This window comes from Pseudomonas sp. JUb42 (assembly GCF_024807945.1).
Taxonomy (GTDB): domain Bacteria; phylum Pseudomonadota; class Gammaproteobacteria; order Pseudomonadales; family Pseudomonadaceae; genus Aquipseudomonas.
On record NZ_JANUFD010000024.1, the window covers coordinates 1 to 57,671 of the forward strand.

Genomic DNA, 57,671 nt, shown 5'->3' on the forward strand with positions numbered 1-57,671 from the left:
GTGACGTGTGACATGACGATGCTCCGAATAGTGACTCCTGTGAAAGTCTAGAGCCGTTCACAGGAGTCGAGCCGGGGGAACCATTTCATTAGATGGCCCTCATCGGATTGCAGTCCGGCGACCGATCAGGCGATCCGACAGAGCGTCTTTTCATGCCCACGGACAAAGCAGGCATAATGCCGTCCCGCTACGCTGTACATGCCTACCCCGTTGCCCGGTGATTTCTTGAACAAGCCGCTGTCCCCTGCTGTTTCTGTACGCCCCTCGGCCTGTCCGGGGTTGTTGCGTATCGTCCCGGCGCTGGATGGCGGGATCTGTCGGATCAAGCTGGCCGGTGGTGTGATCGGTGCCGCGCAGGCGCGGGCGGTGGCGCGGGCGGCGCAGGATTATGCCGGCGGTGTGATCGAGGCGACCAATCGGGGCAATCTGCAGATTCGTGGTATCGGCGCCGAGCAGGGCGCCTTGATCGAGACGCTGTTGGCCGCAGGCCTGGGGCCGAACAATCCCGACAGCGACGATGTGCGCAACCTGATGCTCAGCCCCACTGCCGGGCTTGATCCCCGGATGCTGCTGGACGTACGGCCTTTGGCCGCGCAAATCCTCGCAGCTCTGGAAAACACTCCGCGCTTGCACGAACTGTCAGCCAAGTTCGCCCTGTCCCTGGACGGCGGCGAAGGTGTGGTGATGCTCGATCATCCTCATGACCTGTGGTTGTCGGCGCTGGAGGTGGACGGCGAAGTGCTGCTGGCCTTCGGTTTGGCGGGCTGCCCGGCGCGGGATAAACCTCTGGCAGCCGTGCCGCTGGCCTATGGCCTGGAACTTGTGCTCGGGGTGCTGAACTGGTTTCTCGACACAGCGCGTCCTGATCAGTCGCGCATGCGTCAGTTATTGGCCGAAGTACCTGCCGAACGACTGCTCAGTGCTTTGGCCTCGATGCCGTTGCGTACCGACGCAGATATCAGCGAGTGGCGTCGCCCGGCCACGGTCACCCACGGCCATATCGGTGTTTATCCACAGGCTGAAACGGGCAAGGTCGCAGTCGGTGGCGTCACCCCTCTGGGGCGCCTCGATCCAGCAATGCTCAACACCATCGCCCAGCTGGCGGAGGAGTTCGGCGATGGCAGTCTGCGTCTGACGCCCTGGCAAAGCCTGCTGTTGCCCAATATTGCCGCCTGCGACGCACAGAGCGTACTGGCAGGCCTGCAAGCCGCCGGCCTGCTGTGCTCGGCCGATCAGGCCTTGGCGCGGATCATCGCCTGCACGGGCTCCAGCGATTGCGCCAAGGGCCTGGCCGACACCAAGGCTGATGCGCGCCTGCTGGCCGGGCAGTTGCAGCGCAGCGGCATCAGCCGAGGTGTGCATCTGTCTGCCTGCCAGCGTTCCTGCGCAGCGGCGCACCTGGCTTCGGTGACTCTACTGGCAGTGTCCCCCGGCCATTACGACCTTTATTTTCGCGATGCAACGCAGCCCGGTTTTGGTGCACTGCAAGCGCGTGACCTCACTATTGAAGCAGCCGGCGCGTATCTGATCGCCGACTCACGGAGCAACACCCATGATTGATTACATCCGCGATGGTCAGGAGATTTATCGCAACTCCTTCTCGATCATTCGCGCCGAAGCGCGTCTGGACACCATCCCGGCGGACCTGGAAAAACTCGCCGTACGGGTGATTCATGCCTGTGGCATGGTCGAGGTCATTGAGGACCTGCGTTTCTCCCCCGGCGCCGGTACAGCCGGACGCAATGCCCTGGCTGGCGGTGCGCCGATCCTCTGCGATGCGCGGATGGTTTCCGAGGGTGTGACCCGTACCCGCCTGCCCGCCAACAATCAGGTGATCTGCACCCTCAAGGATGACGGCGTGCCGGAGCTGGCCCGCGAACTGGGCAATACCCGCTCCGCTGCTGCGCTTGAGCTGTGGCGTCCGCATCTGGAAGGCAGCGTGGTGGTGATCGGCAACGCGCCGACGGCGCTGTTCTACCTGCTGGAAATGCTCGACGCCGGCGCGCCAAAACCGGCGCTGATCCTCGGCTTCCCGGTGGGTTTCGTCGGCGCGGCCGAGTCCAAGGACATGCTCGCCGCTGATAGCCGCGGCGTCCCTTACGTGATCATGCGCGGTCGTCGCGGCGGCAGCGCCATGGCGGCAGCGGCGGTCAACGCCCTGGCCACGGAGATCGAATGATGCAGGCACGCGGTCGATTGATTGGACTGGGCGTCGGCCCCGGCGATCCGGAACTGATTACGGTCAAGGCTCTGCGTCTGCTGCGCGAGTCGCCGGTGATCGCCTACTTCGTGGCCAAGGGCAAGAAAGGCAACGCCTTCGGCATCATTGAGGCCCATGTGCAGGCCGCCCAGACCCTGATGCCACTGGTCTACCCGGTGACCACCGAGGCCCTGCCTGCGCCGCTGTCCTACGAGCAGGTGATCAGTGATTTCTACGATGCTTCGAGCGTCGATATCGCCGCGCACCTGGACGCCGGTCGTGATGTGGCGGTGATCTGCGAAGGCGACCCGTTCTTCTACGGCTCCTATATGTACCTGCATGATCGCCTCGCCGAGCGCTACGAAGCCGAAGTGATTCCGGGTGTCTGCTCGATGCTGGGCGGTGCTTCGGTGCTGGGCGCGCCTTTGGTCTATCGCAATCAGAGCCTGTCGGTGCTGTCCGGCGTGCTGCCCCATGACGAACTCAAACGCAAACTGGCCGATGCTGATGCGGCGGTGATCATGAAACTGGGTCGCAACTTTCCCAAGGTCCGCCAGGTGCTCGAAGAACTCGGCCTGGCCGGGCGTGCGCTGTATGTCGAGCGCGCGACCATGAGCAATCAGAAGATCGTCCCCCTGGCGGACGTTGACCCCATGTCATCGCCGTATTTCTCCTTGATCATCGTCCCTGGTGAAAGGTGGCAAGGCTGATGGCGCAACGTATTCCGGCGATCGTCATTCTCGGCCAGGGCAGCCTGTCGACCGCGCGACGTATCCAGCAACTGTATCCGCACTCGTTGATCCACGGCCTGACCGGGCGGGTTGACGGGGCTGATCGCACCTACCATGCCTTCGGTGCGACCCTGCGCCAGCTGTATCAACAGGACACGCCGATCATCGCCCTGTGCGCGGCGGGTATCATCATTCGTACCCTGGCGCCTGTGCTGCTGGAAAAGGGCGCGGAGCCTGCGGTGCTGGCCGTGGCCGAGGATGGCAGCGCCGTGGTGCCGTTGCTCGGTGGCCTGGGTGGGGTCAACGTGATGGCCCGGGAAATCGGCGCTGCGCTGAATACCGAGGCGGCCATTACCACGACGGGCGAACTGCGCTTCGGCACCTGCCTGCTCAACCCGCCGTCCGGCTATGCCTTGGGTGACCTTGAACTGGGCAAGCGTTTCGTCTCCGACCTGCTGTCCGGCGAAAGCGTGCGTATCGAAGGGCTTGCGCCATGGCTGGCCGACGCGCAATTGCCCGAGGCCGACGATGCCGCTCTGGCGATTCACGTGGGCTACGCCGAACGTGATCCTTGCGCCAACGAACTGCTGATCTATCCGCGCAACGTGCTGGTGGCGGTCAAGGCCAGCGTGCCCGACCTGGCCAATAGCGTGAAGGTTGCGCTGCATGAATCGCGCATCGCTGTGCAATCCCTGGCGTGTTTATTAGCCAGTCACAGTGATATGGCTGATCCGGGCTTGCATGACGCCGCCGAGGTGCTGGGTGTGCCGTTGCGCTTTATTGCAGGTGCCTCTGCGGCCGAAATGGCGCAGCAGGTCCTGCCGCAACTGTTGCCACCGCTTACGCCAATGGACGGCATTGCCGTCGCCGTCGCGCCCGAGCCGCTGGACGTTGAGCGCATAGGCCACATGCGCGGACGCCTGGCGGTGATCGGCCTTGGCCCTGGCGCTGCCGAATTCATGATCCCCGCAGTAAAGGCCGAACTGGCCCGGGCCAACGACGTATTGGGTTACGAAACCTATGTGCGCATGGCCGGGCCGTTCCGCGCTGATCAGGTGTTGCACTGCACCGATAATCGCGAAGAAATGCAGCGTGCCCGTCACGCCTTTGAACTGGCCGCCCAGGGGCGTTCGGTGGTGGTGGTGTCGTCCGGTGATCCGGGGGTTTTCGCCATGGCGTCGGCGGTTTTGGAGGCGTTGCACGAGTCAACCAGCCCCGAATGGCATGCCGTCGAACTGGAGATCCTGCCGGGGGTGTCCGCGTCCCTCGCGACTGCGGCTCAGGCAGGTGCGCCGTTGGGGCATGACTTCTGCGTGATGTCCCTGTCGGACAACCTCAAGCCGTGGGAGGTCATCGAGAAACGTCTGGACCTGGCCTGTCAGGCCGACCTGGCGCTGGCCTTCTACAACCCGATCTCCCGCTCCCGTCCGTGGCAGTTAGGTCGCGCCCTGGAAATCGTCCGTCAGCATCGCAGCCCACAGACGCCGGTGACCCTGGGTCGTGATATTGGTCGCCCGGGGCAGACCCTGCGTGTGGTTCGTCTGGAAGAACTGACCCCGGAGCAGGTGGATATGCGCACGATGGTTCTGATCGGTTCTTCGACCACTTGCACCATTGCCCGGCCTGATGGCCGTGAGTGGGTGTATACGCCGCGCTGGTATCCGGCCAAGCCCTGAGCTTGCTTGCAATTGTATGTAAAGGCCATGCACTTCCGTTAAGCGTGCTGGCCTTATATATCGGCGTAGGTTAGTAGTCGTCGTTGATGTGGCTGTTTTCCGAGAGTGCTGTTGTTTATTGCGCAATCAGAAAGGTCAGCCTAACGTCCTGTTTTTTAATTCCACAGGATGTACGAAATATGACAAGCCTTAATATTGATGCTTTGATCGCCGACAACAATATGCTGGCCTTTGCGCCGGGCGTTTCTGAGCAGGATCGCAATGATATTGCCGATATGCTGATGTACGCTGACTTCTTCGCCAGCCAGAGTTATCGCATGCAGGATGGCTGGAATGGCTGGCTTGATTATTACCGCAGCCAAGTGGTCAAAGCGGGTTGTAAATTGAAAAGCCCATTGGTCAAAGAGCCAATGTTCATTACCGATGCCGGGGAGCTAGACACTATAGGCTTTGGTCTCAAGGGTGCAGTTCGCGCTGCCAACCTTATTGCTCTGGCACATCGCTCGTTAAAGGCGGCTCGTCTCAACGACTACGCCAGTCATTTTTTCCAATACGCCACTGAGTCCGGTTCGTTTAGCCATTTCCAGGTCCTGCCGTGCGAAACCGTTGCCGGAACGGATGTCTTGCATATTTTGCTGCTCGGTGTGCACGCCAGCGCAACCGTGAATTCGCAGATTGTGGGCGGCGACTGGCGACAAAGCCGAGAAATGGTGGTTCGTCTGGGGGGTGGGCTCTATGAGTTCAATCGTACTTCATATGCCGCGCATCGGGAGCGGATTCGCTCCCGGTTAGCCCAGGTAGGCACGTTCAATATCCGGCAGATCACGATTTGAGTAAGCACTTGATTGGAATGAACGATAGAGTCGTGTGGGAATAATCTCTGTAGAGTTAGTCATTTTCCCTCTGTACTGAGGCGAAAATGATCGCTCTTTTATAAGAAGGAACAAACTGTTCTTTAAGAAAGGCCCGCAAGTGATAGTTGTTACAGGTTTGAGGACCTGTGTTTATTGGTTGTTGGCCAAAAGGCATCGTGTAAATCAAAAGCGTTAAGCGTCAAGATTGTAGTTTGGGTTTGGGCTTCTACGAGGTGGCGCTGTTTGATAGATAGGACTAACGTGAAGTCGTCCATTAGGGACTCTATTTAAAAAAGGAATTATATATGTTTAGCGTTTTGCCCGATGTTGAAGAAAGCCGAAAGGAAATCAAGGAATTCTGGTTGGATGATTTTGAGTCCGATGCATACTCCCTGGGTCATATGGACAGTCTTAAAACCTTTGATGTCGATGAAAAAAATCCGGAAGGAGCTGTTGCTAACGATGTTGTTATTTCCATTGTCTCCGGAATGAGCAAAAAAAATAAGCAGATTGTCAAGGATACCGTATTGCTATCGTCCATGGGTGCTCGCAAAAAATTTCCTGCAGGGGGAATTGCAACGTACAACGAGTTCATAAGGCGAATGAGTCTCTGCGGCTGGACGTTCCAACATAGTGCGATGTCGACATATACCACGGAAAGTAGCCGTTTCACCATGGAGCAGGAGGGGCTCAAGATTCTAGCTTCCGCTGTTTCAGCCATGGCGTTGCCAGGCCCGACTTCCGCACTGATGCTCAAAGTCGCCAAGGATACTATCGATGTGTTGCGGGCCAATGATAAGCCACTACGTTTATTCGAGTCCTCAAGCAAAACCAAGGACGGTGTAGGACTTTCGATTGCTTCGGCAGTGGAATCCGATGGTGAAGTGCTGATGGCCGTGGGCGCGATAGATCTCGCTACGTCACTCGATGTGACCAATGTTTTGTTCTGGGAGTGGAACAGTTCTTCGGTCTCTGTCAACCGCGGCGAATGCCAGATGTTCCTCAATCATAGGCACTTCGAGAGTGTGCAATCCGAAATTGAAAAGGTGCTGACTGAGGCGGCACGCAAGGCGTTGATGGATTTCGAAATCTGATCAGGACGGGTCGCGATGCATCGCGACCCGTTTTCAGACACTGCAATAAATGAGTGAAAGTATGAGCAAAGGAATGCAACAAAATTACGTAAATGCGGGCAGCCTGTTCTTTTTTTCAGGTGAAGTGGCATCTGCATTCAGGAACGATGTACTGACCTGCACTTTGTACAGCCAACTGGCGGCGTCGCGACAACACCCCGCCCTACATACACAATACGAATCGTGGGCCAATACGTACATCAGTGCGCTGACACGATTCGGCTGCAGCATTCCATACAGCTTCTCACAAAGCCTGCCCGTTGAAAGTGAAGGCTGTATCTGGGATGAGGTCAGGCAAGGCTTATGCAAGCGCGTTGTACCTGCGATGGTCGAACGCGCTGCTGGTGTACTAAAGGACTTTTCTGTCTTTTGCGAAGACCCGGTTGTCATTTCGACTTTGCGTGAGTACACCACTCAGGTCATTAGCCCGGCTATCTATGGAAGTGATTCTTCGCCGTTATCGAATGTCGCGCTGCAACTGGGGTTCGTTGATGCTGAGCCGGTTGTTCATCTGGTGCTGCTCTCTTTTAACAGTACTCAGCCTTCCTCCGGGCTGCCATTTTCCCAGCTGTTTACTCAGGAAAAACGGTCGGGAAATCTGCAAATGACAGTAATTTCGGCCGAGGTAGATGAGCAGGGTTTCAATCGTTTCCGTGGCGAGATGATCGAGCGATTGGGCCCGCGACGTGAGCAATTGATCAAGCGCTTAAGTGAGGCCAGACCATGAGCAGTCTATTGTTGGGCTCCAATCTGGTGTCCTTCCATTCCAATATCACGACGTCTGTCAGGGATGACATCAAGGACTGCCTGCTGCTTGCACAGCTGCGAGCCTCCGAGCAATTCTGTAGTGAACAATATTGGCCGCAATGGGCCGATGCTTATCGGCGAACACTGATAAGCGTCGGGAGCAATCTCACGGAGGTCATTGACCGTTCGCCGGTCAAAGTCAAAAAGCAGAAGTACTTTCAGGGCGAGGCTGCAAAACTTGTCGCCAGTATGCCCTCGCCATCATTGGCGATTGCGGCAAACGATGCGCTGGCTGCCATGTACAGAAGCGACCATGCCAAAAACTTTTACAAGAGCTGGTTCAGTTCAGGTCGCTCTGACAGCTTTCAGATAATCCCTTGCGAGAGGAACGTTTCGGGAAGTATCGACATCATGCTGTGTGGACTGCAAATGGTTACTCGCACCAAGGTCAGTACCGTTCGCCCTCTCTTCATTCCGATGTGGCCTTTCAGTTATGAACTGACCTTATTGTTGAAAGGCGGCAAGTTTCTGTTCAGCGAAGCCTCCTATTATCCGCATCGTGAAAGCGTCAGGGCTGAGTTGCGTCAGCGGGGAGCGCAGGGCATCAAGTCCATTGAGCTTAGAGCCTCGCTTACTGAATCAGATAACCCCGCACCCCGGTAAAAATGATCTGTGCTGCCAGGGCACAGACAAACAGCCCCATCAAGCGGCTGACAATCTGCAAGCCCTGGTCGCCGAGGATGCGCTCGATACGGTTGGCCAGGTACAGCACCACGCCCACGGTGAGACTGGCCAGGGCAATACTGACGATGGCCGTGAGCTTGTCATCCCAGTGCGGTTGGCTGACGCCCATGACCAGCAGTGCACCGATGGTGCCGGGGCCGACGGTCAGGGGGATGGTCAGGGGCACGATGGTGACGTCCTGCTGCACGTTGTCGGTCTGCACGGCTGATTTGCCTTGGGCCATGCCCAGTGCCGAGATAAACAGTACGCTGCCCGCGCCAATGCGGAAGGCGTCAACAGTGATGCCGAAGACGCTGAAGATCACTCGGCCAAACAGATACAGCAGTACACTGGAAATCAGGGTCGCCAGGGCAACCTTCCAGGCCAGGCGACGTTGTTCCTTGCGGGAATGGCCGCGGGTGAGGCTGATGAAGCAGGACAGAACGAAGAACGGGCTGTAGAGCACCAACATCTTCAAATAAACGCTGAACAGCACGTGGAGCATGATTTCGGCTCGCGCAGAGAGGCAGACCGGCGGAGTCTACCAGTTGGCTTTGCAGTACCTATGTCAATTTTGTTGATAGAGATCGGCGCTGGAGGTCAGCTCCTGGATCTGTTTGCGCTGGGCGACCCAGTACTCGATCAGTTCGCGCAGTTGCGACAACTCAACGGGCTTGGCCATATGGCCGTCCATGCCAGCCTGGCGGGCGCGTTCCTTGTGCTCGGTGAGGATATGCGCGGTCAGGGCCACCACCGGGGTGCGTACCCGCTGGTTGCCCACTTCCCAGGCACGCAACTGTTCGGTAGCGGAGAAGCCGTCGAGGATCGGCATCTCACAATCCATCAAGACCAGGTCGTAACGCTGGGCCTTCATGGCGCGCAGGGCTTCTTCGCCGTTGCTGGCGGTATCCGGATTGAGATTGAGTTTGCCCAGCATGCCGCGAATCACTTTGGTCGAAATGCTGTTGTCCTCGGCGACCAGAATGCGGAAATCGCTGGGCACTACCACCGGGATAGTGGGAGGCAGGCTGGCGGTGAAGGGCAGCACGCCGCCGCCCTTGTTCAGTTGCGTCAGCTCATCGGCCAGGGTGGTTTTCAGGGTATAACCCGCCACGGGCTTGGCGAGGATGCGCTTGATCCCGGCATTACGGGCGATGATTTTGCTCGGCGCGTTGCTGATGCCGGTGAGCATGATCAGCAGGATGTCATGGTTCAGGCTCGGGTCTTCCTTGATCTTGGCCGCCAGCTGCATGCCGGTCATGCCGGGCATGTTCTGGTCGAGCAGGACCACGTCGAAATAATCCCGTAGGTGCGCTTTGGTGCGCAGCAGGGCCAAGGCCTCCTTGCCCGACGGCACGGCGCTGACGTTCAGGCCCCAGGCCGTGCATTGCTGTACCAGCACCTTGCGGCAGGTGTCGTTGTCGTCCACCACCAAGGCCCTGGCGCCCTTGAGCGGGCCGTCGAGGTCGATGGTCGGTTGTTCCAGGCGCGACGGGTCCAGGGGCAGGCTCAGCCACAGGGTGCTGCCCAGGGTACTGGTCTGGATGCCGAATTCGCCGTCCATCAGGCGGATCAGCTGGCGAGCGATGACCAGCCCAAGGTGGCCGCCCAGTTTGCTCGCAGCGAGGAAGTTCTTGCTGTGCAGCTCGGCGCTGAGCAGGGCCTCGCGCTCTTTTGGCTCCATGGGTTCGCCGCTGTCCTGCACCGAAATACGCAGGCGTGGCTGCCCGGCGCGGGAGTCGAGAGCGACCACGACCAGGATCTCGCCTTCGTCGGTTTTCTTCAGGGAGTTTTCCAGCAGGCTCAACAGGGTCTGGCGCAGGCGCGTCGGGTCACCGCTGATGACCTGAGGCACCTGGGGCTGGATAAGACTGATCAGTTCGACGTTCTGCTGTTCGGCCCGGGCCCGGAAGATATTCAGGCAATCCTCGATCAGCGCACTGATATCGAACTGCACATCGTCCAGTTCGATCTGCCCGGATTCAAGCTTGGTGATATCGAGAATCTCGTTGATCAGGGTCAGCAGCTCGTTACCGGCGCTGTGAATGGTCTGCACGTAGTCGCGCTGCTTGACCGACAGCGGCGTGCCCAGCAGCAGCTCGGTCATGCCCAGCACGCCGTTCATGGGCGTGCGGATTTCATGGCTGATCTTGGCCAGGAACTCTGCCTTGGCGTTGATCTCCGCCGTGCTGGCCGCCAGGTCGCGGCTGATGCTGAAGTTGTCTTCAGTGATGCTGCGATGACGCTCGCTGAGGGCGACACTCATCAACAGGCCGGTGATGCAGGCAAACACCAGCATGCTCATGACCATCCACTGCGGCGGCACCTGGGTCAGCCAGAGCATGGCTGGCAGGATGACCAGGCAACCGACATTCAACACCAGCATGCCGGCGATAAACAGGCGTGCGGGCCAGAAACCGCGCTGCCAGTGGCTGACTGAAATCATCAGCATGGTCAGGGTGGCCGGAGCGATCAGGACGTAGGTCATGACGTTCAGCGGCAAGGTATCGACAAACAGCATCAGCAGGCCGCCAAGGGCGATCAGGATGATGTTGGCCAGCAGCAGGCGGTTATGAATCGCAATGCTGCGGTGGGAGAAGAAGCAGCCGGTGTACATCAGTGCGCTGAGCATGGCCAGCAGCAGGGTTAAGTGGGCGCCGGGGGTCTGGTTGATATGCCAGTTGACCAGCCAGGGCGCTGGCAGGTTGAGCAGCAGCACGGCGCTCATGACCAGCAGGGCTTCGCTGCCGGCCAGCCACAGGTTGCTGCGTGCGCGGGTGTGGGCGTAGCGGGTCAGGTTCTGCAGGATCAGCATCACCAGCGCGCCGAAGATCATGCCGAACAGCAGGGGCTGGCGCTCGTCGGCGGCGCTTTGAATTGCGGCCTGCAGGGTGATATTGGGGCGCAGTTGCTGGGTCGAGACCAGGCGCAGGTAGATGTCCTGAGGCACATCACTGGCCGGGATAGGCAGCAGGAAATCGCTGCCGGACAGTACCTGGTTGTGCCGGGGGACGCTGTTGCCGCTACGAGTGTGATTGACCAGGCTGTCGCCGTTAAGGACATACAGGTCCAGGTTGGCCAGATCGGGAGCGAAGACCCTGAGCAGTTGCTCGTGGTCATCGGGGGGAAGACGGTAGTGCAGCCATAAGGCGCTGTTGCGGCCGGCGGCGGTAACTTTGGCCAGCTCGATGGGGCTGAATTGATTCTGGTAGCGCGCTGAACGGATGTCGCTCAGTTGCAGGTCGGCCTGGTCATCGAACAAGGCGGACCAACCCGCACCTTGCTCGGCCTGAGCCGAAAGCATGAAGAGCAGGGTCAGCAGACCCACTGTGGAACCTATGGCAATCCTGAGCCAGCGCACGGCGAAATCCCTTCGTAGATAAATGCCTTTTGCCTCTGTGCAGTGCCGGAGTGGCCAGACCCGACCTTGTGAAAGGCAGAGGTCTGGCCGCCTGACTTACTCCAGGTTTTCACCACGTTCGCGGGCAATGGCACGGTAGCCAATGTCCTTGCGATAGAAGCAGCCTTCCCAATCGATCTTTGCTGCCAGTTCGTAGGCGCTTTGTTGCGCTGCGCCGACGCTTTCGCCCAGTGCTGTTGCACACAATACACGACCGCCGCTGGTCACGACCTGACCATTTTGCAGCGCAGTACCGGCATGGAACACCTTGCCCGGCAGTTGTGCTGCGGCGTCCAGACCGTTGATGGCCGCGCCCTTGGCGTAGTCACCAGGATAGCCACCGGCTGCCAGGACAATGCCCAGGCTCGGACGCGGATCCCACTGTGCTTCGACCTTGTCCAGGGCCTGGGCCAGTGCGGCCTCGACCAGCAGAACCAGACTTGATTGCAGGCGCAGCATCACCGGCTGGGTTTCCGGGTCGCCGAAACGGCAGTTGAACTCGATGACTTTCGGGTTCCCGGCCTTGTCGATCATCAAACCAGCATAGAGGAAGCCGGTGTAAACGTTACCTTCGTCGGCCATGCCTCGGACGGTCGGCCAGATCACCAGATCCATGACACGCTGGTGAACGTCGGCGGTGACTACCGGGGCCGGAGAATAGGCACCCATGCCGCCGGTATTCGGACCGCTATCGCCGTCGCCGACGCGCTTGTGGTCCTGGCTGGTGGCCATTGGCAATACATTCTTGCCGTCCACCATGACAATAAAGCTGGCCTCTTCGCCATCGAGAAACTCTTCGATGACCACACGGGAGCCGGCTTCGCCAAAAGCGTTGCCCGCCAGCATGTCGCGCACGGCGTCTTCGGCCTCGGCCAGCGTCATGGCGACGATTACGCCCTTACCGGCAGCGAGACCATCGGCCTTGATCACGATCGGAGCGCCTTTTTCGCGCAGGTACGCCAGGGCCGGCTCGATTTCGGTGAAGTTCTGGTAATCGGCAGTCGGGATCTTGTGCCGCGCCAGGAAGTCTTTGGTGAAGGCTTTGGAACCTTCGAGCTGGGCAGCACCAGCGGTCGGACCGAAGCAGTCCAGGCCACGGGAGCGGAACAGATCGACGACACCGGCAACCAGTGGCACTTCCGGGCCAACGATGGTCAGCGAGACGTTCTTCTCGGCGAAGTCGGCCAGTTGCTCAAGGGCCAGCACGTCGATGGCGACGTTTTCGCACTTGGCTTCGATGGCGGTCCCGGCATTGCCCGGTGCGACGAAAACCTTTTCGACACGCGGGTCCTGTGCGACTTTCCAGGCCAGGGCGTGTTCACGACCGCCACTGCCGATGATCAATACGTTCATTTCAAAACCTCGATGACGCTGAATTCTGTTTTCGAACCTAAAGCGCTTAACGCGCCAGGAGGTCGCACTGGAGCAGGTGTATGCAAGGCGGATGGGACTTCGCTGAGCGGAGTTGCCTTTTGGCAATGAGCATCAGCGAAGTCCCATCCAACGCAGCAGACGCCTGGTCCAGTGCGGCCGTCGTCGTATTAGTGACGGAAATGGCGCATACCAGTAAACACCATGGCAATGCCCGCTTCGTCAGCCGCAGCAATCACTTCGGCATCGCGCATCGAGCCGCCTGGCTGGATCACCGCAGTGATGCCGACCTTGGCCGCGTTGTCGATGCCGTCGCGGAACGGGAAGAAGGCGTCCGAGGCCATGACTGCACCGGCAACCGCAAGGCCAGCATGCTCGGCCTTGATGGCGGCGATACGGGCCGAGTTGACGCGGCTCATCTGGCCGGCGCCGACGCCGATGGTCTGGCGGTTCTTGGCGTAGACGATGGCGTTGGACTTGACGTACTTGGCGACTTTCCAGGCGAAGATCAGGTCATGGATTTCCTGTTCGGTCGGGGCGCGCTTGGTCACGACTTTCAGGTCATCGGCGTTGATCATGCCGATATCACGGCTCTGCACCAGCAGGCCGCCGTTGACGCGCTTGTAGTCCCACGCAGCGCCACGCTCGGCCGCCCACTGGCCGGTGCTGAGCAGACGCACGTTGGCTTTGCTGGCGACGATGGCCTGGGCTTCGGCGCTGACGCTCGGAGCAATGATCACTTCGACGAATTGGCGCTCGACGATGGCCTTGGCTGTTTCTGCGTCCAGCTCGCGGTTGAAGGCGATGATGCCGCCGAAAGCGGATTCGGTGTCGGTGGCGTAGGCCAGTTCATAGGCCTGGCGGATGCCGCCTTCGTTGTCCGGGCTGACCGCCACGCCGCACGGGTTGGCGTGCTTGACGATGACACAGGCTGGCTTGACGAAGCTCTTCACGCATTCCAGCGCGGCGTCGGTGTCGGCCACGTTGTTGAACGACAGCTCCTTGCCTTGCAGTTGGGTCGCGGTGGCGATGCCCACTTCGGCCGGGTTGGCTTCAACGTAGAAAGCCGCGCTCTGGTGCGGGTTCTCGCCGTAGCGCATTTCCTGAGCCTTGACGAACTGGCTGTTGAAGGTACGCGGGAACTGGCTGCGGCCGGATGTCGAAAGGGTCTCGGCCTGTTGGTCGATGCTGCCCAGGTAGTTGGCGATCATGCCGTCGTAGGCGGCGGTGTGTTCAAACGCCTTGAGCATCAGGTCGAAACGCTGGGCGTAGGTCAGGCCACCGGCCTTGAGGTTTTCCAGCACCTGGCTGTAGTCGCTGGCGTTGACCACGATGGCCACGTCTTTATGGTTCTTTGCAGCCGAGCGGACCATGGTCGGGCCGCCGATGTCGATGTTTTCGATGGCGGTCGGCAGGTCGCAGCCTGGCTTGGCGACGGTAGCTTCGAACGGATAGAGGTTGACCGCAACCAGGTCGATCGGCTTGATGCCGTGCTCGCTCATGATGGCGTCGTCGATGCCGCGACGGCCAAGGATGCCGCCATGGATTTTCGGGTGCAGGGTCTTGACCCGACCGTCCATCATTTCTGTGAAACCGGTGTAGTCGGCGACTTCCACTGCGGCGACGCCATTGTCCTTGAGCAGCTTGAAGGTGCCGCCGGTGGAGAGGATCTCGACGCCCAGGGCTTCGAGTTCACGGGCGAATTCAAGGATCCCGGTCTTGTCGGAAACGCTGATCAGGGCGCGGCGGATCGGCAGGCGGGTAGTCTGGTCGGTCATCTCAATTTCCATCAAAAGCAAAAGGAGTCAATCAGCAAAAAAGGCGACCGCGTTCGGCGGGTCGCCTTTTTCTGTCATGGAATGCTTAAAGCAGATCGTACTGCTTGAGTTTCTTGCGCAGGGTGCCGCGATTCAGGCCCAGCAGCTCCGAGGCCTTGGTCTGGTTGCCCTTGACGTAGCTCATCACGCTTTCGAGCAGCGGCGCCTCGACTTCCGACAACACCAGGTTGTAGACATCCGTGACGGCAGCGCCTTCGAGGTGGGCGAAATAATTGTGCAGCGCCTTCTCGACACTGCCGCGCAGGGTCTGACCCTCTTCGCTCGGCGTGTTGAGGTGCTGTTTCAAATTGACGTTGTCGCTCACGGGTGTTGTTCCACTCACTAAAGTCTCGGTCATCATCGTCATGCGGCCACCTCGTCTCCGTTCGTTACGCCCGGTATCCTGTCGCCTTGGCTAAAGAACTCCCGAACGTGGGCGCACTGCGCTTGCGTATCCTGCAAAGCATTGAAAAGGGCGCGAAACTCTTTGGCGCCCGGCAATGTTGCGAGATACCAGCCGACGTGCTTGCGGGCGATACGCACGCCCAGCACGTCGCCGTAGAAAAGATGGAGGCTCGCCAGATGCTCTAGCAGGATGCGTTCCACTTCACTGGACGGCAGTGCCGGCAATGTTTCGCCGGTCCGCAGGTAATGCTCTATCTCACGAAAAATCCATGGACGCCCCTGGGCGGCCCGGCCAATCAACAAACCATCGGCACCGGTCGCGGCAAGGACGCGCTGGGCTTTCTCGGGTGAATCGATATCGCCATTGGCAAAGACCGGGATCGACACCGCCTGCTTGATAGCGGCGATGGTGTCGTATTCGGCTTCACCGGTGTACAGGTCGGCGCGGGTCCTGCCATGGACCGCCAGCGCCTGAATACCTGCCTGTTCGGCGATCTTCGCTACCGTCAGGCCGTTCTTGTTCTCCCGGTCCCAACCGGTTCGAATCTTCAGGGTGACCGGCACATCGACCGCAGCCACAACGGCCTGAAGGATCTCGTTCACCAACTGTTCATCCTTGAGCAGCGCAGAACCCGCTGCCTTGTTGCACACCTTCTTGGCCGGGCAACCCATGTTGATGTCGATGATCTGGGCGCCCAGTTCGACGTTGGCACGGGCGGCGTCTGCCAGCATCTGCGGGTCCCCACCGGCGATCTGCACCGAGCGTGGCTCGGGATCACCTTCGTGGATCATGCGCAGGCGCGATTTGCGACTGTTCCAAAGGCTCATGTCACTGGTGACCATTTCCGAGACCACAAGACCTGCACCCATCTGGCGGCAGAGCTGGCGGAAAGGCTGGTCAGTGACTCCCGCCATCGGGGCGAGGATCAAGCCGTTCTGCAATGTATATGGACCGATGCGTACCGCCGACATAGGTGTGCTCGTTTTGCAGCCTGTGTGTGGCCGAATCATCCGCGGATCGGGCGCGACCGCTGCAATAGTCGCTTCGACCGATCCACCCGGAACCGGCCCGAAAAGTGCTTTCGCGACGTTTCAGACAGGGCCCGGAGTATCAAAAAGGGATGGCATGATACCCGCTCTCGATGACTGGATAAAGGCTGAATTGGATAAAATCTGAACAGCTGCATTGTTATCGCGAACGGTTCTGCCGATGACCCGAGGTCATAAAAGTATCGGTGAATGTCGCGTACGTTTCTTGCCGTCGATCATCGGATGGTCAGATCATCGGGCTGCAACCCATGCCGGATCGGGGTTTCACTCCGGGGAGCGGAAACTCAGGCTGTAATTCACAGCCTTGGCCCCAGGGTCGAGGATGTCCAAAGCGATATGAATCGGCGTTTGCGGCGGCATCTCTTCCTTGCCCGCCATTTCGCCGCTCAGGTACTCGCCCGGCTTGAACCGACGACTGGCAATCAGTTGACCATTGGTATCGGCAAAACGCAGTTCCAAAAGCGGGAACGGCTGGGAAAACGACGCACGGTTATAGATGATCGCATCGACCACCAGCGCGCCTTTGAAATCGGGATGGCTGCGCACCACCAGGTTGCTGCTCTTGAGCAGAGTGATATCAACCTTTGATGGCACCTTGCAGTCGATTTGCGGGCAGATCTGTTGGAACCACGGCCGGTATTGATCCTGCCGTGCCAGCTCATCGAAGTGATACCAGACGTACTGGCCCAGCAGCCCGGCCAGTGCCAGCAGGCATAGCAACGCCCAGGCCAGACGCCTGCCCCAGCGCGGCTTGGGCCGCTGCCAGTCCAGTTGCAAGGGATCGTCGGTCAGGTCGAGCAGCGTCTGCTCGCGCACGTCTGGCTCATTGCGACCACGCCGCGTGCGGCTGGCGGTGGTGAGGACCGGCTCGCTGTCATGCTCGTCTTCGTCGTCATCCACAGCCGACCAGCGGCTGGGCTTTTCCACGATCTTGCGCGGTGGCGGCAATGGCGGCAGGGGTCGGCCGTGTTCGTCCAGTTCTTCCTCGGGCTCATCAACGGCTGCCAGGGAAAGCGATGGCTCGGTGCGGCCACTGTGCTCGGCTTCGATTCTGGCAGGCTCGACGACTTCATCGTCGTCTTCTTCGGGCTCAGGCTCGCGGGCATGCAGTTCCGGGAGGTCGGCGACATCATCGTTGCGCAGGCTGCCGACCCATTCGTCCGGCTCGCTGCGCAGTTGGTCGCGACTGGCGGTCAGGGCCGGGCCATTGAATTTTTCGCCGTAGGGTTCGGCTTGGTTGTTCTCGCGCTTCTCCAGGCGGGCCAGCTCTTCGTCGAGGTCGAGGCTGTCCAGATCCATCTCGGTGATTTGCCATGGATCCTGCTCGGCCTCAGGCTCGATCGGTGCAGGTGCAGGTGCAGGTGCAGGTGCAGGTGCAGGTGCAGGTGCAGGTGCAGGTGCAGGTGCAGGTGCAACAGGCTTGACCGCAGGCAGGACCGGCGGCACGACTGCGGGTGCTGCGGGTGCTGCGGGTGCTGCGGGTTTCGGGATCGGCGCCGGTGGTGGCGCCAGAATCGGAACCGGAGCTGGGACTGGGATCGGGACTGAGACCGGCAGCGGAGCACCGGCATTGCCTTCAGTCGCGTTCTTGCCGGCGCGTTGTTCCAACAGTTGTTTCGCTGCGTTGAAGACTTGCAGGCAGGCCCCACAACGGACCACGCCGCGGGCCACGCTCAATTGCGCGTGGCTGACTCGGAAACTGGTCTGGCAGTGGGGGCACTGGGTGACAAAACTGTCGGTCATGCGGGTATCCGGTTCAAGCGGCGGTTAGCGACGACGGCCCGTAATGCGTACCCAACCATCACGGTTGGCGATCGGGTCCAGATCGAATGTTTCAGCATAGGCGGCGGCGACTTCTTCGCCCTGTTCGGCGAGGATGCCCGACAGCGCCAGGCTACCACCGGATTTGACCAGTGTTGCCAGCTGAGGTGCCAGTGAAACCAGCGGCCCGGCGAGAATATTTGCCACCAGCACATCGGCGGGTTGTTGCGGCAGGTCTTCAGGCAGGTACAGCGGGAAGCTTTCGGCGGCGATATTGTTGCGTCCGGCGTTGTCGCGAGAGGCTTCCAGGGCCTGCACGTCGATATCGGTGCCGACGGCGGTCTTGGCGCCCAATAGCAGGGCGGCAATGGCGAGGATCCCCGAGCCGCAACCGAAATCGAGGACTTCATAGCCCTTGAGGTCCTGACCGTCCAGCCATTCCAGGCACAGGGCGGTGGTCGGGTGGGTGCCGGTGCCAAAGGCCAGGCCCGGGTCCAGCAGCAGGTTGACCGCGTCAGGCTCCGGGGCGGCATGCCAGCTCGGCACGATCCACAGGCGCTGGCCGAAACGCATCGGCTGGAAGTTATCCATCCAGCTGCGCTCCCAGTCCTGATCGGCGATCACTTCGTGCATGTGCTCGGGCAGTTCGGCATCGGTCAGCAGGCGCAGGTGAGCCAGTACCAGCTCAGCGTCGGTATCAGCCTCGAACAGCGCCAGCAGGTGGGTATGCGACCACAGCGGCGTGGTGTTGAGTTCCGGCTCGAAAATCGGCTGATCTTCCGCGTCCATGAACGTGACCGATACGGCGCCCACTTCAAGCAGGGCATCTTCGTAGGTTTCGGCTTGTTCTGGACTGATGGCGAGACGGACTTGCAGCCATGGCATGGCGTGTTACCTATGCAGAGAGCAGGAAAGCGGCGAAGTTTACTTCAGGTTCGCCGCAAATGCTCGCGGGCCGACGTCGCAGGCTGCCAACGAGCATCCGCTACCGCTATAGCGTCATTACTCAACCCGTTCCAGCGTCAGGTTGAAGGTGCCATTTCCATGCAGGTGAAACTCAGGGTTATGCGTGGCGTATTCGAACTGGCCTTTGAACTCACCCTTGCGAGGATGGATGTATACCTTCACTTTGCCTTCAAGGCTGAGTGTCCGCGGCCAGTAATCATGCTGGTCCCGGACGACGAAGGTGTGCTGGAAGGTTCTGAGTTTAGTGTGAGGAAACTCCAGGTCGATAATGTCCCTGGGCGATTCGGCTGGAATGATGATCGAAAATGCCTGGTGGCTGGATGAGCTGGCGGGTGCCAAAGTGGCGTAAACGACCCATGCCCCTTCACTCCAGTGACACACGATGCCATCAGCGGTGTATGCCGTTCCGTTTTTGTCCCAGGTGAAGCTGCCTTCTACCTGGCGACTCTTCTCCGATTTGTCAGTCATGATCTTTCTCCATTGGATATGCGCTTGTGCGCAAACCGGATTTTCAGCAGGAGATAGATCGCTCGCTACTGTCAGAAATGACAGGTATGTGCAGCGAAAACGAAGAAGCCCCGACAAGTCGGGGCTTCCAGGCTTAGAACATTTAGCTACCAGAAGTTACTTTTCTTCTGCCAACTTGTGTTCCAGGTAGTGGATGTTGACCGCGCCAGCGCAGAAGCCTTCATCACGGGTCAGGTCGCGGTGCAGCGGGATATTGGTCTTGATCCCGTCAACCACGATTTCGTCCAGGGCATTGCGCATGCGTGCCATGGCTTCGTCGCGGGTCGCGCCCCAAGTGATCAGCTTGCCGATCAGCGAGTCGTAGTTCGAAGGAACCTTGTAGCCGCTGTACAGGTGCGAATCAACCCGCACGCCGTTGCCGCCTGGAGCATGGAAATGCTTGACCAGGCCAGGGCTCGGAATGAAGGTCTTCGGGTCTTCGGCGTTGATCCGGCATTCCAGCGCATGCCCGTGAATGACCACGTCATCCTGGGTGTACGACAATTTGTTGCCGGCGGCGATGCTGAGCATCTCCTTGACGATGTCGATACCGGTGACCATTTCCGAAACCGGGTGCTCCACCTGAACACGAGTGTTCATTTCGATGAAGTAGAAACGACCGTTCTCGTACAGGAACTCGAAGGTGCCGGCGCCACGGTAGCCGATGTCGATACAGGCCTTGACGCAACTGGCCAGGACTTCCTTGCGCGCATCTTCGTCGATGTACGGTGCCGGTGCTTCTTCCAGAACCTTTTGGTGCCGACGCTGCAACGAGCAGTCGCGGTCGCCCAGATGGATCGCGTGGCCCTGGCCGTCGGAAATCACCTGGACTTCCACGTGACGTGGGTTGGTCAGGTATTTTTCCAGGTAGACCATCGGGTTGCTGAACCAGGCAGCCGCTTCGGCGCGGGTCTGCTTGGCCGCTTCGATCAGTTCTTCTTCCTTGTGCACCACGCGCATGCCGCGACCACCACCGCCACCGGCGGCCTTGATGATCACCGGGTAGCCGACTTCACGGCCAATGCGCAGTGCGGTTTCTTCGTCTTCCGGCAGCGGGCCGTCGGAGCCAGGTACGGTCGGTACCTTGGCGCGCTTCATGGCGTCCTTGGCAGAAACCTTGTCGCCCATCAGGCGAATGGTTTCGGCTTTCGGGCCGATGAAGGCGAAACCGGATTTTTCCACCTGTTCGGCGAAGTCGGCGTTTTCCGCGAGGAAGCCGTAGCCGGGGTGGATGGCCGTTGCACCGGTCAACTCGGCCGCCGAAATGATGGCCGGGATGTTCAGGTACGACAGGTTGGCGGGCGCCGGGCCGATGCAGACGGTTTCGTCGGCCAGACCCAGGTGCATCAACTCGCGGTCAGCCGTGGAATGCACGGCGACGGTCTTGATGCCCAGTTCTTTACAGGCACGCAGGATTCGCAAGGCGATTTCGCCGCGGTTGGCGATCAGGACTTTTTCCAGCATCGCAGGCTCTCCCCGGTTCAAACGATGGTGAACAGCGGCTGGTCATACTCAACCGGCTGACCGTTTTCTACCAGGATGGATTCGATCACACCGCCGACTTCGGCTTCGATGTGGTTCATCATTTTCATCGCTTCAACGATGCAGATGGTGTCGCCTTTCTTCACGGTCTTGCCGACTTCGACGAACGCTGGCGAACCAGGCGCCGGGGTGCGGTAGAAGGTGCCGACCATCGGCGATTTGATCACGGTGCCATTGTGCTTCGGCGCAGCGGCCGGAGCTTCGGCGGCCGGGGCGGCGGCGACTGGCGCGGCAACCGGTGCGGCGACTGGCGCCGGAGCGTAGTACTGCTGTGCTGGGGTCTTGCTGTGACGGCTGATCCGTACGGATTCTTCACCTTCACGGATTTCCAATTCGTCGATACCGGACTCTTCCAGCAGTTCGATCAGTTTCTTGACTTTACGGATATCCATTAATTCTCAACTCCCAAGGGTCGGTCAGGGGCATATCGACAGCCGGTCAGGGCCATGGGGCTCAGCTTCAGGCTGCGCCGGTCATGGTTGGGTACTGACGGCCAATTGTTCCAGGGCGGCCTCCAGGGCCAGTCGGTAACCGCTAGCGCCAAGGCCGCAGATCACTCCGACAGCAACATCGGAAAAGTAGGAGTGATGGCGGAAAGGTTCGCGTTTGTGCACGTTCGACAGGTGCACTTCGATGAATGGGATGCTCACTCCCAGCAGCGCGTCACGTATTGCAACGCTGGTGTGCGTAAAAGCAGCCGGATTGATGATGATGAAATCCACACCTTCATCGCGTGCCGCGTGGATCCGGTCGATCAATTCGTATTCGGCATTGCTTTGCAGATACATTAGATGGTGACCGGCTTCACGGGCGCGGCGCTCCAGATCCAGGTTGATCTGGGGCAGGGTGATCGCGCCATAGATGCCGGGTTCGCGGGTGCCAAGCAGGTTCAGGTTGGGTCCGTGAAGAACCAGGAGAGTCGCCATCATGTATACCTTGTTGTTTCTGTGAGCCACAGTGCGGCGACTATGCCGCAAGGTCGACGGACTGTCCAGTTAACAACAGTAGCCAGCACGATGACCGATATTCACGCAAAATTTGTGACTCAGGCACTAAATTTGGTCATTTGCTCTAATCAGCCGCCCGGCAAGGCCCGCGCCGTCGATTTCGCCGACGATGGGGTGAGAAGCCGGTTCGATGCCGTTCTTACTGTAGAACACTGACGCGGGAGGGCCGGACAATTGGTATTGGTCGAACAGGGTGCGCTGTTCGGTGGTGCTTCGGTCAGGGCCAGGCCGTGGGTGATGTATGGAGATCTGTCGTAGTAAGACCTTGATGCCGACCACCGTCATTGTGGGAGCGGATTCATCCGCGAAGGGGGCAGTACGCTCAACGCATTTTTCAGCGCTGGGAATGCCACTTTCGCGAATGAATGCGCTCCCACAGATTTCGTCGGCACCGCATTCGCTCCCACAGCGCTATTCTTTTCAATGCGGGTCTAGGCCGTCGTCTCCGGCAACACAATCATGTAACTGGTCCCCGGCTTGCTGTCGCGGTTGGAGTGCACCTGGTTACGCCCGGCGTGCTTGGCGCGGTAAAGGGCGTTATCGGCCATGGCGGCCAGGCTCAGGCTGTCATCACTGTCGCCCAGTTCGACCACCCCGGCACTGAAGGTGCAGAACAGATCGGCCGGTTCTGCCGGGTAGTGGATCTCGGCAAAGCGCCGGCGGATTTCGTCGAGTACGTGGTGGGCGTTGAGCAGGTCGGTGTCGGGCATGACGATAGCGAACTCCTCACCACCGTAACGGCCGATGAAGTCGCTCTTGCGCAGGCGTTGCTTGAGAAACAGCGCCAGGCTCTTGATCACCCGGTCACCCATGGGGTGGCCGTGGCTGTCGTTGACCTTCTTGAAGTGGTCGATATCCAGCATCGCGAAACACAGCTGCTTGCTCTCGCGGCGGCTTCGCAGGCAGCAGTCCTCCAGCAGTTGCAGGATATGGGTGTGGTTATACAGCCCGGTGAGGCTGTCGCGGATCATCCGCGCCTTGAGGTTGCGCGCACGCCCGGCGCGATTGCGCACGGTGGTGATCAAGTGACGCGGCTGGATCGGCTTGGTCAGGAAGTCGTCGCCGCCTTCGCTCATGGCATCCAGTTGCTTGTCCAGATCGTCCTCGGCGGACAGGTAAATGATCGGTACGCTGACATAACGGTCGTTGTGGCGAATCACCTTGGCCAGTTCCGTGCCGGTGCAGCCGGGCATGTACATGTCGAGGATAATCAGGTCCGGCTGGAAATCGGCCAGCTCGGCCATGGCCTGGATCGGGTCGAGCAGCACGCGGGTGACGATCCCGGCGCTGTTGAGCAAGCGTTCGGTGTGGGTCGCCTGGGCACGGGAGTCGTCGATGACCAGCACTTTATAAGGCTCGTACTGCGCCACGCGAATCAGCACTTCGAGTTTCTCCAGCAGACTCGAGGCTTCCAGGGTACCGGTGAGGAATTCCTCGCCGCCCGCGCGCACAGCTGCCAGGCGAGTCGGCGTGTCGGTTTCCTGTTGGCTGAAGAAAAGCAGGGGCAGTTTCTGCTCCAGGCTGGCCTGGACCTGGGCGGCGATTTTCAGGCCTTCGCCTGGACCGGCGAAATCCACATCCATGACGATAGCGGCCGGATGGCGCTCGATCATGGCCGCATTAAAGGCTTCGGTATCGGCCAGCGACATGGCCTGCAAGCCGAAGAACTCCAACTGTTTAGCCAGGCGTTCGGCGCGCTCGCTGTCGTGCAGCACTATATAGATAGGCTTGCGCAGCGGTGGCAGGGCCATCTGGTCGAGGCGGTCACCCTGACGCAGGCCGGTGCGCGACAGGCGCTGCATCAGACGGTTGAGCTCGGTGATCGAGGCGCTGCTCAGGCGACCGCGATTGGCTTCCACGGTTTCCAGGGCGCCGGTCAGCAGGCGTGCCAGGTCGGCATGCTCGACCTGCTCGAAACGTTCGGCGAAACGCAGCAGGCGTTGGGTCGACTCCTTCAACTCTTCCAACTCCGCGACCGACCATTCAAATTGCTGCAAACGCTGCCACACCTCCAGAATCTGGCGGGCTTGATGGATAACGCGTTGGGCAAAATGGTGCTTGAGACGATCACGGCTGGGGTCTTCTGGTTCGGCCATTATCCTGACTACTGTTATTTTTCGCTGAGGACGAGTGCTGGCTCTATGCTACCACCTCCGCTTCGAATCAAGAGTGCCGTAAGTCAAATAATTGGCAACAAGTTCCCGTCTTTTGTTGCGTTTTAATGACTGTAAGGCCGATTTACGGGGAGTAATGGCGTCATCGGCGTATCTGGCCGACGGGCGGCAGATATGTCGTCCCTTGACTCATTGGCGCTTGCGAGCACTTGCACTCGATCGTCACCAAGTGGTTCTGCGGGTCCGCAATTTATCCCGCCAGCACATCCCGGAAGACATCAGGGCGAGTGGCGGCGATATGCAGTAGCGAGCGGGCGGCACCCGACGGTGAGCGGCGGCCTTGCTCCCATTCCTGAAGCGTACGTACCGACACGCCCAATAGCTCAGCAAATCGAGGCTGTGACAATCCGGTCTTGCTGCGCGCTTCAGCGGCTTCGGTCGCTTTCACCTGGCGAACATCGCCGTAGCGCCCTGCTTTCACTTCCTGGATCGCCGCCAGTAGCTCTTCGCCGATATTGCGTTTGGAGTCGCGCTCCATGAGCTCTTTTTCAGTCAGGGGCATGATTAAATTCCTTGGCGATTTTGCGCAGGATATGCGCGGGTATATTTTCGGTCGCCCCTTTACCGTAAATCAGTAGTGCGAGCAGTACACCACTGGCTAGCTGGGCGGTATAGACGACTCGTACTGAGCCGCTTTTACCTCGTCCATCCATGTTCCAGCGGACTTTGCGGCAACCTCCTGAGCCAGGAACAACCGATCCGGCATCAGGGTCGTTAGCTAGGAACGTCATGAAGGCGCCACGTTCTTCTTCTGTCCATAGTCCGGCCAGAGCTTTGTGAACAAAGGGGATTCAATAATCGTCAACATTGAATTCTACGTCTCTGACGTATATGCGGCAAGCAGTGATGACAGGGAAAACGGTGTGTTGGCGGGAAATCGCTACCTTGCGTCATGAAAGTCATGGTCGGTTGATGTATTTGCATGGGGTTGCAATAGTCAAAGCGGGGGCGATTGGGGTCAATGCGCGAGGTTGTAGGGCTTTTCTGATTCTTTTGTGGGGTGCCTTATGTACCCCATTCGCTGAGTTGGAATGCAATCCTGTGGCCGGCTTGCTGACGATGACCTGATAGTTGCGAGCGCTGCGCATTTGATCGCCATCAGGGCAGCTCCCACGGCTTTCACGGTCCCAAGGGCGACACTTGGGGAACAAAACCTCGCGCACCGCGTGCCTGTACAAGGCACCTTGCTGTAAGGTTGCGGTCCAACCGACTCACACTCCGGGATTGAAAGGACAACGCCATGCTGGATTGGAAGAACCGCGCGGGCAGCGCAAGTGAACCTGCGGCTGCTACCGCACCGGTCAAGGAACGCGGCTACTTCGGTGGTCTGTTTTTCAGTCGCGCCGTGGGGACTCTGGTCGGCATCTATCTGCTGGTGACCATCGCCGTCGGTTGGTACTGGAGCCAGGAGCCTGCGTTGTTCCCGGTTCAGCAGAACGCCCAGGCCGCCGCCGAGCGTCAGGGCCGGCAGATGGTGATCGGCTTTACCACCATCGAAACCCTCAAGACCGTCGCCCAGACCCTGCTCGACAAGCCCGGCGGCTACCTGTCCAACGACCGCATGCCGCCTGGCCTGTGGCTCGATAACATCCCAAGCTGGGAGTACGGCGTGCTGGTCCAGGTCCGTGACCTGAGCCGTGCCCTGCGCAAAGACTTCGCCCGCTCCCAGTCGCAGTCGGCTGAAGACAGCGATCTGGCCCGGGCCGAGCCGTTGTTCAACTTCGACAACAAGAGCTGGATCCTGCCCTCCAGCGAGTCTCAGTATCGCGAAGGCATCGCCGCGCTTAGCCGCTATCAGGCGCGCCTGTCCGCTCCGGATCAGAAGAACGCCCTGTTCTACGCCCGCGCCGACAACCTGAACAACTGGTTGGGTGACGTTGGTACGCGCCTGGGTTCGCTGTCGCAACGGCTGTCGGCCAGTGTCGGTCGGGTCAAGCTCAACAGCACTCTTAAAACCGAGACCCTGGTCAGCGTCAAACCGGGCGAAGTGCCGCAGGTTGACGAAGAAATCGTCGAGACGCCGTGGTTGCAGATCGATAACGTGTTCTACGAAGCCCGCGGCCAGGCCTGGGCCTTGTCTCACCTGCTGCGCGCCATCGAAGTGGATTTCGCCGATGTCTTGGCGAAGAAGAACGCCACGGTCAGTGTGCGCCAGATCATTCGTGAACTGGAAGCGTCCCAGGAGCCGATGTGGAGCCCGATGGTGCTCAACGGCGGCGCCTTTGGCGTGCTGGCCAACCACTCGCTGGTCATGGCCAACTACATTTCCCGGGCCAACGCGGCGATCATCGACCTGCGTCAATTACTTTCCCAGGGCTGATGGATGTCCATTTCCTCCAATGAAGTCGCGCACCGCGCGGCTTCCGATGCCGAACAGATCGCCTGGGCCGACGAGCAGGACCAGCTACTGGGCGCCATGCGCCGTTCGGACCTGCGCGAGCAGGGCCTGATCGGGCGTGGCACCTATATCCTGCTGTTCAACTCGGCGGGCGAGTTGTGTGTACATCGGCGCACCCTGAGCAAGGCCATTTACCCTGGCTACTGGGATGTGGCGGCGGGCGGCATGGTTCAGGCCGATGAGAGCTATGCCGAGTCAGCGACCCGGGAGTTGGAAGAAGAACTGGGTGTCAGCGGCGTGCGGTTGTCCGACCATGAGCGGTTCTTCTTCGATCAGCCGGGCAATCGCCTGTGGTGCGCGGTGTTTTCCGCCGTCTGGGACGGGCCGCTGGTCCTCCAGCCGGAAGAGGTGCTCGAAGCACACTTTCTGCCTGTTGCCGAGGTGCTGCGCCAGACCCACGAAATGCCCTATTGCCCGGACTCCCTGGCTGCCCTGAAGCGTTATTTGGCGCAAGTCGCAAAAGTTGATTGATTTGGCGCAATTTGACGCTTAGCAACAGGGAAATTTGCCGTTACACTGCGCGGCCTTTTCACGCTGGGCCGGTTCGCCGGCCCAGTTGCGCTGCCCCTGCCTGAGTGGGGCTTCGCGGTCGGTGTTCACCGGCCAATCTTCAGTCCTCAACAAGAGGATTTCCCGTGGCCAAGAAAGCCGCATCCTTTGCCGCCCTGGGCGGTCTGGTGTTTTCCACCGACGCAGGCAGGCATTGCCCTGACTGTCGTCAGCCCGTCGACGCCTGCACCTGCAAGCAAAGCCTGATTCCCGAAGGGGATGGCATCGCCCGCGTACGCCGTGAGAGCAAGGGCCGTGGCGGCAAGACCGTAACGACCATTAGCGGCGTGCCTTTACCCGAAGACGGGCTCAAGGACCTGGCCAAGACGCTCAAGCAGCGCTGCGGCACCGGTGGTTCGCTCAAGGACGGGGTGATCGAGATTCAGGGCGATCATGTCGAGTTGCTGCTGGTTGAGCTGGTCAAGCAGGGGTTCAAGGCGAAAAAGTCCGGCGGCTGAGCGCTTGCGGGATTTTGCGCAAACTCTGTGCTATCCCTTGGGTCTACTGACCACAGGGTTCTGGCACCAAACCGTCATTTGCACTCTTTACACTGCGCCCAGCCCGCTCACGGCTGGGGCTATCTGACTTCTTTATAGGGGACTTCGATGTCCGTACGACGCACACGCAAAGACGATGGCAGTCAATGGACAGCTGCGGACAGCCGCAGTGTTTATGGGATTCGTCATTGGGGCGCCGGTTATTTTGCAATCAGCGACGCCGGTCGGGTTGAAGTCCGCCCCAACGGGCCGAACAGCAAGCCCATCGACCTCTACGCGCAAGTGGAAAACCTGCGCAAGAGCGGCTTGTCCTTGCCGCTGTTGGTTCGTTTCCCCGATATCCTGCAGGACCGCGTCCGCCAACTGACCGGTGCCTTCGACAGCAACATCGCGCGCCTGGAATACCAGAGCAAATACACCGCGCTGTATCCGATCAAGGTTAACCAGCAGGAAGCGGTGATCGAGAACATCATCGCCACCCAAGACGTTTCCATCGGCCTGGAAGCCGGTTCCAAGCCCGAGCTGATGGCCGTGCTGGCCCTGGCGCCCAAGGGCGGCACCATCGTCTGCAACGGTTACAAGGACCGCGAGTTCATCCGCCTGGCGCTGATGGGCCAGAAGCTGGGTCACAACGTCTTTATCGTGATCGAGAAAGAATCCGAAGTTGAGCTGGTTATCGAGGAAGCCGCCGAACTCAAGGTCGCGCCGCAGATTGGCCTGCGCGTGCGCCTGTCCTCCCTGGCCTCAAGCAAGTGGGCCGACACCGGTGGTGAGAAGTCCAAGTTCGGCCTGTCGGCGGCGCAACTGCTGTCCGTGGTCGAGCGCTTCCGCAAGGCTGGTCTGGACCAGGGCATTCGCCTGCTGCACTTCCACATGGGCTCGCAGATCGCCAACCTGGCGGACTACCAGCACGGTTTCCGCGAGGCAATTCGTTATTACGGCGAGCTGCGCAACCTCGGCTTGCCTGTGGATCACATCGACGTTGGCGGCGGCCTGGGGGTCGACTACGACGGCACTCACTCGCGCAACGCCAGCTCGATCAACTACGACATGGACGATTACGCCGGTGTCGTGGTCGGCATGCTCAAGGAGTTCTGCGACGCCCAGGGCCTGCCGCATCCGAATATCTTCTCGGAAAGCGGTCGCTCCCTGACCGCGCACCACGCCATGCTGGTGGTGCAGGTCACTGACGTCGAGCGTCACAACGACGAAGTGCCGGTGATCGACGACAAGGAAAGCCTGCCGGAAACCGTACAATGGCTGGTGGACCTGCTCGGCCCGACCGATATCGAAATGGTTACCGAGACCTACTGGCGCGCCACGCACTACATGAGCGACATCGCTACCCAGTACTCCGAAGGCAAGATCAGCCTGGCGCAGAAAGCCCTGGGCGAGCAGTGCTACTTCGCCGTGTGCCGTCGCCTGCACAACTCGCTGAAGGCACGCCAGCGCTCCCATCGCCAGGTACTGGACGAACTCAACGACAAGCTCGCCGACAAGTACATCTGCAACTTCTCGGTATTCCAGAGCCTGCCGGACACCTGGGCCATCGGCCAGGTCCTGCCGATCATTCCGCTGCATCGCCTGGACGAAGAGCCGGTGCGCCGCGCCGTGCTGCAAGACCTGACCTGCGACTCCGACGGCAAGATCAAGCAATACGTCGACGAGCAGAGCATCGAGACCAGCATGCCGGTGCATGCCCTCAAAGACGGCGAGGACTACCTGCTGGGGATCTTCCTGGTCGGCGCCTATCAGGAAATTCTCGGCGACATGCACAACCTGTTCGGCGATACCGACTCGGTGAACATCTACCAGAACCCGGACGGTAGCGTGTACCACGCCGGTATCGAGACCCACGACACCATCGAAGACATGCTGCGCTACGTGCACTTGTCGCCGGAGGAGTTGATGACTCACTACCGCGACAAGGTCGCCAGCGCCAAGATCACCGCCCGCGAGCGCACGTATTTCCTCGATGCCTTGCGCTTGGGCCTGACGCGGTCTTCGTACCTGTCCTCTTAAAGGCGCCTCAAGACCCTGTGGGAGCGGATTTATCTGCGAAGGTGGTATTTCATATGATGAAAATCTATCGAATGTACCGCCCTCTTCGCGGATGAATCCGCTCCCACAAAGGCTCTTTCTTTAGCTGTCCTACAAGTTTTGCCTATTCCTGCGTAGGCAACTTCCGAATCTGCTTTTCCCCCCTCTACTCCCCCAGGTTTCTCGGCCAGAATTTCCGGCCCGTCAGAGGAACCTGTCATGCCTACTCCTGCCTTCAAACTGCGCATCCTGCGCGCACCTGTTGCATTCACTGTGCATTCATTCACCGGCTTCGAAGCGATCAGCCAGCCCTTTGTCTTTGAAGTGGACGTTACATGTCGTGATAACTCACTGGATATGCGCGGCCTGATGTACCAGGTGGCCTACCTGGCATTCGGCAACGGCAAGGGCGGTTTCCACGGGCAGGTTCAAGGTGTCGAGCGCCGTCATTTTCTGCCAGGCCCTGCCTGTTATCGCCTGACCCTCGGCCCGCGCATGGCGTGTCTGGCGCAGCGGCATAATCAACGCGTTTTCCAGGACTGCACGGCGCTGGAGATCATCCGCCGCCTGTTGCTGGAGCATGGCATTCGCAAAGACCATTATCGCTTCGACCTCAAGACTGAATGCCAGCCACGTCGCTACTGCGCGCAGTACCGTGAAACCGATCTGCAGTTGCTTCAGCGGCTGTGTGCCGAAGAGGGCATTCACTATCATTTCCGCCATTCGCGGCGGGACCACGTACTTGTGTTCGGGGATGGCCTGCGCAGCTTTCGCCGGGCGCCCGAAGCGCCGTTCCAGAGTTTGCCAAGCGTCGACGGTGTGCGGCGTTTTGCCGTCAGCCATGAGCAGGCCCAAACCCCGGGTTCGCGCATGCAGCAAGTTGCGCAAGGCGAAAGCACTCTACCGTTCCTCGGGGCGGGGCAGTTGCTGCCCCTGACCGGGCACCCGCAGCAGGCGTGGAATCATTTATGGCTGGTAACCGAGGTGCATCATCAGGGTTCTAGCCACTATCGCAATCAGTGGCAGGCAGCGCCTTGGGAAGTCGGCTTTCGCACCCATGAGGCGCCGCGTCCGGAACGGCTGCTGGATATGCAGCGGGCGCGGGTGGTGGATGCAGTCGCCGACCCTGACGGGCGGGTGCGGGTGCAATTCGAGTGGGCCAGCCAGGGCCATGAATGCTGGCTGCCGGTGGCGGAGCATCTGCAAGGGCGAGAGCCGTGGCGCGTGGGTGCGCTCGTGGTGGTGAGCTTTCTTGAAGGGGACGCGGACCGGCCTTTGATTACCGGTTGTATGCCGACTGGGCCAATGTCCGTGCCGGTTGCTCAATTGCCTGCGCCGATTGAGGCGGGTGAGGGCCTTGAAGTCTGGCTGGATTCGCAGCGGCTGCTTGGTGACAAGCGCTGCCTGCAGGTCAATGACGACCTGAAAGTCAGTTTCGAAGAGGGCTGCCAGCTGCTATTTCGCGTGGGCGGCAGCACTGTGGAGCTGGATCGCCGATCCCTGAGGTTGGCTGCGCCCCGACTGGATCTTGCGTACGAGCGCGATAAGTCGCCGCGCGGCTAGCCGCTCCTACGGAAAACACGGTGCTCTGTAGGACCGGCTTCAGCCGGGAGCCAGCCAGTGCGGACAGCGAAAATTGCCTATTCAATTCGAAAACCATCCGCCACTGCGATTCAACCGCCAAGCAATCACCCCCAGGCTGACACTGCGCAACACCATGAACAGCATGAAACTCAGCCACAGCGCGTGATTGCCCATGCCTTGGGCTAGCCACGCCACCGGCGCGATCAGCAGCACGCTAAGCAGCATGGCATTGCGCATTTCCCGGGCGCGGGTGGCACCGATGAACAGGCCATCGAGCAGGTAGCTCCAGACCGCTACCAATGGCAGTGCTGCCAGATACGGCAGGTATTCGAAGGCAATCGCGCGCACCTCGACAATATCGCTCTGCATGGCGATAAACCCGTGCCCGGCAAACAGGAACAACAGAGCAAAGGCAACGCTGCAGATCAGTGACCAACCCCCGGCTACTGTGAGGGCGCGGCGCAGGGCTGTGCGGTCTCGCGCGCCGATGGCGTGGCCGCACAGGGCTTCCACGGCGTGGGCCAGACCGTCGAGGGCGTGGGCGGTCAGCAGCAGGCCGTTGAGTAGCAGGGCATTGGCCGCCACCGTCGCATCGCCCAATCGCGCGCCCTGTACGGTGATCAGGAAGAACACCGATTGCAGGGCCAGGCTGCGAATGAAGATATCGCGATTGACCGTCAGCAGCGGTCGCCAGTTGCTCCAGCGTTGCAACGCCGCCCAGCAAACCTGACCGGGGTAGGCCAGCAAGCCCTTGCGGGTCAGCGCCAGGCCCAATAGCGCCCCGAACCATTCGGCCAGCACCGAGGCGCGTGCCGCGCCGACCACGCCCCAATCCAGGCCGAGCACGAACCACAGGTTGAGGACGATATTGCTCAGGTTGGTCGCCAGCAGAATCGCCAACGGCGCCCGGGCATTCTGCAAACCCAGGAACCAGCCCACCAGCGCATAGCTGGCCAGGGTCGCGGGCAGGCCGAACAGCCGGGTATGGAAGAAGTCCTGAGTCAGCTGATTGAGATCCGCCGAAGGCTGCATCATCGCCAACGCCAGATGGCTGAAGGGCAGGGCAATCACTGCCAGGAAGAACGCCAGCAACAGCGATAGCAACAAGCCCTGCACCAGTATCTGCCGCAACGCCGCGCCATCACTGCGCCCAGCCGCCTGGGCAGCAAAGCCGGTGGTGCCCATGCGCAGAAAACCCATGGCCCAGGCCAGGAAGGTATACAGCGTCGAACCCACCGCCACGGCGCCGAGCTGATGGGCATGGGGCAGGTGGCCGATGACACTGCTGTCGACCAGTGCCACCAGCGGCACGGAGATATTCGACAGAATCATCGGCGCAGCCAGTGCCCAGACCCGGTGGTGGGTGAGGCGGTGCTGCCAGTCGTTGAGCAGGTTGGACAAGTGGGGGCCCCTTGAAAGGCGGGCATTGTAGCCGTGTGCCTCGCCGATCACAGCAGCCCCTGGTGAAAAACGGGTCAGGCGATAAATCTCGCGACTGATTGGTCGCCTGGCAACCCTGTGGTCAACAGTATCTTTGTACCATTCTGGATAGAGGCAGGGGAAAAACGGAGCATGTCCTGGCGAATGGCGAGTCCATTGACACCGAAGTCAGCATCGCGTGTTCCATTGGGCAGAAGTCTTGCCAAAAAGCCACGGTTATTCATTGGTCCATCGTCTACATAGCCCGATAGCATGATTCGGTTTCCAGCATCCAGAGTCATGCCGACGGCCATAAGTCTGGCATCGGGGGCAATATCATCTAACTTTAGTGGATCACCGTTATTGAAGGTGGGGTCACGGCGGCCATCGCGCAGGAGTTTTATGACAGCGGGATAGAAATAGGGATAGGGAGGATCTTCTTTCAAACCATCAAATTGGAAGACAATGAGTATCGCCCCATCGTCCACCGCTTTTATAGCGATGGCTCTGCCACCCAGAACCGAGTCATCTATCACTACAATTCCGCCGTTACCAAAGCTTTGATCAAGGCTTCCTTCGGCGTCATACCTGAGCACTATGCCGGTATCACGACGATCAGCGAAAACCACCATTCCTCCACGTCTATCAATATCGTAAATTCGAGCATCTATTAAGAAGTCTGGATCCGCCGGGTCTTCGATTTTAACAAAGCCGTTTTGACCAAACGTTTCGTCGGGCATGCCGTCCAAGTGGATCCTGGCCTGGTAAACGCCTGCCCCGTAGCCGTTAGGGTACTGTCTATAACGGGCAAGGAACAACATTTTCCCATTCGGCTGGATATTCAATTGCGGTGTGATATTGGCTTCTACAAGCACTCTGAAGTTAAGCCATGGTGTATTGTCAACGTCAGCTTTTTCGTTATTGGTCGTTGCTTTGTCTGATTTGAGCAGCCAAGGTGGCGGGAAATGTCTATAGCCACTAAATGAAAAACTCCTATCGAGCGAACCTGAGGGTTTGAAGCGGGTCGCGCCTGGCACCCACCAACTATTAGTGAAAAGTATTTCTGAAATGCCGGTTATGGCGCCACTGCCACTGAAAAAGATCAATTCTCTCAGTCGTGCCGGAGTTGTGAGAATCGTGGGAATGGTGGCGTACCCATTGTCGCCAAAGCTTCTGTCAATTTCACCGTTCTCTAACAAGCGGACGAGATAGAAAAGTGCGTCTAAACTTGCGTTCCAACAGACAACATATATAAGTTGGTTTATGCTTGTGTTCGGGGCTGCTACCACGTAGAGGGCGTCAAGCATTAACGGTGGTTTCATCGGGCTGGGTATATATACTATACCTCCGGTGCCGAAACTTGGGTCTGGTTCGGGGGTTGAGTTAGTTGTTTGGTTTTCGGGGTATTTATTTTTTTTCATGATGCTCACTGGCTTTATTTTTGTTGCTGGGAAGTTGATGGTAGTTGGTATAAAGCTACGGGTCAAAAGCAGCAGACAAGAGGGGCGCTATCTTTTGGTTGTAAAAACAATAAGTTGAGATATTATATTGCGATTCGCGATAGAGGTTATTGGTAAACGGTATAAAGTTAAGCTTTTGAAGCGCCGGTCAATGTCGATACAGCATGATTTACAACTCAAAAGTCAATATAGTGAGCGATGATTCGCAGCACCCGACGCAGCCTTTAAAAGGCTATAAAAATCTGCTCCCGCAAGCGTTTGAGGGGTTGAGAGAGCAGGCAAAAAGCCATCATTCGGCCTGAGAACAAAGTCTCATTCCCGCTGTCCTATCACGCGGTCCCTGCCATGTGGGCCAATGACTGCTATATAGTCAGCACCCTCCCTAAACCGTTGCCAATTGAGTGCCCCATGTTCAACAAAGGATTGTTTCTGGCTTGCGCGCTTGCGCTGCTCAGTGCCTGCGATTCCTCCACCCCCGATAAACCCGCTGCTGCAGCGACGCCGAACACTCAGGCAACGGTCGCTACGGCGAGCAAACCCAAGCCTGCGGTCGATCTGCCCGCGCTGGCCAAGCGTTATGCGGGCCGCGAGTTGAGCGTGATCGATGTCTCGGAGATTCAGGTCGACGGCGCCAGCACCCTGTCGGTGAGTTTCTCCGCGCCTCTGGATCCGGAGCAGAAGTTCGCCGAGAAGCTGCATCTAGTGGACAGCAAGGACGGCAAGGTCGACGGTGCCTGGGAGCTGTCGGATAACCTAATGGAACTGCGTCTGCGCCATCTGGAGCCCCAGCGCAAACTGGTACTGACCGTTGATGCCGGGTTGGTCTCGGTGAACAAGTCCAAGCTGGCCGCCGAGTACATCAGCCGCCTGGAAACCAAGGACCTGCAAGCCACGGTAGGCTTTGCCAGCCGTGGCAGCCTGCTGCCGACCCGTCTGGCCGAGGGCCTGCCGGTGATTGCGCTGAACGTCGACAAGGTTGAAGTCGAGTTCTTCCGCATCAAGTCGGACGAGCTGCCAGCTTTCCTCAATCAGTGGGAAGGCTCGTCGAGCATTTCCAGCTACGCCTCCGAAGACCTGCTGACCATGGCCGAGTTGGTCTACAGCGGCCGCTTCGACCTCAAGCCTGCGCGCAACACCCGCGAAACCGTGCTGCTGCCCATCGGTGGGATCAAGCCCCTGCAAGAGCCGGGCGTTTACCTGGCGGTGATGCGCGTGGCCGGTGGTTATACCTATACCTACCCGGCGACCCTGTTCACCCTCAGTGATATCGGTATGTCGGTGCACCGCTATGCCAATCGCCTGGACGTCTTCACCCAGGCGTTGGAAGGCGGCAAGGCCATGAGCGGCGTTGACGTCGATCTGTACAACAATGCCGGTGCCGTGGTCGGCCAGGCCAAGACCGACAGCACCGGTCACGCGCAACTGCCAGTGGTTGCCAATACCGCGCTGATTCTGGCGCATACCGGTGACCAGACCACCATGCAGCGCCTCGACGGTTCGGCGCTGGACCTGGCCGAATTCGATATCACTGGCCCGCAATCCCATCCTCTGCAGTTCTTTATCTTCGGCCCGCGCGATCTCTATCGCCCTGGCGAAACCGTGCTGCTCAACGGCCTGCTGCGTGACAACGATGGCCGCGATGTGAAGCCACAGCCAATCACCGTCGAAGTGCGCCGCCCGGATGATCAGGTCAGCCGCAAGTTCGTCTGGGAAGCCGACAAGTCCGGTTTCTATCAGTATCAGCTGCAACTGGCCGAGGAGTCGCCGACCGGCCGCTGGCAGTTGGTGTTTGACCTGGGTGACGGCAAGCCGCAGATCTATGAGTTCAAGGTCGAGGACTTCCTCCCTGAGCGCATGGCTCTGGATATCAAAGGCAGCGATACCCCGGTAGCACCTGCTGATTCTCCGGTATTCGAAATCAAGGGTCGTTACCTCTATGGTGCTCCTGCTTCGGGCAACACCCTGACCGGTCAGTTGTACCTGCGTCCGCTGCGTGAAGCGGTGGCCAGCCTGCCGGGCTATCAGTTCGGTTCGATCACCGAGGAAGATCTGAAGCAGGACCTGGAGATCGACGCTAGCACTCTGGATGCCAACGGTGAGCTGGAACTGTCCCTGGAAAGCACCTGGGGCAAGGCCAAGTCGCCGCTGCAACTGATCCTGCAAGCCAGCCTGCAAGAGTCCGGTGGCCGTCCGGTCACCCGTCGTGTGGTGCAACCGGTGTGGCCGGCCGAGCAACTGCCGGGCCTTCGTCCGCTGTTCGGCAAGAGCGCCGACGATGACGACGATTACTCCGGTTCGGCCAAGGGCGAAGCCCAGACCGATGGCGACGGCCCTGCCGAGTTCGAAGTGCTGGTGGCTGACGCCGCCGGTAACAAGCTGGCCGCCGACAACGTCAAGGTGCGCCTGGTACGTGAGCGTCGCGACTACTACTGGAACTACTCGGAGAGCGATGGCTGGAGCTATCACTACAACGAGAAGTACCTGAACCTCGACGAACAAACCGTTTCGATCAAGAAAGACTCCACCGTCAAGGTCAGCTTCCCGGTCGAGTGGGGCCCATACCGCGTCGAAGTGGAAGACCCGCAGACCGGTCTGGTCAGCAGCCTGCGCTTCTGGGCCGGCTACCGCTGGCAGGACAACACCGACGGCGGCGCCGTGCGTCCCGATCAGGTCAAGCTGGCACTGGACAAGAAGTCTTATGCCGATGGCGACACTGCCAAGGTCACCGTCACCCCGCCTGCCGCGGGCAAGGGTTACCTGCTGATCGAGTCGAGCGAAGGCCCGCTGTGGTGGCAGGAAATCGACGTGCCTGCCGAAGGCAAGACCTACGATATCCCTCTGGACAAGAAGTGGGCCCGTCATGACCTCTACGTCAGCGCCCTGGTGATTCGTCCGGGCGAGCGCAAAGCCAACGTTACGCCGAAACGCGCCGTGGGCCTGCTGCACCTGCCGCTGGATCGCGAGCAGCGCAAACTGGCCGTGAGCGTTACTGCACCTGAAAAAATGCGTCCCAAGCAGCCGCTGAAAATCAAGGTGGCGGCGAAGAACGCCGATGGCAGCATCCCGAAAGACGTGCATATATTGGTGTCGGCCGTGGACGTGGGCATTCTCAATATCACCAGCTATCCGACCCCGGACCCGTTCAACGCCATGTTCGGCCGCAAGGAATACGGCGTCGACCAACTGGACGTCTACGGTCAACTGATCGAAGCCGGTCGCAACCGCATCGCGACCCTGGCTTTCGGTGGTGACGCTGCGCTGGCCAAGGGCGGCAAGAAGCCCGACACCAGCGTGACCATCGTTGCTCAGCAGGCCTTGCCGGTGACCCTCAACGAGCAGGGTGAAGGCGAAGTCAGCGTGGACATTCCGGACTTCAACGGTGAAGTGCGGATCATGGCCCAGGCCTGGACCGGTGATCACTTCGGCGTGGCCGAAGGCAAGACCGTGATCGCCGCGCCAATCGTGGCCGAGCTGTCGGCACCGCGCTTCCTCGCTGGTGGCGACCAGACCTCCGTCGCCCTGGACCTGTCGAATCTGACGGACAAGGCGCAGAAACTCGTGGTGAGCGTCAGCGCCGAAGGCCAGTTGGCTATTCCCAACGGCAACCAGTCCCGCGTCGTGCAACTGAACAAAGGCCAGCGCACCACCTTGAAGGTGCCGGTGCAGGCCCTGGGCGGTTTCGGCCAGGGATCGGTCAAGGTGCTGGTGGAAGGCCTGGTACTACCGGGCGAGACGCTGCCGCCGTTCAACCGCGAATGGAAAATCGGCGTGCGTCCGGCGTATCCGGCGATGCTCAGGCACTACCGCGCTGCGCTCAAGGATGATGTCTGGAGCCTGCCTGACGGTGCCCTGGATGTGTTCGAACCGGCTGGTCGCGAGGCGATGTTCTCGGTTTCCAGCCGTCCGCCACTGAACCTGGGCGAGCAGATCCGCGCGCTGAAAGCCTATCCGTATGGTTGCCTGGAGCAGACCGCCAGTGGTCTGTATCCGTCCCTGTATGCCGATGCCGCGACCCTTAAGCGTCTGGGCATCAAAGGTGAGCCGGATAACGAGCGCAAGCGCAAGGTCGAGCTGGGCATCGAACGCCTGCTGGGCATGCAGCGCAGCAATGGCAGCTTCGGCCTGTGGGGTTCTGACAGCGAAGAGGAATACTGGCTGACGGCTTACGTCACCGACTTCCTCATGCGTGCCCGTGATCAGGGTTACGCCGTGCCGCCGGACTCCCTGAAGAAAGCCAACGAGCGTCTGCTGCGTTACCTGCAGGACGCCAATCAGGTGCAGATCAACTACAGCCGCAATGTCGAGCACAGCCGTTTCGCCGTGCAGGCCTACGCCGCGCTGGTCCTGTCGCGTAGCCAACAGGCGCCTCTGGGTGCCCTGCGCAGCCTGTTCGACCGTCGTACCGACGCACGCTCCGGCCTGCCGCTGGTGCAGCTGTCGATTGCTCTGGACAAGATGGGTGACAAGCCGCGTGCCGATCAGGCGCTGCTGGCAGGGCTTGCCGTACAGCGCAAATCCGGTGAGTGGCTGGCCGACTACGGCAGCTCCCTGCGTGATCAGGCGCTGATCCTGGCCCTGCTCAACGAAAATAACCTGGCCGCCGACAAGCGCGATGACCGTCTGTTTGCCCTGGCGGACGAGGTGGCGGCCAACCGTTATCTCTCCACTCAGGAAAGCAACGCGCTGTTCCTCGCCGGTCGTGACTTGCTGAACAAGCCTGAGAAGGCCTGGGCGGCGAAACTGGTCAGCGGCGCGCAGAGCTTCGATCTGAGCAACAATCAGACAGCGGTCAAGCTCGACGGCGACAGCCTGGCGGCGCCGATGACCCTGCAGAATCAGGGCAGCGACACGCTCTATCAGCAGATGACCATTTCCGGCTATCCAATGCAGGCGCCAGCGCCTGGCGGCGAGAACCTGGAAATCAGCCGCGAGTACCTGAGCGTCGATGGCCAGCCGCTGAATCTCAATGCGCTGAAGAGCGGTCAGTTGGTGCTGATCCATACCGCGATTCGCGCCAAGGAGCGGGTGCCGGATGCCTTGGTGGTTGACCTGCTGCCGGCCGGTCTTGAGCTGGAAAACCAGAACCTGGCGCAGAGTTCGGCCAGTCTGGAAGACGCCAGCGAGTCGGTGAAGAACTGGCGCGAGTCGATGGAGAACGCCAACATCAAGCACCAGGAATACCGTGGCGACCGTTATGTCGCGGCGCTGGACTTGAACGGCAGCACCACGGTGAACCTGGTCTACCTGGCCCGTGCCGTGACGCCGGGCGTCTACCGCGTACCGCCACCGCAGGTTGAGTCCATGTACCGGCCGAACTGGCAGGCACTGGGTGCGACGCCGCCGCAGTTGGTGGTCAAGGCTAAGTAGTCTGAAGCGATGATCGATCCCACAAGATGTGGGGTCGATTGATTTGTTGGAGCGAGGCTTGCCCGCGAAGAGGTCGGTACATCCGATACATCTTTTGCGTCGGACAAATCCTCTTCGCGGGCAAGCCTCGCTCCCACAGTCGTTTATCTACAGTATCAATGCACCACCCAACTCATGACCCACAACCCCAGCGCCAGCCAGATGATGCCCATGATGATCGAAGCGCGCATGAACGCGCGGATGGCCGAATAGAGCAGAATCAGGCCGATGATCAGCGCGCCGATGCTGATCAGCGAGGTGTCCATGCCGAGTGTCCGGGACAGGCCCTCGATAAAGTTGCTGCCGGCATGGGTGAACCCGTGGAACAACCAATCCAGCCCATCGACCACGAAGCGGATCACCGCACCGATGGCCTGGCCAAGCCCTTCGAAAAAGCCTTCTACCTGCATATGTGCGTCCTGATCAGTGTCATGAAAAAGCGAGTCTCCAGGCTTTGGCTATCACGTGCCATCACGAGTTCCGTGGAGCATAGAGGTTCTGTGTCTTGATTCGCGGATTTGTTGTGCGCGGGCTGCCGGTGGTGCGTCGTTTTGCCCGCCGTTTATGGGGCCGGCGCCTTGAGCCGAAGACCTGGCGCCAGGGCCTGACGCTGTTGCTGCGTCGGGCCTTGCTCGGCCTGTTGCTGCTGATTGCCCTGTTGTGGCTGGCCGACCGTATCTGGCCGCTGCCGCTGCCCAAGGACGATCTGGCGCGAGTGGTGCTGGCTGAGGATGGCACGCCGTTATGGCGCTTTGCCGATGCCAATGGCGTATGGCGCTATCCGGTCAGCCGCGATCAGGTCTCGCCCTATTATCTTGAAGCGTTGCTGACCTACGAGGATCGCTGGTTCTACAGCCATCCGGGGGTTAACCCGCTGGCGCTGCTGCGGGCGACCTGGCAGAACATGCACGGCGCGCGGGTGGTTTCCGGCGGCAGCACCCTGTCGATGCAGGTCGCACGTCTGCTCGACCCCCATGCCCGCACCTTGCCCGGCAAGCTGCGCCAGTTGTGGCGCACCCTGCAGTTGGAGTGGCATCTGTCCAAGGACGAGATTCTCGGCATCTACCTCGACCGCGCCCCGTTTGGCGGCACCCTGCAAGGTGTTGCGGCGGCCAGTTGGGCGTATCTGGGCAAATCCCCGGCGCAAATGACCCGTGCCGAAGCCGCGTTGCTCGCGGTATTGCCCCAGGCGCCGAGCCGCCTGCGTCCCGACCGTCACCCCAAGCTGGCCCAGGCGGCGCGGGACAAGGTGCTCAAGCGTCTGGCCGAGTTCAACGTGTGGCCGCAACAGGCGGTCGACGATGCCCTGGAGGAGCCGTTGCTGCTGGCGCCGCGTCAGGAGCCGAGTCTGGCGCCGCTGCTGGCCCGACGGCTGAACCGGCCTCGCAGTCCGACCCTGATCCGCACCACCCTGGATGCGGTGCTACAGCGACGTATGGAAGACCTGATCCTCGGCTGGCGCGCGCGTCTGCCGGAACGCACCTCGGCGGCGATTCTGGTGGTCGAGGCAGAGAATATGGCGGTGCGCGCCTATGTTGGCTCGGTGGATATCAACGACGTCAAACGCTTCGGCCATGTCGACATGGTCAGCGCCCTGCGTTCACCCGGCTCGACCCTCAAGCCATTCCTTTATGGCAAGGCCATGGACGCCGGGCTGATCCACTCCGAGTCGCTGTTGCAGGACGTGCCCCGGCGTTTCGGCGACTATCGCCCCGGCAACTTCTCGGCGGGCTTCAGCGGGCCGGTGGCGGCCAGTGCGGCGTTGTCCCAGTCGCTCAACCTGCCTGCGGTGCAACTGCTGGAAGCCTATGGGCCGAAACGCTTTGCCGGTGAGATGCGCAATGGCGGCGTACCCCTGACCCTGCCGCCGTTGGCGCAGCCTAGCCTGGCGTTGATCCTCGGTGGCGGCGGCAGTCGTCTGGAAGATCTGGTCGGCGGCTACAGCGCCTTTGCCCGTGGTGGGCGCAGCGCCGACATTCGCCTGCAACCGGATGATCCCCTGCGTGACCGGCCGATGATGTCGCCGGGCGCGGCGTGGATCATTCGGCGGATTCTCAGCGGTCAGTCGCGCCCGGATCTGGACACCCACGCCGACCTGGTACAGCGCCCGCAACTGGCCTGGAAGACCGGCACCAGTTATGGCTTCCGCGATGCCTGGGCGATTGGTGTCGGGCCGCGCTTTATCGTCGGCGTATGGATCGGTCGACCGGACGGCACGCCGGTGCCGGGGCAGTTTGGCCTGGCCTCGGCGGCACCTTTGATGATGCAGGTTCACGATGTACTGGTGAACCGCGACAGTCAGCGCAATATTCTCGCGCCGATCCAGCCGATGCCGATGAACGTCGGTGTCGCGGCGATCTGCTGGCCGTTGGGCCAGACCATGAGCAAGACCGACCCCAACTGCCGCCGTCAGCGCTTCGCCTGGACCCTGGACGGCACTACGCCGCCGACCCTGATGCCGCCCGAACAACCCTTGGGTCTGGGCCTTGAAGAGAAGGTCTGGATCAATGAAAAGGGCCTGCGCGTGGCCTCGGATTGCCCCGGTGCACAATTACGTGACGTTGCCCTGTGGCCGTCGGCGCTGGAGCCTTGGCTACCGCGTAGCGAACGCCGCGATGCCCGCCTGCCCGCCAACGACCCTGACTGCCCGCCACAGGCATTGGGGCTGGCAGCGCCATTGGTAATCGTCGGCGTGCGTGATGGCGATAACCTGCGCCTGCCGGTGGGCAGTCGCCAGGCCCTGCGCCTGAAGTTATCCGCCTTGGGTGGCAGCGGGCGGCGCTGGTGGTTTATAGACGGTAGCCCCATGGCCGATACCGCCAACCAGGACTTCTTCAGCCCGACGCTCAACCGCCTGGGCCGCTACCAACTGAGCGTGCTCGATGAAAGCGGGCAGACGGCGCGGGTGGAGTTCAACGTGATCGATTGATTGCTGAGGTGATCACCTTGGTGGGATTCATCCGCGAAGATGATTGCGGCCGACAGAAATGCGTCGAATGTACCGGCCTCTTCGCGGATGAATCCGCTCCCACAATGAATCTGTTTGCGTCGATCAGGCCGCGCGCGCTTCTTCCAGTGCAGCTTCGGACAACTGGCGCTTATGCCGCGCCGCGTAGTTTTCCGCCATCACCGAGCAGACGATCAACTGCATCGGGTGGTAGATCATGATTGGCAGCAGGATCAGGCCCAGCCCCGGGTTGTTGCCGAAGATCAGCGCCGCCATGGGCGCCCCGGCTGCCAGGGATTTCTTGCTGGCGCAGAACACGGCGGCAACGCTGTCGGCATGATTGAAATGCAGGGCGCCGGCGGTGCGGGTGGTCATGAACAGGATCACGGCGAGCAGGATCGCGCTGCCGATAAACGCGGTGAGGATCACGCTATTGCCCTGGGTCTGCCACATGCCCGATACCATGGAGTTGCAGAACGCCGCGTAAACCAGCAGCAGGATCACTACCTTGTCGATGATATTGGTGTAGCGCTTGTGCCGGGCGAAGAACTTGCCCAGCCACGGCCGCAGCAGTTGGCCCAGCACCAGGGGCAATAGCAACATGCCGCAGAGGTCGAGCAGGGTTGAGCCCAGGTCGATACCGCCCGCGCCGGTTCCTACCACCAGGCTGCACAGCCATGGCGTGATGAAAATCCCGAAGACACTGGACAGGCTGGCATTGAGAATCGCCGCCGGCACGTTGCCGCCTGCGCTGCCGGTCAAGGCCACGGACGAAGAAATGGTCGAGGGCAGGGCGCACAGGTAGAAAAAGCCGAGCATCAGCAACGCCGGAATCTGATTGCCGAACAGTTTGTCGCAGGCCAGCCAGATCAGCGGGAACACTGCAAAAGTGAAGCCCTGGACCATGATGTGCAGGCGCCAGTTTTTCAGGCCGTGGCTGATTTGTTCGCTGGACAGGTTGACCCCGTGCAGGAAGAACACCAGGAACACCCCGCCATTGATCACGTATTCGGCATGCATGCCGCCGCCGCTGGCGCCGAAGCCGGGGAAGAAGTACGCCAGCACGGTTGCCAGCAGCATGCCGCAGAGGAACCAGTCTGTGACGACGCGCTTGAGGTGTTTGAGTGCTTGCATAGAAAGCCCGGGTGCTTGTTTGTAAAGAAAGGTGCCAACAGGCTAACCTGTCTGAATATTTCCGTCTTGCGACATAAGGCCAAGCGATGCCGACTAACGGACAACCTGACTTGCGGCGTGCAGGCGCAGAGCGGCAGATTCCGGCCCTCAGCGAACTGCCGCGCCCGCTGTATGCCCGGGCCGAAAGCCTGGGGATCGGCTCGTGGACGCCGCCGCATCGTCACGATTGGGGGCAGTTTTCCTACGCGATCAGTGGGGTACTGGGCGTACACACCGCCGAGGGCAGCTTTTTCGCGCCGCCGCAGTGGGGCGTGTGGATTGCGCCGGGGCTGGAGCACCAGGTGGTGACATCAATGCAGGCGGAGATGCGCAGCCTGTATGTGCGCGAAGAAGACGCCGCCTGGGCCGCGCCGGGCTGTCAGGTGCTGGAAGTCACGCCCCTGGCCCGTGAGCTGATCAAGACCTTCTGCCTGCTGCCGGTCGATTATCCGTTGGGCGACAGCCACGAAGCGCGACTGGTGCAGGTGCTGCTCGATCAACTGGCGCGCCTGCCCCAGGTCGGTTTCTCCCTGCCGCTGCCGCGTCATGTGCGCTTGCTCGGCCTGTGCAACGAGCTGATCGAAAGCCCCGGCATGCGCATCAACCTGCAGGACTGGGCCGAACGCCTGGGTATGTCGGAAAAAACCCTGATGCGACTTTTTCAGCGCGAAACCGGTCTGAGCTTTCGGGGCTGGCGACAGCGGGCGCGATTGCTGTCGTCGCTGGGTGCACTGGAAAACGGCGAGAGCGTCACTAACACGGCGCTGAGCTGCGGTTACGATTCCACCTCGGCCTTTATCGCCGCTTTCAAAGGCTTGTTTGGCTATACCCCCGGCGAGTTGTTTCGCCAATGAAGTGTCGTGAATGGGCACGAAAGCTGCTTTACAGGTTGTTACAGTGACTTTACTGACGTAATCCGGGCTGATCGATAATCAACCACTACTCGCTGGCATTGGATTGCCGTATAACGAGCAACGATCGCGTGTTTGGCAACGAAGGACCCACAATAAAAGCTGATGAAGACTCCTAAACGCATTGAACCCCTGATCGAGGACGGTCTGGTTGACGAGGTGCTGCGCCCGCTCATGAGCGGTAAAGAGGCAGCTGTTTATGTGGTGCGCTGCGGTAAAGAGCTGCGGTGCGCCAAGGTTTACAAGGAGGCGAACAAACGTAGTTTCCGTCAGGCGTCGGAGTATCAGGAAGGCCGCAAGGTCCGTAACAGTCGGCAGGCCCGGGCCATGGCCAAGGGTTCCAAATTTGGTCGTAAAGAGACCGAAGATGCCTGGCAGAACGCCGAGGTCGCGGCGCTGTTCCGCCTGGCCGGCGCCGGTGTGCGGGTGCCCAAGCCGTACGACTTCCTTGAAGGCGTATTGCTCATGGAGATGATCGCCGATGAAGACGGCGATGCCGCGCCGCGTCTGAACGATGTGGTGCTGGATCCGGATCAGGCGCGGGAATATCACGCGTTCCTGATCCAGCAGATTGTGCTGATGCTGTGTGCCGGTTTGGTGCACGGTGACTTGTCCGAGTTCAACGTGCTGCTGGCCCCGAGCGGGCCGGTGATCATCGACCTGCCCCAGGCAGTGGACGCGGCGGGTAACAACCACGCGTTTACCATGCTGGAGCGTGACGTCGGCAACATGGCGTCTTATTTCGGCCGCTTTGCGCCGGAGTTGAAAGCCACGCGTTACGCCAAGGAAATGTGGGCGTTCTTCGAGGCCGGGACGCTCTCGCCAACGACGGTGCTGACCGGTCTGTTCGATGATCCGGAAGAGACTGCCGATGTCGGTGGCGTACTGCGGGAAATCGAAGCGGCGCGCCGCGACGAAGAACGCCGTCAGGCCGCTCGTGCTGCTGACGAAGAGCCTGCCAACAAAATGGCCGAAGAACCGCCTCCGCCCTGGATGCAGTGATCTTCGCCGTCATCACGCCGGGTTTTCATTAATCGGCGTGATGACCGTTCGTCGGTCTGGCGGCACCTCTCGAGCAGGCGTCCGGACCAATGTGTATCGACTCCATCAAGAGGATGCACATCATGATCAAGACCAAACTGACTGCCCTGACCCTTGCTGGCCTGCTGGCTGCTGCCAGTGTTCATGCGGCCGACTCCACTGGCCCTACCGACCCGGTAGACACCAATGGCCCGCGTTCTGGCAGCTCGAGCATGGGCCAGAACACCGACGGCTCGACCCCCGCACCCAAGACTTCCACACCGGGCACCAAAGGCATGACCAATAGCGGTACTGATGGCAGTACCAGCACCGGGCCATCGACCAAGGGCGGTTCGAGTGCCGGCACCAGTAATTCCAGTGATGGTAAATAAGAATGTCGCACCATCGTTGGAGCGAGGCTTGCCCGCGAACGGAATAACGCGCAATAGCCGGTAATCAGCGTCGAGTCCTTCGCGGGCAAGCCTCGCTCCCACACCCCTACTGGCAACACCCACCCGACGCCAGATCCTTCAGGATCGGGCAGTCCGGTCGGTGATCGCCGTGACAATGCTCGACCAGATCCTGCAAGGTGTCACGCAACGCGGCCAGTTCGCTGATCTTTTGGTTCAACTCGACGATATGCTCTCGGGCCAAAGCTTTGACATCGGCGCTGGCGCGCTGGCGGTCTTGCCACAGGGCCAGCAGCTTGCCGACTTCCTCCAATGAAAAGCCCAGGTCACGCGACCGCTTGATGAACGCCAGGGTGTGCAGGTCATCGGCGCCATACAGGCGATAGCCGCTGTCTGTGCGATGAGCCGGTTGCAACAGCCCGGTGGACTCGTAGTAGCGGATCATCTTGGCGCTCAGGCCACTGCTTTTTGCCGCTTGGCCGATATTCATGATTGTTCTCCTTGATCTGCCGGTTTCCAGGTCTTGAGCAGCAGGGCATTGCTTACCACGCTGACGCTGGACAGGGCCATCGCCGCTCCTGCCAAGACCGGATTGAGAAAACCAAAGGCTGCCAGGGGAATACCGATCAGGTTATAGACGAAGGCCCAGAACAGGTTCTGGCGGATCTTGGCATAGGTGCGTTGGCTGATATCCAGCGCCGCCGGGATCAGCCGTGGATCGCCGCGCATCAGGGTGATCCCCGCTGCGTGCATGGCCACGTCGGTGCCGCCGCCCATGGCGATGCCGATATCGGCAGCGGCCAGGGCTGGGGCATCGTTGATGCCATCGCCGACCATTGCCACGACGTTATTGGCTTTGAGGGCCTGCACCGCGGCGGACTTATCGGCGGGCAACACTTCGGCGTGCACGTCTTCAATACCCAAAGCTTGCGCGACGACGCGGGCGCTGCCCTGATTGTCGCCGGTCAGTAGATGGCTGCTGATATTTCGCTCGGTCAATTGCCTGACCGCCTCGGCAGCGCCGGGCTTGAGCGTGTCGCCAAAGGCAAACAGACCCAGCACACGGGGCTGGCTGCCTTGCTCGATCAGCCAGGACAGGGTGCGGCCTTCGCCTTCCCAGGTTTGCGCCGAGTCGGCCAGTGAGGCCATGGTCAGGCCGCTTTCATCGAGCAGGCGTCGATTGCCCAATGCCAACGATAGGCCGTTCACCGAGCCGGCAATGCCGCGCCCGGCCAGGGCCTGACTATTCTGCACCGTGGCCAGTGGCAGTTGGCGTTCCTTGCAGGCATCCAGTACCGCCTTGGCCAGCGAGTGTTCGCTGCCGCGTTGCAGGGCGCCGGCCAGTTGCAGCAGCAGGTTTTCGTCACCGTCCAGGGCTGCAAAATGGGCAATGCGCGGGGTGCCCGAGGTCAGGGTGCCGGTCTTGTCGAATACTACGGCCGTGACTTCGTGGGCGCGTTCCAGGGCCTCGGCGTCTTTGATCAGAATGCCGAATTTGGCGGCAACGCCGGTCCCGGCCATGATCGCGGTCGGCGTCGCCAGACCCAGTGCGCAAGGGCAGGCGATGACCAGTACGGCCACCGCATTGATGATCGCGCTCTCCAGAGAGGCGCCAACCGCCAGCCAGCCGATCAGGGTGATCAGCGCCAGCACCAATACGGTCGGCACGAAGACCTGGCTGACTCTATCCACCAGTTTCTGAATCGGCGCCTTGCCCGCCTGGGCGTCCTCGACCAGACGAATGATCCGCGCCAGCACGGTTTCGGCGCCCAGGGCCAGGGTCCTGACCAGCAGACGACCTTCGCCATTGATAGCGCCGCCGGTGACCTTGTCGCCGGGCTGTTTGGGCACGGGCAGGCTTTCCCCACTGATCAAGGCTTCGTCGGCATGGCTCTGGCCGTCCACCACTTCGCCGTCCACCGGGAAGCGTTCGCCGGGTTTGACCAGCACCAGATCATTGAGGCGCAGGGCGCTGATGGCGACGTCGTGTTCCTGGCCGTCGATCACCTGAATGGCCCGTTCCGGGCGCAAGGCTTCAAGGGCGCGGATGGCGCTGGCGGTCTGGCGTTTGGCCCGGCTTTCCAGGTATTTACCCAACAGAACCAGGGCGATGACCACCGCCGAGGCTTCGAAATAAAGATGGGGCATGCTGCCCGGCGCGGCCATGGCCCACTCGTAGAGGCTCAAGCCATAACCGGCGCTGGTGCCGAGAGCGACCAGCAGGTCCATATTACCTTCGCCTGCGCGCACCGCCTTCCACGCAGCGACATAGAAGCGCGCGCCAAGGATGAATTGCACAGGCGTCGCCAGAGAAAACTGCAGCCAGGACGGCAGCATCCAGTGCAGGCCGAAAGGCTGCAGTAGCATCGGAATGACCAGAGGCACGGCCAGCAGCAAGGCGAGGATCAGGGCGTAGCGTTCGTGGGTGAGGCGCCGGTGCTGATCGTCGGCGCTGGTCTTGGCGTCCTGCAGCAAGGTGGCGCCGTAACCGGCCTTTTCCACCGCACCGATCAGTAGCGTTGAATCGACATCGCCCTGAGTCTCGACGTGGGCGCGTTCATTGGCCAGGTTGACGCTGACGCTTTTGACGCCGGGGACTTTATTCAATGCGCGTTCGACCCGACCTGCGCAACTGGCGCAGGTCATGCCGCTGATGGGCAGGTCGAAAGTGGCGGGCTTGAGCATGCGGGGGTACTCCCTGAAGGCTTGATACCTACAGGATCAACCTTGCCATATGGGCAAGGTCAAGCACCACCTTATCAATACCCCAGGGAAGCCGGTTTCAGGTACAGGCCGTTGAGGTTCTGCGCGATGCGGAATTTTTGAATATCGCCGGCCTTCATGTGAACGATGCTGCGTTGCTGCGCTTCCAGGCCTTGCCCGCAGCCCGGAGCCTGCCCCGGCAGTAGACGCAGACGCACCGAAATATCACCGGCCGGTAGATTGAATGAGGTGGATTGTTCCTGGAACAGGCGAGCGGCGAGTTCATCCTGAATGTAGATACCGATTTCGCATGAGGTCGGGACTTCCAGACGCTCGCGGGAAATGATCAGGACACCGTAGTCCTGATCCGCCTGTGCCCAGGAGCTGCTGACCAATAACCCGAGAATGCCGAAGAGGCGCAATGCTGACCAGCGCATGGCTGATACTCCTGCTTTAGACCGTAAAGATGCAGCTTGGCGCAGCAACGTGACGAATGCCAGCCCGGCAGCTAAAAGAGAAACTTGACCTTGCCCCGATGGCAAGGATGAAGATGCCTATCGTCACCTTTATTACCTGAATGGAAGGAGTAGCACATGCAACGTTTCAATGTTCAAGGCATGACCTGCGGCCACTGCGTCAAGTCCGTGACCCAGGCGATCAAGAATGACGACCCGGCAGCCGAGGTGCAGGTTGATCTGGCCAGTGGGGTGGTGCAGGTCGAGAGTTCGCTGACGGCGGCGCAGGTCAGCGAGTTGATTCGTGAAGAGGGTTATCAGGTGCAGGTTGCCTGAACACCGTCGATTCGGTAGGAGCCAGCTTGTTGGCTAGAATTGGTGGGAGCGAATTCATTCGCGAAAGGGCCGGTACATTCGATGGATTTTCATCGTCTGGAGTCCCGTCTTCGCGAATGAATTCGCTCCCACATAATTTGCGCCGATCTTGATAACTGTCCGATGCGAGTTTTGGATAGCTGGCTAATTAATTTTCAAGAAATTTCCGGAAACAACTCTGCGGGGCATTAAACTATCCAGCTGCCCGCAAAGACTGTCCTGGATACCCGATGAACCTGCGAACGATCCTGATCCTTGGTGCACTGAGCGCCTTCGGCCCTTTGGCCATCGATTTCTACCTGCCCGGTTTCCCGGCCATGGCCCTGGCCTTTGGCACCGATGAAAAACATGTGCAGTTGACCCTGGCGTCGTACTTTCTTGGCTTGTCTCTGGGACAACTGGCCTATGGGCCGGTGGCGGATCGCTTTGGGCGACGGGTACCTTTATTGGTGGGGGTTACGCTGTTTACCCTGGCGTCCCTGGGCTGTGCCTTTGCGCCGAATCTGGACTGGCTGATCGCTGCGCGTTTCGTTCAGGCGCTGGGTGGATGCGCCGGCATGGTGTTGTCCCGGGCGATTGTCAGCGACAAGTGCGATGCCGTGCAGTCGGCCAAAGTGTTCTCCCAGTTGATGCTGGTGATGGGCCTGGCGCCGATCCTGGCACCGATGCTGGGTGGTGTGCTGGTCAACAGTTATGGCTGGCAGATGATCTTCCTGTCCCTGACCGGTTTCAGCGCCCTGTGCCTGCTGGCGGTTGCCCTGGGGCTGCCGGAGAGCATGCCGGCCAGTCACCCACGACAGCCTCTATCGGGCGCGTTGGGGCAGTATAAGCAATTGCTCAGTGACAGGATTTTCCTCGGCCATGCCCTGACCGGCGGGATCGCCATTGCCGGTATGTTTTCCTACATCGCAGGCTCGCCTTTTGTCTTTATCAAGCTGTACGGCGTGCCGCCTGAGCATTACGGCTGGTTCTTTGGCAGTAATGCGGCGGGCTTCATTTTGGTGGCCCAGGTTAATGCGCGACTGCTGGGCAAGCGTGGCCCGGCGCTGCTGTTATCCCGTGCGGTGTGGGTCTATGTGCTGGCGGCCCTGGCCTTGTGGGCCGTGGCGAGTGTGCATACGCAATCGTTGTGGCCGCTGTTGGTGCCGTTGTTTATCTGCATCGCCAGCCTGGGCTGCATCATCCCTAACTCTTCGGCCTGCGCGATGAATGGTCAGGGCAAACGCGCGGGCAGCGCTTCGGCCTTGCTCGGTTGTCTGCAGTTCAGTGTGGCAGCGGGGGCGGCGGCGTTGGTCGGCGTGCTGCACGACGGCACGGCGGTGCCCATGGCCATGGTTATCAGCCTGTGCGGCGTGCTGACCGTGACCATCAGCGTGCTGACCCGGCGCTTGCAGGGCAAGCGGGATGAGAAGGTGGCTGAGGTTACTTTGTGACGGCATTACGGATGATGCGAATACATGAATGATGTGGGAGCGGATTCGTCCGCGAAGACGGTGTTCAGGTGATAGGGATGTACCGCCCATACCAGCCTGTTCGCGAATGAATTCGCTCCCACATAGTTCACACCAACAGAATTCACCTCGTAGAGTTTGCCTCTACTGTCTTAGAAACCTTCCAGCACAATCTTGCCCTTGGCCTTGCCGCTCTCCAGCAAGGTATGGGCGCGGCGCAGGTTTTCGGCGTTGATGGTGCCGAAGTGCTCGCCGAAGGTGGTCTTGAGCACGCCCGCATCGATCAATTCGGCAACCCGGTTGAGCAGGTTGTGTTGCTCGATCATGTCGTCGGTCTCGAACATCGAGCGGGTGTACATGAACTCCCAGTGCAGCGACAGGCTCTTGCGCTTGAGCTTGCGCACGTCCAGGGCGTCTGGGTCATCGATCAGGCCGAGCTTGCCCTGAGGCTTGAGTGCTTCGACCAGTTGATCGAGGTGATCCTGAGTGTTGGTCAGGCTGGCGACGTGGGTGACGTGGCTCAGGCCGCTGCGCTTGAGTTCTTCGCTCAGTGGTTTGCTGTGATCGAGGACGTCGTGGGCGCCCAGTTCGCGTACCCAGGCGGCTGTTTCCGGGCGTGAAGCGGTGCCGATGACTTGCAATGCAGTCAGCTGCCGGGCCAGTTGGGTCAGGATCGAACCGACGCCACCTGCCGCGCCGACGATCATCAGGCTCTGCGCCTGATCGACCTCGCCTTCGGCAACCTGCAGGCGCTCGAACAGCAATTCCCAGGCAGTGATCGCGGTCAGCGGCAGGGCGGCGGCGTGGGCGAAGCTCAGGGACTTGGGCATATGGCCGACGATGCGTTCGTCCACCACATGCAGCTCGCTGTTGGCGCCGGGGCGGGTCAGGGAACCGGCGTAAAACACCTTGTCGCCCGGCTGGAACAGACTGACTTCGCTACCCACCGCCTTGACGATCCCGGCGACGTCCCAGCCCAGCACCTTGGCCTGGCCGCCTTCGGGCTGCACGTTCTTGCGGATCTTGGTGTCGACCGGGTTGACGGAGATGGCCTTGACCTCTACCAGCAGGTCACGGGGACCGGCGACGGGCTCGGGCAGTTCGATATCTTGCAGGGCGGCGCTGTCGCTGATGGGCAGGGCGTTGTAATAGGCAACGGCTTTCATGACGGTTCCTCTGAATTCAGTGGTATCGGGCGATCAGGCGACGAGGTTCAGGCGCTTGATTTCGAAGTGAGCGAGCAGGTCGCCTGCGGCGGCGCGGAAGGCCTGGATATGTTCGGTGCCGTCATGGCTTTGCAGAGCCGCAGCATCGACCCAGCGCTCGAACATGTAGAAACCTTCGGCGCTTTCCAGGTCCTGGTGCAGTTCATAGGTAATGCAGCCAGGCTCCTGGCGTGTCGCCTGGACCAGGGTTTCCAGGTGTTTCTGCAGCGCAGCGGCCTGGCCGGGTTTGGCGATGAGGGTGGCAATGACAACGAGAGGCTGGGACATATGAACTCCTGAGGCACAAAGACATGGGGATTCGATGGACAGCATGATTAGCTATTTCTCTGGCAGATAAAACCGGCTAAAACGGCAGGCTCTTTCAATGCTTTTTTGATAATCGGCTGACCCATGCTGCGTTTTGATGATTTGCAATTGTTTGTACGGGCGGCGGACCTGGGCAGTCTGTCCGCCGCTGCGCGGGTCATGGACCTGTCGCCGGCCGTGGCCAGTGCCGCGCTCAAGCGCCTGGAGCAGCAACTGGGCTCGCGCCTGCTGACCCGTTCCACCCGCAGCCTGCGCCTTACTGTCGAAGGCGAAGGCTTTCTGCAGTATGCCCGTGCGTCCCTGGGCAGCCTCGATGAAGGCCGACGCCTGCTGGCCAGTAATCAGGATCAGTATCAGGGGGTGTTGCAACTCTCGGCGCCTTCGGATTTCGGGCGAAATGTACTGTTGCCCTGGCTTGATGAGTTTCAGCAGCAGTACCCGCAGCTGAGCGTGCGTCTGCTGTTGGGCGACCAGAATGCCGACCTGTTCCGCCAGCCGGTGGATATCGCCCTGCGCTACGGTGAGCCGGAAGACTCGAGCCTGGTGGCCTTGCCAGTGGCACCGGACAATCGCCGGGTGCTGTGTGCCTCGCCCGACTATCTGGCCCGGCACGGTGAGCCGCAGCACCTGGAGCAACTGGCGCAGCACAACTGCTTGCTGTACCGCCTCGGTAATCGGGTGCATGACCACTGGTTGTTCCATGACGGCAAACGTGAGGTAGGCCTGTCGGTGCAAGGCAATCGCTTCAGTGACGATGCCGACGTGGTCCGGCGCTGGGCGGTGGCGGGGGAGGGGCTGGCGTACAAGTCGTGGCTCGATGTGGCGGCGGACGTACAGGCCGGACGCTTGAAAATAGTCTTGCCGCAGTTACAGGGCGAGCGCTCGCCGCTGAATATCCTCTGCGCCCATCGTGCTCAGTTGAGTCAGCCGGTCAATGCCTTGCGGGACCTGTTGAAGGTGCGCTGCGAGGTATTGGCACGCGATTATCCCGGTCGGATTCACAAGGAAAGCTGAGTATTTGCAGGGGCTGTGTTGAAGAATCAGCCTACAGACTCTTCGGAAAAACATGTGCAAAAGCGTCTTTTTTGGCGACGAAAAGGCACGCTTGATGTGCGGTTTTGTCGACTTCCACCCGCTGTTTTCGGTTGTTTGCAGGTAGGCATTGCCTCTCGGACTACCGGTTTTTGTCCTGAACTGAAGGTGCAAGGCCGGACGCAGCGCGGTTTCGCCTGACTCAAGCCGCATCAGCGCGAGCTTAGGAGCGAATGTCGGGCCGTCGGAATTTATTCATTACGCCGACTAGCAGCGTCGTTTCGTCTATTTGTTTATCGGGGAACCAAAGGGCGCAAAGCTTATACTGGCCGCCTAAAATTGGATCCACATTAGCCAGTCCGCTTGCCCAATGGCTCGTCGATGGGCTGGCTGAGCTGGAGTCCAGCTCGATCAATGCATGACCGCCCGCTTACGCGCGCGCTAGTCATTGCACTGGGACGATTGATTCAACAGGGAGTGAATACATGGAATATGCACCTGGCATCAGCCAGATCGCGACGCTGCTGGCTGACCCCAAGCGCAGTGCGATGATCTGGGCGTTGATGGATGGCACTGCACGACCCTCCGACGAACTGGCCTTGCTGGCGGGACTCTCCACGGCATCGGCAGGTGCTCATCTGGCGCGCCTGGCATCGGGCGGTCTGCTCAAGCAGGAAGCTCGCGGGCGCAAGCGTTTCTTCCGTCTGGCGGCACCGGAAGTCGGTGCGGCCGTGGAGGCTCTGGCCAGTGCTTCGCTGGTACGGGCCGATCAGATCAGCCGCAGTGTCGCCCACCCATTGCCACCCTTGCCGCTGCGGCGCGTCGGCGTGTGCTGTGATCATTTGGGCGGCGAGATGGCGATGGAGTTGTATCAGCGCCTGTTGGGCGCAGGCTGGATCGAGCAACAGGAATCCGGGCTGGGCGTCACCAGCATCGGCGTCGCGCGCTTTGCCGAGCGCGGGATTTACATTCCGGCGCTGGCCCACCGCAAAGTGGAAACCGTGTGCGTCTGCCCGGAAACCAATGACATTGGCCTGCATTTGGGCGGCGCCCTGGGTGCCGGACTGTTGCAGCTGTTCATGCAAATGGGCTGGCTGCGGGCCACGGAAGACTTTGGGCAGTTGCAGGTGTCTTCCAGTGGCCAGCGGGAAATCAGCAAGATCGCCTCGGCGGCCTGAGCCGAGGCGCGTACTCAGGGCTTGACCAGGCGCGCGTCCAGGCTGTTCTGGGCCAGGCGCCGGGCCTGATCCTGAGTCATGCCCAGGTGGGTGTGCAGGGCATGGAAGTTCTCGGTGACATAGCCGCCGAAATAGGCCGGATCGTCCGAGTTCACCGTGACCTTCACCCCACGCTCGAGCATGTCGAGGATGTTGTGCTGGGCCATGTCGTCGAACACACAGAGCTTGGTATTGGACAGCGGGCAGACGGTCAGTGGGATCTGCTCGTCGATGATTCGTTGCATCAGACGCTCGTCTTCAATGGCGCGCACGCCATGGTCGATGCGCTGGATCTTGAGCAGGTCCAGGGCCTCCCAGATGTACTCCGGCGGGCCTTCTTCTCCGGCGTGGGCTACGGTGAGGAAGCCTTCGTTGCGAGCGCGGTCGAAGACTCGCTGGAATTTGCTCGGCGGGTGGCCCATCTCCGAGCTGTCCAGACCAACGGCGACAAAGGCGTCGCGGAACGGCAGGGCCTGGTCCAGGGTTTTCTCGGCTTCTTCTTCGCTCAGGTGGCGCAGGAAGCTGAGAATCAGGCCGCTGCCGATACCCAGTTGCTCACGGCCATCGGCCAGGGCACGGGAAATGCCATTGAGTACAACCTCGAAGGGAATGCCACGGTCGGTGTGGGTCTGCGGGTCGAAGAACGGCTCGGTGTGAATGACGTTCTGTGCCTTGCAGCGTTGCAGATAGGCCCAGGTCAGGTCGTAGAAATCCTGCTCGGTGCGCAATACATCAGCGCCCTGGTAATACAGGTCGAGAAACTCTTGCAGGTTATTGAAGGCATAGGCCCGACGCAGGGTCTCGACGTCGCTCCAGGGCAGGGCGATCTTGTTGCGCTCGGCCAGGGCAAACAGCAGCTCGGGCTCCAGTGAGCCTTCCAGATGCAGGTGCAATTCGGCCTTGGGCAGGGCATTCAACCAGTCGTACATGTAAGTTTTCTCATCAGGTGCAGTGTTCGGCATTCTACAGAGTGCCGTGCGCGAGCGCATGAAACCTGACCGGACGGTTCAGACTTCGGCCTCTTGCTCGCGTCGATAGGCGTAGGTATCGGCGAAGCGCGACAGCAGGAATTCAGCGCAGGTGGTCACAGGATAGCGGGCCGGATGACTTTCGCTCTGGCAGCCGGGCAGGCATTCGATCAGCGTATCGGGATGGGGTTCGGCGAAGAACGGCATCGAGTAGCGATCCATGCCCAGGGGGCTGATCACCCGGTGTGGCGTGGAGACATAACGGTCGTTGCTCCAGCGCGCCATCATGTCGCCGATATTGACCACGAAGGTCCCGGCAATCGGTGGCGCGTCGATCCATTGCCCACGCACATCGCGCACTTGCAGGCCACCGGCGGCATCCTGATACAGCAGGGTCACGCAGCCGTAATCGGTATGGGCGCCGGCGCCTTGCTGCTCGGCCGAGCTGGCGGTAGCGCGGGGCGGGTAGTGAATCATGCGCAGTACGCTGACCGGGTCTTTGAAGCGTTGGTCGAAGAAGTCGCGTTCGATGCCCAGCGCCAGGGTCATGGACCGTAGCAGGGTCTGGGCCAAGGCCTGCATGTCCTGATAATGCTGCTCCATCAGGGCCTGCCAGCCGGGCAGTTCGGGATGTCGATTGGGCCCGCGCAGCGGTTTGTCGGCGAGGACGTCGGGATGATCGGCGGGCAGGTGCAGGCCCATGTCGAAGGTTTCTTTCAGGTCGCTGGGCAGGCTGGGGTCCAGCTGTTCCGTCGCGACGGCGCCGTAGCCGCGATGGTGGCGGCTCTGGGTGATATCGATCTTGAGCTTTTGCGCAGGCGCCTGAGCAAAGAACGCGCGCGCCTGGCTTTGCACGGCCTCGATGCGCTCGGCACTGATCGGATGACCCTTGATATAGAAAAAGCCCCACTCGCGGCAGGCACTGTCGATCTGCCCGGCGACGCTTTGCCAGGCCTGTTCGTCGGTGCTGTAGAGCGGGGTTATGTCGATGATGGGGAGCGTGTTCATTGCACCTTCCTGGCGGAATTTTCTTCCGTAAGACCGGCTTTAGCCGGGAGAGCCGCAACATATTTTCTGTTGCAGAGATCGCGCTCCCGGCTAAAGCCGGTCCTACAGGGTTTTGCGTATGCCCGTTATTTGGGCGGGCCTGCGATGGTTTCAGTGTTTACTTCGGCAGATCTGCGGTGATGCCTTTGTGGGAGCGAGGCTTGCCCGCGAATACGCCAGTCGATCCAACACAGTGTCTGTGGCAGAAATATCCTGCTCGCGGGCAAGCCTCGCTCCAACGGTGCTGTGTTTACTTCGGCAAATCCGCCGTGATGCCTTCGACGTAATAATTCATCGAAGCCAGTTCAGCATTGGTCGCCGTCGTTCCCGCCGGGATTTTCACGGCGCCGGTCTGGTCCTTGATCGGGCCGGTGAACGGGTGCAGTTCGCCGCTTTTGATGCTGGCGATGATTTTCTCGGCTTCGCTCTTCACGTCAGCAGGCACGACGTCGCTGATCGGCAGTTCGACCGTGCCATCGCTGAGGCCACCCCAGAAGTCCTGGGATTTCCAGGTGCCGTCGAGCACGCTCTGGGTCGCCTTGATGTAATGCGGGCCCCAGTTGTTGACGATGGACGTCAGTACCGACTTGGGCCCGAAGTGCGCCATGTCCGAGGCGTAGCCCACGGAATAGACGCCACGGCGTTCAGCGGTCTGGATCGGTGCCGGGCTGTCGGTGTGCTGGAAGATCACGTCCACGCCCTGGTCGATCAGCGCGTTGGCGGCGTCGGCTTCCTTGCCCGGATCGAACCAGGAGTTGACCCAGACCACCTTGATTTCGGTGCCTGGGTTGTACTTGTTCAGGGCCAGCTGGATGGCGTCGATGTCGCGGATCACTTCCGGGATCGGGAAAGAAGCGACGTAGCCGATCTTCTTGGTCTTGGTCATTTTCGCTGCGAGGAAGCCGCCGACGTAGCGACCTTCATAGGTCTTGGCCAGGTAAGTGCCGAGGTTCTTGTCCTGCTTGTAGCCGGTGGCGTGTTCGAAGGTCACCTTGGGGAATTGCTTGGCGACT

General features: G+C 60.3%; 49 protein-coding genes (1 of these 49 running past the window's edge). 22 read left to right on the forward strand and 27 right to left on the reverse strand.

Annotated features, from left to right (window positions below):
* The first annotated feature begins 198 nt into the window (after nt 1-198).
* The 8 genes from cobG to M2401_RS32575 all read left to right on the forward strand — a co-directional run bounded on the left by cobG (nt 199) and on the right by M2401_RS32575 (nt 8,004).
* Complete coding sequence (gene cobG, locus M2401_RS32540) at nt 199-1,560, forward strand: precorrin-3B synthase (RefSeq protein ID WP_310504171.1); 1,362 nt, start codon at nt 199-201, stop codon at nt 1,558-1,560.
* The gene (locus M2401_RS32545; protein ID WP_259110881.1) at nt 1,553-2,179 is read left to right on the forward strand and encodes a precorrin-8X methylmutase; all 627 of its coding nucleotides are present in this window, start codon (nt 1,553-1,555) and stop codon (nt 2,177-2,179) included. Before cobG ends, M2401_RS32545 begins: the two co-directional genes overlap by 8 nt.
* A complete protein-coding gene (locus tag M2401_RS32550; protein WP_409034021.1) occupies nt 2,176-2,910 on the forward strand; it encodes a precorrin-2 C(20)-methyltransferase in 735 nt (244 codons plus the stop codon). The genes M2401_RS32545 and M2401_RS32550 overlap by 4 nt, the downstream gene beginning before the upstream one ends.
* Nucleotides 2,910-4,607 carry a precorrin-3B C(17)-methyltransferase gene (gene cobJ / locus M2401_RS32555; RefSeq protein WP_259110882.1) on the forward strand — a complete coding sequence of 566 codons (1,698 nt, stop codon included), beginning with the start codon at nt 2,910-2,912 and terminating at the stop codon, nt 4,605-4,607. Before M2401_RS32550 ends, cobJ begins: the two co-directional genes overlap by 1 nt.
* A gap of 179 nt (nt 4,608-4,786) precedes the next feature.
* Complete coding sequence (locus M2401_RS32560) at nt 4,787-5,440, forward strand: hypothetical protein (RefSeq protein WP_259110884.1); 654 nt, start codon at nt 4,787-4,789, stop codon at nt 5,438-5,440.
* Nucleotides 5,441-5,766: 326 nt separating this feature from the next.
* Nucleotides 5,767-6,555 (forward strand): hypothetical protein, encoded by a 789-nt coding sequence (locus tag M2401_RS32565; RefSeq protein WP_259110886.1) that lies wholly within the window; start codon nt 5,767-5,769, stop codon nt 6,553-6,555.
* A gap of 61 nt (nt 6,556-6,616) precedes the next feature.
* Nucleotides 6,617-7,321: a hypothetical protein gene (locus tag M2401_RS32570; RefSeq protein WP_259110888.1), complete on the forward strand. Its 705-nt coding sequence runs from the start codon at nt 6,617-6,619 to the stop codon at nt 7,319-7,321.
* Nucleotides 7,318-8,004, forward strand: a complete 687-nt coding sequence (locus M2401_RS32575) for a hypothetical protein (protein WP_259110890.1) — start codon at nt 7,318-7,320, stop codon at nt 8,002-8,004. Before M2401_RS32570 ends, M2401_RS32575 begins: the two co-directional genes overlap by 4 nt.
* Here the strand turns inward: M2401_RS32575 and M2401_RS32580 are convergent.
* The 15 genes from M2401_RS32580 to M2401_RS32650 form a co-directional block, all read right to left on the reverse strand.
* Nucleotides 7,973-8,569, reverse strand: a complete 597-nt coding sequence (locus tag M2401_RS32580; protein ID WP_259110893.1) for a MarC family protein — start codon at nt 8,567-8,569, stop codon at nt 7,973-7,975. The two genes, M2401_RS32575 and M2401_RS32580, sit on opposite strands and share 32 nt — an antisense overlap.
* Nucleotides 8,570-8,632: 63 nt before the next feature.
* Nucleotides 8,633-11,425, reverse strand: a complete 2,793-nt coding sequence (locus tag M2401_RS32585) for a hybrid sensor histidine kinase/response regulator (protein WP_259110895.1) — start codon at nt 11,423-11,425, stop codon at nt 8,633-8,635.
* Nucleotides 11,426-11,521: 96 nt separating this feature from the next.
* Entirely contained in the window at nt 11,522-12,817 is a 1,296-nt protein-coding gene (purD, locus tag M2401_RS32590; RefSeq protein WP_259110896.1) for a phosphoribosylamine--glycine ligase, read from the reverse strand.
* A gap of 188 nt (nt 12,818-13,005) precedes the next feature.
* Nucleotides 13,006-14,613 carry a bifunctional phosphoribosylaminoimidazolecarboxamide formyltransferase/IMP cyclohydrolase gene (gene purH / locus M2401_RS32595; protein ID WP_259110898.1) on the reverse strand — a complete coding sequence of 536 codons (1,608 nt, stop codon included), beginning with the start codon at nt 14,611-14,613 and terminating at the stop codon, nt 13,006-13,008.
* An 85-nt stretch (nt 14,614-14,698) separates the two neighbouring features.
* Nucleotides 14,699-15,019, reverse strand: a complete 321-nt coding sequence (gene fis, locus M2401_RS32600; RefSeq protein ID WP_259110901.1) for a DNA-binding transcriptional regulator Fis — start codon at nt 15,017-15,019, stop codon at nt 14,699-14,701.
* Nucleotides 15,016-16,029 carry a tRNA dihydrouridine synthase DusB gene (gene dusB, locus M2401_RS32605; RefSeq protein WP_259110904.1) on the reverse strand — a complete coding sequence of 338 codons (1,014 nt, stop codon included), beginning with the start codon at nt 16,027-16,029 and terminating at the stop codon, nt 15,016-15,018. Before dusB ends, fis begins: the two co-directional genes overlap by 4 nt.
* Before the next feature lie 342 nt (nt 16,030-16,371).
* On the reverse strand, nt 16,372-17,850 hold the full coding sequence (locus M2401_RS32610) for a DUF3426 domain-containing protein (RefSeq protein ID WP_259110906.1): 1,479 nt from the start codon (nt 17,848-17,850) through the stop codon (nt 16,372-16,374).
* 24 nt (nt 17,851-17,874) lie between these two features.
* Nucleotides 17,875-18,753 (reverse strand): 50S ribosomal protein L11 methyltransferase, encoded by an 879-nt coding sequence (gene prmA, locus M2401_RS32615; protein ID WP_259110909.1) that lies wholly within the window; start codon nt 18,751-18,753, stop codon nt 17,875-17,877.
* A gap of 117 nt (nt 18,754-18,870) precedes the next feature.
* Entirely contained in the window at nt 18,871-19,302 is a 432-nt protein-coding gene (locus M2401_RS32620; protein ID WP_259110912.1) for a hypothetical protein, read from the reverse strand.
* Between the two features lie 156 nt (nt 19,303-19,458).
* Nucleotides 19,459-20,805 (reverse strand): acetyl-CoA carboxylase biotin carboxylase subunit, encoded by a 1,347-nt coding sequence (gene accC / locus M2401_RS32625; protein ID WP_259110914.1) that lies wholly within the window; start codon nt 20,803-20,805, stop codon nt 19,459-19,461.
* A gap of 17 nt (nt 20,806-20,822) precedes the next feature.
* The gene (accB, locus tag M2401_RS32630; RefSeq protein ID WP_259110917.1) at nt 20,823-21,275 is read right to left on the reverse strand and encodes an acetyl-CoA carboxylase biotin carboxyl carrier protein; all 453 of its coding nucleotides are present in this window, start codon (nt 21,273-21,275) and stop codon (nt 20,823-20,825) included.
* An 81-nt stretch (nt 21,276-21,356) separates the two neighbouring features.
* A complete protein-coding gene (gene aroQ, locus M2401_RS32635) occupies nt 21,357-21,809 on the reverse strand; it encodes a type II 3-dehydroquinate dehydratase (RefSeq protein WP_259110919.1) in 453 nt (150 codons plus the stop codon).
* Nucleotides 21,810-22,321: 512 nt separating this feature from the next.
* Nucleotides 22,322-23,986: a PleD family two-component system response regulator gene (locus M2401_RS32640; RefSeq protein WP_259110923.1), complete on the reverse strand. Its 1,665-nt coding sequence runs from the start codon at nt 23,984-23,986 to the stop codon at nt 22,322-22,324.
* A 268-nt stretch (nt 23,987-24,254) separates the two neighbouring features.
* On the reverse strand, nt 24,255-24,566 hold the full coding sequence (locus tag M2401_RS32645; RefSeq protein ID WP_259110925.1) for a DNA-binding transcriptional regulator: 312 nt from the start codon (nt 24,564-24,566) through the stop codon (nt 24,255-24,257).
* Nucleotides 24,553-24,795 (reverse strand): hypothetical protein, encoded by a 243-nt coding sequence (locus M2401_RS32650; RefSeq protein WP_259110927.1) that lies wholly within the window; start codon nt 24,793-24,795, stop codon nt 24,553-24,555. Before M2401_RS32650 ends, M2401_RS32645 begins: the two co-directional genes overlap by 14 nt.
* Nucleotides 24,796-25,304: 509 nt before the next feature.
* Between M2401_RS32650 and M2401_RS32655 the strand changes: the two genes are divergently transcribed.
* From M2401_RS32655 to M2401_RS32675, 5 genes are all read left to right on the forward strand, one after another.
* Nucleotides 25,305-26,384: a DUF2333 family protein gene (locus M2401_RS32655; protein ID WP_259110930.1), complete on the forward strand. Its 1,080-nt coding sequence runs from the start codon at nt 25,305-25,307 to the stop codon at nt 26,382-26,384.
* A gap of 3 nt (nt 26,385-26,387) precedes the next feature.
* Nucleotides 26,388-26,933: an NUDIX hydrolase gene (locus M2401_RS32660; protein WP_259110932.1), complete on the forward strand. Its 546-nt coding sequence runs from the start codon at nt 26,388-26,390 to the stop codon at nt 26,931-26,933.
* Nucleotides 26,934-27,097: 164 nt separating this feature from the next.
* A complete protein-coding gene (locus tag M2401_RS32665; protein WP_259110935.1) occupies nt 27,098-27,469 on the forward strand; it encodes a translation initiation factor Sui1 in 372 nt (123 codons plus the stop codon).
* 147 nt (nt 27,470-27,616) lie between these two features.
* Nucleotides 27,617-29,530 (forward strand): arginine decarboxylase, encoded by a 1,914-nt coding sequence (gene speA, locus M2401_RS32670; RefSeq protein WP_259110937.1) that lies wholly within the window; start codon nt 27,617-27,619, stop codon nt 29,528-29,530.
* 237 nt (nt 29,531-29,767) lie between these two features.
* Complete coding sequence (locus M2401_RS32675) at nt 29,768-31,111, forward strand: contractile injection system protein, VgrG/Pvc8 family (RefSeq protein WP_259110939.1); 1,344 nt, start codon at nt 29,768-29,770, stop codon at nt 31,109-31,111.
* Nucleotides 31,112-31,192: 81 nt separating this feature from the next.
* Here M2401_RS32675 and M2401_RS32680 read toward each other — a convergent pair whose 3' ends face one another.
* The gene (locus M2401_RS32680) at nt 31,193-32,533 is read right to left on the reverse strand and encodes an MATE family efflux transporter (RefSeq protein ID WP_259110941.1); all 1,341 of its coding nucleotides are present in this window, start codon (nt 32,531-32,533) and stop codon (nt 31,193-31,195) included.
* 74 nt (nt 32,534-32,607) lie between these two features.
* Nucleotides 32,608-33,972, reverse strand: coding sequence for a hypothetical protein (locus M2401_RS32685; RefSeq protein ID WP_259110943.1), 1,365 nt, complete (start codon nt 33,970-33,972; stop codon nt 32,608-32,610).
* A 447-nt stretch (nt 33,973-34,419) separates the two neighbouring features.
* Here M2401_RS32685 and M2401_RS32690 point away from each other — a divergent pair, with 447 nt between their 5' ends.
* Nucleotides 34,420-39,378, forward strand: a complete 4,959-nt coding sequence (locus M2401_RS32690; RefSeq protein ID WP_259110944.1) for an alpha-2-macroglobulin — start codon at nt 34,420-34,422, stop codon at nt 39,376-39,378.
* Between the two features lie 155 nt (nt 39,379-39,533).
* Here the strand turns inward: M2401_RS32690 and M2401_RS32695 are convergent, their stop codons facing one another.
* Nucleotides 39,534-39,827 (reverse strand): hypothetical protein, encoded by a 294-nt coding sequence (locus M2401_RS32695; RefSeq protein ID WP_259110945.1) that lies wholly within the window; start codon nt 39,825-39,827, stop codon nt 39,534-39,536.
* A 227-nt stretch (nt 39,828-40,054) separates the two neighbouring features.
* Here M2401_RS32695 and pbpC point away from each other — a divergent pair, with 227 nt between their 5' ends.
* Nucleotides 40,055-42,346 carry a peptidoglycan glycosyltransferase PbpC gene (pbpC, locus tag M2401_RS32700; protein WP_259111010.1) on the forward strand — a complete coding sequence of 764 codons (2,292 nt, stop codon included), beginning with the start codon at nt 40,055-40,057 and terminating at the stop codon, nt 42,344-42,346.
* Nucleotides 42,347-42,469: 123 nt separating this feature from the next.
* Here pbpC and M2401_RS32705 read toward each other — a convergent pair whose 3' ends face one another.
* A complete protein-coding gene (locus M2401_RS32705) occupies nt 42,470-43,498 on the reverse strand; it encodes a bile acid:sodium symporter family protein (protein WP_259110947.1) in 1,029 nt (342 codons plus the stop codon).
* Nucleotides 43,499-43,584: 86 nt separating this feature from the next.
* Between M2401_RS32705 and M2401_RS32710 the strand changes: the two genes are divergently transcribed.
* The 3 genes from M2401_RS32710 (at nt 43,585) to M2401_RS32720 (ending at nt 45,860) form a co-directional block, all read left to right on the forward strand.
* The gene (locus tag M2401_RS32710) at nt 43,585-44,391 is read left to right on the forward strand and encodes a helix-turn-helix transcriptional regulator (RefSeq protein ID WP_259110949.1); all 807 of its coding nucleotides are present in this window, start codon (nt 43,585-43,587) and stop codon (nt 44,389-44,391) included.
* A 162-nt stretch (nt 44,392-44,553) separates the two neighbouring features.
* Nucleotides 44,554-45,450: a PA4780 family RIO1-like protein kinase gene (locus M2401_RS32715; RefSeq protein WP_259110950.1), complete on the forward strand. Its 897-nt coding sequence runs from the start codon at nt 44,554-44,556 to the stop codon at nt 45,448-45,450.
* Between the two features lie 122 nt (nt 45,451-45,572).
* Complete coding sequence (locus M2401_RS32720; protein WP_259110952.1) at nt 45,573-45,860, forward strand: hypothetical protein; 288 nt, start codon at nt 45,573-45,575, stop codon at nt 45,858-45,860.
* Between the two features lie 106 nt (nt 45,861-45,966).
* Here M2401_RS32720 and cueR read toward each other — a convergent pair whose 3' ends face one another.
* From cueR to M2401_RS32735, 3 genes are all read right to left on the reverse strand, one after another.
* Nucleotides 45,967-46,368, reverse strand: coding sequence for a Cu(I)-responsive transcriptional regulator (gene cueR / locus M2401_RS32725; RefSeq protein WP_259110954.1), 402 nt, complete (start codon nt 46,366-46,368; stop codon nt 45,967-45,969).
* The gene (locus tag M2401_RS32730; RefSeq protein ID WP_259110956.1) at nt 46,365-48,563 is read right to left on the reverse strand and encodes a cation-translocating P-type ATPase; all 2,199 of its coding nucleotides are present in this window, start codon (nt 48,561-48,563) and stop codon (nt 46,365-46,367) included. Before M2401_RS32730 ends, cueR begins: the two co-directional genes overlap by 4 nt.
* Before the next feature lie 74 nt (nt 48,564-48,637).
* The gene (locus tag M2401_RS32735; RefSeq protein WP_259110957.1) at nt 48,638-49,018 is read right to left on the reverse strand and encodes a hypothetical protein; all 381 of its coding nucleotides are present in this window, start codon (nt 49,016-49,018) and stop codon (nt 48,638-48,640) included.
* Between the two features lie 156 nt (nt 49,019-49,174).
* On the opposite strand from M2401_RS32735, the gene M2401_RS32740 reads away from it, so the two are divergent.
* Nucleotides 49,175-49,372 carry a heavy-metal-associated domain-containing protein gene (locus M2401_RS32740; protein WP_259110960.1) on the forward strand — a complete coding sequence of 66 codons (198 nt, stop codon included), beginning with the start codon at nt 49,175-49,177 and terminating at the stop codon, nt 49,370-49,372.
* Nucleotides 49,373-49,641: 269 nt separating this feature from the next.
* Nucleotides 49,642-50,844 carry a multidrug effflux MFS transporter gene (locus tag M2401_RS32745; protein WP_259110962.1) on the forward strand — a complete coding sequence of 401 codons (1,203 nt, stop codon included), beginning with the start codon at nt 49,642-49,644 and terminating at the stop codon, nt 50,842-50,844.
* 170 nt (nt 50,845-51,014) lie between these two features.
* Here the strand turns inward: M2401_RS32745 and M2401_RS32750 are convergent, their stop codons facing one another.
* Both M2401_RS32750 and M2401_RS32755 read right to left on the reverse strand, forming a co-directional pair.
* Nucleotides 51,015-52,028, reverse strand: coding sequence for a zinc-binding alcohol dehydrogenase family protein (locus M2401_RS32750; RefSeq protein ID WP_259110964.1), 1,014 nt, complete (start codon nt 52,026-52,028; stop codon nt 51,015-51,017).
* A gap of 33 nt (nt 52,029-52,061) precedes the next feature.
* Nucleotides 52,062-52,355: a putative quinol monooxygenase gene (locus tag M2401_RS32755; RefSeq protein WP_259110966.1), complete on the reverse strand. Its 294-nt coding sequence runs from the start codon at nt 52,353-52,355 to the stop codon at nt 52,062-52,064.
* Nucleotides 52,356-52,478: 123 nt separating this feature from the next.
* On the opposite strand from M2401_RS32755, the gene M2401_RS32760 reads away from it, so the two are divergent.
* Entirely contained in the window at nt 52,479-53,408 is a 930-nt protein-coding gene (locus tag M2401_RS32760) for a LysR family transcriptional regulator (RefSeq protein ID WP_259110967.1), read from the forward strand.
* Between the two features lie 503 nt (nt 53,409-53,911).
* Nucleotides 53,912-54,604, forward strand: a complete 693-nt coding sequence (locus tag M2401_RS32765; RefSeq protein WP_259110969.1) for a helix-turn-helix transcriptional regulator — start codon at nt 53,912-53,914, stop codon at nt 54,602-54,604.
* Nucleotides 54,605-54,618: 14 nt separating this feature from the next.
* Here M2401_RS32765 and M2401_RS32770 read toward each other — a convergent pair whose 3' ends face one another.
* The 3 genes from M2401_RS32770 to M2401_RS32780 all read right to left on the reverse strand — a co-directional run.
* Nucleotides 54,619-55,572, reverse strand: coding sequence for an adenosine deaminase (locus M2401_RS32770; protein ID WP_259110972.1), 954 nt, complete (start codon nt 55,570-55,572; stop codon nt 54,619-54,621).
* Between the two features lie 78 nt (nt 55,573-55,650).
* A complete protein-coding gene (locus M2401_RS32775; protein ID WP_259110974.1) occupies nt 55,651-56,619 on the reverse strand; it encodes an isopenicillin N synthase family oxygenase in 969 nt (322 codons plus the stop codon).
* A gap of 289 nt (nt 56,620-56,908) precedes the next feature.
* On the reverse strand, nt 56,909-57,671 hold the 3' portion of the coding sequence (locus M2401_RS32780) for a BMP family ABC transporter substrate-binding protein (protein WP_259110975.1). Its footprint extends 335 nt past the window's final position; only the last 763 of its 1,098 coding nucleotides appear in the window; the start codon falls outside the window, past its right edge; it ends in the stop codon at nt 56,909-56,911.

Bases quoted from the DNA above. Each gene is read 5' to 3' on its own strand.
- M2401_RS32770 (WP_259110972.1), bottom strand. From the start codon at position 55,572: ATGTACGACTGGTTGAATGCCCTGCCCAAGGCCGAATTGCACCTGCAT.
- M2401_RS32720 (WP_259110952.1), top strand. From the start codon at position 45,573: ATGATCAAGACCAAACTGACTGCCCTGACCCTTGCTGGCCTGCTGGCT.
- speA (WP_259110937.1), top strand. From the start codon at position 27,617: ATGTCCGTACGACGCACACGCAAAGACGATGGCAGTCAATGGACAGCT.
- M2401_RS32620 (WP_259110912.1), bottom strand. From the start codon at position 19,302: ATGACTGACAAATCGGAGAAGAGTCGCCAGGTAGAAGGCAGCTTCACC.
- dusB (WP_259110904.1), bottom strand. From the start codon at position 16,029: ATGTCGGCGGTACGCATCGGTCCATATACATTGCAGAACGGCTTGATC.
- M2401_RS32690 (WP_259110944.1), top strand. From the start codon at position 34,420: ATGTTCAACAAAGGATTGTTTCTGGCTTGCGCGCTTGCGCTGCTCAGT.
- M2401_RS32575 (WP_259110890.1), top strand. From the start codon at position 7,318: ATGAGCAGTCTATTGTTGGGCTCCAATCTGGTGTCCTTCCATTCCAAT.
- cobG (WP_310504171.1), top strand. From the start codon at position 199: ATGCCTACCCCGTTGCCCGGTGATTTCTTGAACAAGCCGCTGTCCCCT.
- M2401_RS32550 (WP_409034021.1), top strand. From the start codon at position 2,176: ATGATGCAGGCACGCGGTCGATTGATTGGACTGGGCGTCGGCCCCGGC.
- purH (WP_259110898.1), bottom strand. From the start codon at position 14,613: ATGACCGACCAGACTACCCGCCTGCCGATCCGCCGCGCCCTGATCAGC.
- M2401_RS32685 (WP_259110943.1), bottom strand. From the start codon at position 33,972: ATGAAAAAAAATAAATACCCCGAAAACCAAACAACTAACTCAACCCCC.
- M2401_RS32740 (WP_259110960.1), top strand. From the start codon at position 49,175: ATGCAACGTTTCAATGTTCAAGGCATGACCTGCGGCCACTGCGTCAAG.
- purD (WP_259110896.1), bottom strand. From the start codon at position 12,817: ATGAACGTATTGATCATCGGCAGTGGCGGTCGTGAACACGCCCTGGCC.
- M2401_RS32735 (WP_259110957.1), bottom strand. From the start codon at position 49,018: ATGCGCTGGTCAGCATTGCGCCTCTTCGGCATTCTCGGGTTATTGGTC.
- M2401_RS32710 (WP_259110949.1), top strand. From the start codon at position 43,585: ATGCCGACTAACGGACAACCTGACTTGCGGCGTGCAGGCGCAGAGCGG.
- M2401_RS32675 (WP_259110939.1), top strand. From the start codon at position 29,768: ATGCCTACTCCTGCCTTCAAACTGCGCATCCTGCGCGCACCTGTTGCA.
- M2401_RS32565 (WP_259110886.1), top strand. From the start codon at position 5,767: ATGTTTAGCGTTTTGCCCGATGTTGAAGAAAGCCGAAAGGAAATCAAG.
- cueR (WP_259110954.1), bottom strand. From the start codon at position 46,368: ATGAATATCGGCCAAGCGGCAAAAAGCAGTGGCCTGAGCGCCAAGATG.
- M2401_RS32715 (WP_259110950.1), top strand. From the start codon at position 44,554: ATGAAGACTCCTAAACGCATTGAACCCCTGATCGAGGACGGTCTGGTT.
- M2401_RS32730 (WP_259110956.1), bottom strand. From the start codon at position 48,563: ATGCTCAAGCCCGCCACTTTCGACCTGCCCATCAGCGGCATGACCTGC.
- M2401_RS32560 (WP_259110884.1), top strand. From the start codon at position 4,787: ATGACAAGCCTTAATATTGATGCTTTGATCGCCGACAACAATATGCTG.
- cobJ (WP_259110882.1), top strand. From the start codon at position 2,910: ATGGCGCAACGTATTCCGGCGATCGTCATTCTCGGCCAGGGCAGCCTG.
- M2401_RS32650 (WP_259110927.1), bottom strand. From the start codon at position 24,795: ATGACGTTCCTAGCTAACGACCCTGATGCCGGATCGGTTGTTCCTGGC.
- M2401_RS32645 (WP_259110925.1), bottom strand. From the start codon at position 24,566: ATGCCCCTGACTGAAAAAGAGCTCATGGAGCGCGACTCCAAACGCAAT.
- M2401_RS32750 (WP_259110964.1), bottom strand. From the start codon at position 52,028: ATGAAAGCCGTTGCCTATTACAACGCCCTGCCCATCAGCGACAGCGCC.
- prmA (WP_259110909.1), bottom strand. From the start codon at position 18,753: ATGCCATGGCTGCAAGTCCGTCTCGCCATCAGTCCAGAACAAGCCGAA.
- M2401_RS32695 (WP_259110945.1), bottom strand. From the start codon at position 39,827: ATGCAGGTAGAAGGCTTTTTCGAAGGGCTTGGCCAGGCCATCGGTGCG.
- M2401_RS32610 (WP_259110906.1), bottom strand. From the start codon at position 17,850: ATGACCGACAGTTTTGTCACCCAGTGCCCCCACTGCCAGACCAGTTTC.
- accB (WP_259110917.1), bottom strand. From the start codon at position 21,275: ATGGATATCCGTAAAGTCAAGAAACTGATCGAACTGCTGGAAGAGTCC.
- M2401_RS32655 (WP_259110930.1), top strand. From the start codon at position 25,305: ATGCTGGATTGGAAGAACCGCGCGGGCAGCGCAAGTGAACCTGCGGCT.
- accC (WP_259110914.1), bottom strand. From the start codon at position 20,805: ATGCTGGAAAAAGTCCTGATCGCCAACCGCGGCGAAATCGCCTTGCGA.
- M2401_RS32745 (WP_259110962.1), top strand. From the start codon at position 49,642: ATGAACCTGCGAACGATCCTGATCCTTGGTGCACTGAGCGCCTTCGGC.
- M2401_RS32775 (WP_259110974.1), bottom strand. From the start codon at position 56,619: ATGAACACGCTCCCCATCATCGACATAACCCCGCTCTACAGCACCGAC.
- M2401_RS32640 (WP_259110923.1), bottom strand. From the start codon at position 23,986: ATGGCCGAACCAGAAGACCCCAGCCGTGATCGTCTCAAGCACCATTTT.
- M2401_RS32580 (WP_259110893.1), bottom strand. From the start codon at position 8,569: ATGCTCCACGTGCTGTTCAGCGTTTATTTGAAGATGTTGGTGCTCTAC.
- M2401_RS32760 (WP_259110967.1), top strand. From the start codon at position 52,479: ATGCTGCGTTTTGATGATTTGCAATTGTTTGTACGGGCGGCGGACCTG.
- M2401_RS32545 (WP_259110881.1), top strand. From the start codon at position 1,553: ATGATTGATTACATCCGCGATGGTCAGGAGATTTATCGCAACTCCTTC.
- fis (WP_259110901.1), bottom strand. From the start codon at position 15,019: ATGACGATGATGACCGAGACTTTAGTGAGTGGAACAACACCCGTGAGC.
- M2401_RS32570 (WP_259110888.1), top strand. From the start codon at position 6,617: ATGAGCAAAGGAATGCAACAAAATTACGTAAATGCGGGCAGCCTGTTC.
- M2401_RS32765 (WP_259110969.1), top strand. From the start codon at position 53,912: ATGGAATATGCACCTGGCATCAGCCAGATCGCGACGCTGCTGGCTGAC.
- M2401_RS32755 (WP_259110966.1), bottom strand. From the start codon at position 52,355: ATGTCCCAGCCTCTCGTTGTCATTGCCACCCTCATCGCCAAACCCGGC.
- M2401_RS32705 (WP_259110947.1), bottom strand. From the start codon at position 43,498: ATGCAAGCACTCAAACACCTCAAGCGCGTCGTCACAGACTGGTTCCTC.
- aroQ (WP_259110919.1), bottom strand. From the start codon at position 21,809: ATGGCGACTCTCCTGGTTCTTCACGGACCCAACCTGAACCTGCTTGGC.
- M2401_RS32660 (WP_259110932.1), top strand. From the start codon at position 26,388: ATGTCCATTTCCTCCAATGAAGTCGCGCACCGCGCGGCTTCCGATGCC.